Below are 52,036 nucleotides of genomic sequence, written 5' to 3' on the forward strand. Positions count from 1 at the left end.
ATGAGCGGAATGCCGGTGCGCTCGGCCGCCGCGACCAGCGCTTCCGCGGTTTCCAGGTGAATGACGTTGAAGGACACTGCACCGACCCGCGCCTCATCGGCGGCCCGGACGATCTCTGACGTGGGGACGAGGGGCATGGAGCCGGCCTCCGTGACGTAGGGGCGACGATGGGCGACGTGTGGATTACGTAGGAGTGGGTGGGGGAGGAGCGCTGTCGACAGCGGTGCTTGGGGGAGTGCGGTCACTGATCGGTGGACGGCGATAAGGCACCGGGGTCGACCGACAACCACAACTACCCAGGCCCGATGGACGGTGGCGGGTGCCCGGTACCGCCGGTACCGATGGGCGGTGCCAGGTACTCGGGACCGATGGACGGTGGCAGGTGTCCGGGACCGATGGACGGTGACGGGTGCCCGGGGACGACGGACAGCGACAGGACGAGGGGCCGGTGTGCACGGCTCCAGGCCAGAGTCGGCCGGTGGACAGCGGCAGGCATCAGAGTCGGCCGGTGGACAGTGACAGGCGTACGAGCCGGCCGGGGCGGCGGCAGGTCCCGAGGAGTTGCCGTCAGGAAACGGGTGCCGTCGTGTCGAGCATGACCGAGCGGGTCAGGCTGCGCGGGTTGTCCGGGTCCAGGCCGCGGGCACGGGCGCGTTCCAGCGCGACGCGGTGCACCAGTACGAGGTCAGCGAGCGGATCGCGGTCGTGTGCCACGAACCGGGCGCCTGTCCCTATGACCTGGTCGGCCAGCCCCTCCGGCGCGTTGCCGAAGAGCCAGGTGACGCGACCGGGAGCGGCGATGGATATCGGGCCGTGCCGGTACTCCATGGCCGGGTAGGACTCGGTCCAGCTCTGGGAGGCCTCGCGCATTTTGAGGGCCGCCTCGTTGGCCAGGCCGACGGTCCAGCCGGTGCCGAGGAAGGAGAACTGCTCGGCGTCGACCCACTCCTGGGCGACGGGCGCCGACAGTGCCTCCTCGACATCGCCTATCGCGGCGGAAAGGTCTTCGCCCAGATGCGTACGGAGCAGGGCCAGGGCCGTGGTGGCGAACCGCGTCTGCACGACGGAGCGTTCGTCGGCGAAGGGCAGGGCGACGATCTCGTCGGACAGTTCCTTCGCGGGAGTGTCCTGGTCGCCGAGCAGGGTCACCGTGGGGATCCGGCCGCGTACGGCGTCGAGTATGCGGAGGACTTCTGTCGTGGTGCCGGAGCGGGTGATGGCCACCACGGCGTCGTAGCCGCGGTCGGCGCCGAGGAACGCCTCGGAGGCGGGGAATGCGTCGGTGACGCCGGCACCGGCCGCCTCGCGCAGTGCGGCGTACGACTGCGCCATGAACCACGAGGTGCCGCAGCCGACGACAGCGACGCGGCGGCCGGCCTTCGGCAGGGGGCTGTCCGCGCCGCCCAGGCGCACCGCCTCCCGCCAGGTCTCCGGCTGGCTGCGCAGCTCCTGCTCCATGTGCGACGAACCGTTCGACGTACCACTCATGGCTGATCCCACCCTTCGTCCGCCGGCTGGCGCCGTGGTTGCGCGATTCACGCAGTCAGCGTCAGGCCCAAGCTGGTGCGCTCGGTGCGCGAAACTGCAACTTTTGGCTTCACTGCAATCAACTGTACGCAGATCGGCGTCAGGCTGCCATCCCTCGAACGAGTGAGCGGCGGTGCCGGGGCATGAAAAAGAGGGGTGTGCGGCCAATACGCCGGCCACACACCCCTCTTCTCTCGCGTCAGGCGGGCAGCTGCTCGCGGTAGCCCTCCAGGCCCGGAGCGGTCTTGGTGGCGATGAACTCGGTGATCCGGTACTCGCACACGCCGGCCGCGACGAACGGGTCCTCCTGGGTGATCCGTTCCGCCGTGGCGCGGTCCTCGACCGACGCGAGGATGACGCCCCCGTCGCGCGGCTGCTTGCGGCCGGAGGCCAGGAAGTGCCCGGCGGCGTAGTGCTGCTCCAGCCAGGCGACGTGCGCGTCGAGCGCGGCGTCCACGCGGTCGAGAGGGGCGGTGTAGGTCAACTCAAGTATGAACATCCTCGAAATATAGGACAGGTGTCGCCGGGGAATTGCGCCGGGCGGAGCGGCGCGAGGTATGAGCGGACGAGGCCGTGGTCCGTTCGCAGCAGCGCCGATGGCGTCACGTGGCGGGGGGTCGGCCGGCGGCCGAGGATGGAGCCGCACTGGTTTCCGCACGGGAAGGAACAGCGAAGATGCGACGTCTCATCGTCTTGCTCGCAGCCGTTTTCACCGCAGGGATTCTCGCCTCCGGGTCCGCAGTCGCGGCACCCGCGGACGGACCGGACCAGCTGACGCCGAGGGAGCAGGCGGGCCTGGAATTCGCCGGCGACGTACTCGGCTCCCTCTTCGGCGGCGGACAGGGTTGACCCGTCCGCAGGCATCGGCCGCCCCGGCGCACCCGGCCGCCCCACCCCGTCAGAAGTTGCTCACCTCGTTCGCGATGTGATGCGCCCAGTCGCGGATCCGGGACACCTCCCGGTGGTCGGCCGAAAAGCCGCCCGGGGCCGCTGAGCGGGTGAACGGGCCCCGGGGGAGGCGGCCGGGGCGGCCGCCGATCGTGAGGTGGCCGCGGGCGCCGGCCCGGTCGATGGCCCGGCGCGCGCCGGGGACCGGCGGCGCATCGACGCCGTCGCCCGCCGACGCGTCCGGGGTCCCGGAGCCGTTGCTGAAGAACCAGACGGCGCGGGAGCGCAGTTGCGCCGCATGCCGGCGCGCGAAACGGCGGGCATCGCGGTGCCAGCGGTTCCCACGCAGCTCACCGCCGAGGACGACGGCGTCGTACGGGCCCACGCTCACGATCTCCGCAGCGGGGCGCAGTTCGGTGTCGAAACCGTCCTCCCGTAGCGCGGCGGCTATCTCCTCCGCAATGCCCTGGGTGGATTCGGACGTACTGGCATAGGCGATCAGGACGCGGTACGGGGCCATGGCCATGGGAATTCCAGAGATTTCGGGCTTCCTCGGTGCGGAACGGTCCCTTTCTCGTGCTGCATGGTCCCCCTCGGCGCGTCGCTGCCGGTGTCAGGTGATTCGTGGTTACCGGGAACCGGGCGGCTCCTCACGGTCCCGTACGCGTTCGGCGATGACCGCGGCCTGGATGCGGCGACCGACCTTGAGCTTGGTCAGGATCGCGGAGATGCGGTTCTTCACGGTCTTCTCGGCGAGGTAGAGGCGCTCGGCTATCTGGCGGTTGGTCAGGCCCTCCCCGATGAGGTCGAGGATCTGCCGCTCTCGTGGGGAGAGGCGGGCCAGTTCGGGCGGGCCGACAGGGACGGCCGGGCCCCGCACCCGGGCCAGTACGCGGGCGGTGGCGCCGGGGTCCAGCATCGACTGTCCCGCCGCCACCGTCCGTACGGCCGTCACGAGGGCCGAGCCTTGGATCTGCTTGAGTACGTAGCCGGCGGCGCCGGCCATGATGGCGTCGAAGAGCGCCTCGTCGTCATCGAAGGACGTGAGCATCAGGCACGCCAGCCCGGGCAGTGCGACGCGCAACTCGCGGCACACGTCGATGCCTTCGTGGTCCCCGGTGTCGGCACTGGAGCCGAGGCGTACGTCGAGCACCGCGACGTGCGGCCGCAGCGCCGGGGCGCGGGCGAGCGCCTGGCGGGCGTCGGCCGCTTCGCCCACGACGGTCATGTCCGGCTCGTCCTCCAGGAGGTCGCGCAGGCCGCGGCGCACGACTTCGTGGTCGTCCAGCAGGAAGACCCGTATGGGCGGCTCTTCGAAGCGCCCCCTGTCGCCGCACTGTGAAGTCGTGCGCACAGCTCCACCCCTGCCCGGTGCATCGGTCGTCATTCCGGCCGCCCTCCCACCCCTCCGCCCCCGGTCACGTTTCCTCCCAGCCTCGTACGTTCAGGCGTCCACCACCATGGCCCGGCAGGCCTCATCGGAGCCTGCACAGGCCGGATGAGGCCACGGAAGGCCGCGCCCCTGGCCCCGAGAGGGGTGGCCCGTGAGCCGGCCCGGGGCGGCGTGGCGTAGGGCGGCCGGCCGACCGGCACGGCATCGTGGGGCGTCAACGTGCCGCCCCGCCCCGGAGTGCTGTATGACCGTGTCCGTCGTCCTGTTCACCGCCGACCTGCGGCTGCACGACCAACCGGCGTTGCGCGCGGCCCTGAAGCAGGGGCGGGAGGTGGTGCCGCTGTTCGTACGGGACGGCCGCATCGAGGCAGCCGGCTTCGCGACACCGAACCGCACGGCGTTCCTGGCCGACTGCCTCGCCGCTCTCGATGCGGCGCTGCGGGAGCGCGGCGGCCGGCTGGTGGTGCGGTCGGGCGACGTGGCCGAGACCGTGCGCAAGGTCGCCGCCGAGGCGGGCGCCGCCGATGTCCACATGTCGGCCGACGTCAGCGGCTACGCCCAGCGCAGGGAAGATCGGCTGCGTGCCGCGCTGGCCACCGACGGCCGGCGGCTGCACGTACACGACGGGGTCGTGACCGCCGTACCGCCCGGCGCGGTCACCCCGCAGTCCAAGGACCACTTCGCGGTGTTCGGCGCGTACGCCCGGCAGTGGGAGCAGCAACAGCTGCGCGCGCCGCTGGGCGCCCCGCGGACCGTCCGGGTCCCCGAGGGCATCGGCTCGGAAAAGATGCCGTCCAGGGCGGCCCTACGGGACGTCTCGGCCGGGCTGGCCGGCGGCGGTGAGGCCGAGGGGCGGGCGCGGTTGGCCGCGTGGGGACGCGACGGCATGGCCGCGTACGAGGACCGGCACGACGACCTGGCCGGCGACGCGACCTCCCGGCTCTCCCCGCATCTGCACTTCGGGACGGTCTCCCCGGTGGAGGCGGTGCACCGGGCGCGCAAGAAGGGCGGCCCGGGGGCCGCGGCCTTCGTACGGCAGCTCTGCTGGCGGGATTTCCACCATCAGGTGCTGGCTGCGCGGCCTCGTGCGGCGGTGGAGGACTACCGCACCCGGCACGACCGGTGGCGTACCGAGAAGGGAGCGCGGGCGGAGGTCGAGGCGTGGCAGCAGGGGCGGACCGGCTATCCCGTCGTCGACGCCGCCATGCGGCAGTTGGCCCACGAAGGCTGGATGCACAACCGCGGTCGGCTACTGACCGCGAGCTTCCTGGCCAAGACGCTCTACGTGGACTGGCGAGCAGGGGCCCGGCACTTCCTCCGCCTGCTGGTCGACGGCGACCTGGCCAACAACCAGCTCAACTGGCAGTGGGTGGCGGGCACCGGCACGGACTCCCGGCCCAACCGCGTCTTCAACCCCGTTACTCAGGGCAAGCGATACGACCCCGATGGCGCCTACGTACGCCGCTGGGTTCCCGAACTCGCCGGGATCGAGGGCCGCGCGGTCCACGAACCGTGGAAACTGCCCGCACGGGAGCGCGCACGGTATGACTACCCCGACCCGCTGATCGACCTCGCCGATGGCCTGGCCCGCTTCCGTCGCGCCCGCGGCAAGGAATGAGCCCGCTGACACGGCTCGCATCGCGCCCCTCTGGGTGACCACGACCGGCAGTGCTTACTCCGGTACCGTCGTCGCTGCCCTTCCTGTACGTCAGGTCCGCAGCTCAGCCCGCACGAGGGCCCGGTAGCGTGGGCGCCACCATGACGAGCAACAGCACTGTCTCCCGCGACGACGAACTGCGTAACTGGCCCGCCGACGAGGCCGCGGCCCGCGCTGCCCAGGACCGGCTGCGCCGGCACGTCGTCCTGGACGAGCCCGGGCCCGAGCCGGGGTTCGCGGGCACCGTGGCGGGGGTCGACGTCGCGTACGACGACGAGCGGGGCGTCGTCGCGGCCGCGGCCGTCGCGCTCGACGCCCGCACGCTCGACGTCGTCGACGAGGCGACGGCGGTCGGCCCGGTGTCGTTCCCGTACGTCCCCGGGCTGCTCGCCTTCCGGGAGATCCCAACCGCGCTCGACGCGCTCGACCGACTCGCCCGCGTACCGGACCTGGTGGTCTGCGACGGTTACGGGCTCGCCCACCCACGCCGCTTCGGGCTGGCCTGCCACCTCGGGGTGCTCACGGGGCTGCCGGTGATCGGCGTCGCGAAGAACCCGTTCACCTTCACCTATGAAGCGCCGGGGCCGGAGCGCGGCGCGACCTCGGCGCTGCTGGATGGTGGCGAGGAGGTCGGCCGGGCCGTTCGGACGCAGCCGGGCGTGAAGCCGGTCTTCGTGTCCGTGGGCCACCGTGTCGGCCTGGACCGCGCCTGTGCCCATACGCTGCGGCTGGCGGCCTCTTACCGCCAGCCGGAGACCACCCGCGCCGCCGACGCGCTGTGCCGCCGCGCGCTCGCGGAGGCCGGCAGCGACGCGTGACGCCCGAGGCGCCCTCTGCGGCCCGTTTCAGCCCTGTTCGTCCACCACCCGGAAGCGCAGCCCGGCGCGCTTCAGACGGTCCGTGAGCGCGTCGCCCATCGCCACGGCCGGCGTCACCTGACCGGCGGTCTCCGGCAGTTCGTCGTACGCCAGGCACAGCGCCGACTCGGCGAGCATCTTCGCCGTCTCGTCGTACCCCGGGTCGCCGCCCGACACCTCGGTGACGACCCGCCGGCCGCCGCCCTCGCCCACGAAGCGGATCTTGAACCAGCTGCTGGCGCGGCGCTCCTCGTCCGGCCCGTCGCCCGGCGCGAGCCGAGCCGACAACCACCGGCGCGCGGGCGGAACCTGCGCCGCACCGTACGCGGCGCCCGCGCCCAGCACGCCGCCGACCGCCACGGGAAGGTGTCTGACGCCGGCGTAGTGGCGGTAGCGGAAGTCCGGACCGTAGCGCTCCAGAGCCGCCGCTGAGCGGCCGATCACCTGCGGGTCGAGGGTCGGCAACGGTACGCCCCAGACGCCCAGCTCGCGGGTCGGCACTCCAGGGACCGCGCGCACCGTGCGGCCCGCCGGGCGCGGCTCCACGCGCTGCCGTTCCCGGGCGGCGCGCACCATGCCGAGCGGCCGGGACATCACCGTGAGCGCGGAGGCCAGGGTGCCGCCCGAGAACGTGGCGTTGGTGCGGACGAAGCCGGCCATCCGCAGTGGCACACCCTCGGGCAGGAGCCCCACCGTGTAGAACACGCCGAGGTCGTGCGGGACGGAGTCGAACCCGCAGGCGTGCACCAGGCGTGCACCCGAGGCGCGCGCCGTGGCGTGGTGGCGCACATACATCCGGTCGATGAACTCCGGCTCACCGGTGAGGTCCACATAGTCCGTGCCCTCCTCGGCGCAGGCCGTGACCAGTGGTTCGCCGTACTTCAAGTACGGGCCGACGGTGGTGGCCAGTACCCGGGTGGCGGCGGCCACGGTCCGCAGCGACTCAGGGTCGGCGGCGTCGGCGTGCACGAGGGGCAGGTCGGCACAGGCCGGGTGGCTCGCCGCCAGTTCGGCGCGGAGCCGCTCCAGCTTGGCCTTGTTGCGCCCGGCCAGCGCCCAGCGGCAGCCTTCGGGGGCGTGCGCGGCCAGGTAGGCGGCGGTGAGCCGGCCCGCGAAGCCGGTGGCGCCGAAAAGGACGACGTCGTACGTCCGCCCCGCGTCGTCCTGTCGTCCCATGGTGCGGCCCCTTAGGTGTGAGCGCCGATGCGGGCGCCTTCGATGTGAGCGCCGCTACGGGCGCCTGCAGTGCGGGCGGGCACGTTCGTGGTGCTCGCCCAGTCGGTGATCGCACGCTATGGATCAGTTGTACGCGGCGTCAACACGACCTTTCGGGAGTTGCGTCCTCCGGCACCGTGGCAGGACCCCCGCATGCCCCTCCCCGCGCTCCTCACCGGCGTCGTGCCGCCCGTGTGGCGCTGCGTCTGCGGGACGTCATCGATTGCCCGGCTACGGTGGCGCAGCGGTTGCCGCTCGGCCCGGTGGCCGTGAGAACGGTCCGCCGTTTGCTGGAGGACACAGCCCTCTCCTGATGCTGAGTCAGAAGTGCCCCCAGGGTGCCCGAGGACGCAGCACCACAAAGGGCAGCAGCGCCCCGCACTCTCCGTACGCAGCGGTTCCTGCGCCCGAAGGACGTCCTCACTCCGTGTGGTCCGACTCGCGGCCCAAGGTGATGCCGCGGACACCCTCCAGTTGGGAGAGGCGTTCCACCAGGTCGTGTGCCGAGGCCGAGCCCTCCAGGCGGAGGAGGACTTCCGAGGCGACCCGTTCGGGGGCCTCGGGGTCGGTGTCGACCTGGACGTCGGTGACCTGGAAGCCGGCGCCGGTGCACATCGCCAGCATGCGGCCGAGCAGACCGTGCTGGGCTCGGTAGGCGAGTCGCAGTTCGAAGCGCTCGACGGACGGGGCCAGGGCCATGCGGTCGGTGACCTTGGGGAAGCCGCGGACTACGAGGAAGTGCACGGCCGTCGAGGCCAGGGCCAGCAGCGGCAGCCCGCCGCCACAGGCCATGCCGATGGCGCAGGTGAGCCAGACCGTGGCGGCCGTGGTCAGGCCGCGCACCGCGTCCTTCTTCACGAAGATCAGGCCACCGCCGATGAAGCCGATGCCGGAGACGACCTGCGCCGCGACCCGGGACGGGTCGAGCCCGATGCCGTCGATTCCGGTGACCGCACCGAAGCCGTGGATCGACACCTCCATGAAGAGCGCGCTGCCGACGCCCACGAGGGTGTGCGTGCGCAGGCCCGCGCTCTTCTGGCGCGCCTCGCGTTCCAGTCCGATGAGGGACGACAGCAGCAGGGCGATGGACAGCTCGGCGATCTGGCGCCAGCCCTGGCCGGAGCCGGGATCGAACAGTGCGGCGGCGAGGTGCGTGTAAGACATCCGGCCATTGTCACCAAGGCCTGCGGGCAGGCAATGGCGGCAGGACCAACCGACGCGCAAAGCCGCTCGGAAAGCCCCTTGGGAAGCCGCGCGGAACCTCCTGGGAAGCCGCTCGGAAAGCCCCTGGGAAGCCCCGCGCAGAACCTCTGGGGAAGCCCTTCCGCGTTCGGCCCCGCACCGGCCGTCGGACGTCCCGCGCACCGACCATCGGACGACCCGCGCATCGACCATCGAAGTGGGCCCCGAACCTGTCCTGAGGGGCTTGTGGAAAGTGGAACACGTTCTTAACATCACGAGTGTTACAGCATTGGTGTCACATCCGCATCGGTGCCGCATACGCATGGGTGACACGGGCAGGGGGCTCGATGGCGCAGACAGGGAACGGCCCGCTGAGCGGAGTACGCGTGGTGGAACTCGCCGGGATCGGGCCGGGCCCGTTCGCCGCGATGTTCCTCGCCGATCTCGGCGCCGACGTCGTACGCGTGGACCGCCCCGGCGGCTCCGGTATCAGCATCGACCCGGCGCACGACCTCACCAACCGCGGCAAGCGCTCGGTGCTGGTGGATCTGAAGTCCCCCGAAGGCCCGGACCAGGTGCTCGACCTGGTCGAACGGGCCGACGTGCTGATCGAGGGATTCCGGCCGGGCGTCGCCGAACGGCTGGGCGTCGGTCCCGAGGAGTGCCTCGCCCGCAACCCCCGGCTCGTCTACGGACGGATGACCGGCTGGGGCCAGGACGGCCCCCTCGCTGACACCGCGGGCCACGACATCGGCTACATCGCGCTCACCGGCGCCCTCGGCATGACCGGTACCGCCGACGGCCCGCCCGTGGCCCCCGCCAACCTCCTCGGTGACTACGCCGGCGGCTCGCTCTACCTCGTCATCGGCACCCTCGCGGCCCTGCAGCACGCCCGCACCGAAGGCGGCAGCGGCCAGGTCGTGGACGCTGCGATCGTCGACGGCACGGCCCACCTCACCACCATGATCCGCGGCATGCTGGAGGCCGGCGCCTGGCAGGACTGCCGCGCCGCCAACCTCCTGGACGGCGGCGCACCCTTCTACGGCACGTACGAGACGGCGGACGGCGGCCATATGGCCGTCGGCGCCTTGGAGCAGCGCTTCTACGCCGAGTTCCTGCGGTTGCTCGGCATCGCGGACGAGGCGCCCCCGAGGGAGGACCTCGCCAAGTGGGGCGAGCTGCGTACGACCATCGCCGATCGGTTCCGTACCCGTACCCGGGAGGAGTGGACGGCCGTCTTCGAGGGGTCCGACGCGTGCGTGTCCCCCGTGCTGTCCCTGCGCGAGGCGCCTGCCCACCCGCATCTCACCGCCCGCGGCACCTTCGTCGAGCACGCCGGGATGACCCAGCCCGCGCCCGCGCCGCGCTTCTCCCGTACGCCGGGAGCGGTGCGCGGCGGCCCCGCCCTGCCCGGCGCGGACACCGAAGAAGTGGCCCGCGACTGGGACGTCCCCACCCTGACCGCCGCGAGCTCTGAGGGCACGACCTCCGCAGGCTCCGAGGCCTCGACCTCCGCAGTTTCTGAGAGCAAGACCTCCGCAGGCCTCCAGGCCCCGCCCACCACATACCCCGAAGCCTCGACCTCCGCAGGCTCCGAGAGCGAAACCTCCGCAGGCCCCGAGGCGCCGACCATCGCAAGCCCCGAGGCCTCGACCCTCGCACGCCCCGAAGCCCCGTCCACCACACGCCCTGAAGGCACTACCTCCGCACGCCCCGATACCCCGACCACCGCACACCCCGAGAACCGGCGTGGTGCCGGTTCCGAGGAAGGCTCGCAGCGATGACCCAGCAGCAGGCGCGCATGCCGCGTCAGATCTACACCGAGGACCACGACACCTTCCGGGAGACCGTGCGTACCTTCCTGAAGAAGGAGGTCGAGCCGCACTACGAGGCGTGGGAGAAGGACGGCATCGTCAGCCGCGAGGCGTGGCTGGCCGCCGGCCGGCAGGGGCTGCTGGGGCTCGCCGTCCCCGAGGAGTACGGCGGCGGGGGCAACCCCGACTTCCGGTACAGCGCCGTGCTGGCCGAGGAGTTCACCCGGGCGGGCGCCGCGGGCCTGGCGATCGGCCTGCACAACGACATCATCGGGCCGTACCTCACCTCGCTGGCCACCGAGGAGCAGAAGCGGCGCTGGCTGCCCGGCTTCTGCAGCGGCGAGATCATCACCGCCATCGCGATGACCGAGCCGGGCGCGGGCTCCGACCTGCAGGGCATCAGAACGGCCGCCGAGGACCGCGGCGACCACTGGATGCTGAACGGCTCCAAGACCTTCATCTCCAACGGCATCCTGGCCGACCTGGTGGTCGTCGTTGCCAAGACGACCCCCGAAGGGGGCGCTCATGGACTCAGCCTGCTGGTCGTCGAGCGCGGCATGGAGGGCTTCGAGCGGGGCCGCAACCTCGACAAGATCGGCCAGAAGGCGCAGGACACCGCGGAGCTGTTCTTCCATGACGTCCGTGTGCCCAAGGAAAACCTGCTCGGCGAGCTGAACAGCGCGTTCATCCATCTGATGACGAACCTCGCGCAGGAGCGGATGGGCATCGCCGTCGCGGGGATCGCCGCCGCCGAGCACCTGCTGGAGATCACGACCCAGTACGTCAAGGAGCGCGAGGCGTTCGGCCGGCCGCTGGCCAAGCTCCAGCACGTCCGCTTCGAGATCGCGGAGATGGCCACCGAGTGCGCTGTGACGCGTACGTTCCTGGACCGGTGCATTGTGGACCACTCGGACGGGAAACTGGATGCCGTACACGCCTCGATGGCCAAGTGGTGGGCCACCGAGCTGCAGAAGCGGGTGGCCGACCGCTGTCTGCAACTGCACGGCGGATACGGCTACATGAACGAGTACCGCGTCGCCAAGGCGTTCACCGACGGCCGCATCCAGACGATCTACGGCGGCACCACCGAGATCATGAAGGAGATCATCGGCCGCTCGCTGCTCGGCTGACCACCCTCACCTGCCGGCCGAACCCTCACACGGCTCACCCTCATCTTGAAAGGCTCCACACCGTGACTTCCGAAGCGTACGTGTACGACGCGATCCGCACCCCGCGCGGGCGCGGCAAGGCATCCGGAGCGCTGCACGGCACCAAGCCGATCGACCTGGTCGTCGGGTTGATCCACGAGGTGCGGCGGCGCTTCCCGGATCTCGATCCGGCCGCCATCGACGACATCGTGCTGGGCGTCGTCGGCCCGGTCGGCGACCAGGGCTCCGACATCGCCCGCATCGCGGCGATCGCCGCCGGGCTGCCCGACACCGTCGCCGGCGTACAGGAGAACCGCTTCTGCGCCTCCGGCCTGGAGGCCGTCAACCTGGCCGCCGCCAAGGTCCGGTCCGGTTGGGAGGACCTGGTCCTGGCCGGCGGCGTGGAGTCGATGTCCCGGGTGCCGATGGCCTCGGACGGCGGCGCCTGGTTCAACGACCCGATGACCAACTTCGACACCAACTTCGTCCCGCAGGGCATCGGTGCCGACCTGATCGCCACCCTCGGCGGCTGGAGCCGCCGCGACGTCGACGAGTACGCCGCGCTGTCCCAGGAGCGGGCAGCGGCGGCCTGGAAGGACGAGCGCTTCAAGCGCTCCGTCGTGCCGGTCACCGACCGCAACGGGCTGACCGTCCTGGACCACGACGAGCACATGCGCCCCGGCACCACCGCCGACTCGCTCGCCGCCCTCAAGCCCTCCTTCGCCGCCATCGGCGACATGGGCGGGTTCGACGCGGTGGCGCTGCAGAAGTACCACTGGGTCGAGAAGATCGACCACGTCCACCACGCGGGCAACTCCTCCGGGATCGTGGACGGCGCCTCCCTGGTCGCCATCGGTTCCAAGGAGGTCGGCGAGCGCTACGGCCTCACCCCGCGCGCCCGGATCGTCTCCGCCGCGGTCTCCGGTTCCGAGCCGACCATCATGCTCACCGGGCCCGCGCCCGCCTCTCGTAAGGCGCTCGCCAAGGCCGGCCTCACGATCGACGACATCGACCTGGTGGAGATCAACGAGGCGTTCGCCGCCGTCGTGCTGCGCTTCGTCGCCGACATGGGCATCGGCCTGGACAAGGTCAACGTCAACGGCGGCGCCATCGCCATGGGCCACCCGCTCGGCGCCACCGGCGCGATGATCCTCGGCACCCTCGTCGACGAGCTGGAGCGCCAGGACAAGCGCTACGGCCTGGCCACCCTCTGCGTCGGCGGCGGCATGGGCGTCGCCACCGTCATCGAACGCCTCTGACCGTCCGTCCCGACCCCCTTAACGGAGAACGCAGCATGAGTGAGACCAGCACGATCCGCTGGGAGCAGGACGAGACCGGCGTCGTCACCCTCGTCCTCGACGACCCCAACCAGTCCGCGAACACGATGAACCAGGACTTCAAGGCCTCGCTGGCCGCGGTCGCCGACCGCCTGGAGGCCGAGAAGGACAGCATCCGCGGCATCATCTTCACCTCCGCCAAGAAGACCTTCTTCGCCGGCGGCGACCTGCGGGAACTGATCGCCGTCACCCCGGAGAATGCCCAGCAGGCGTTCGAGGCGGGCCAGGGCATCAAGCGCGACCTGCGCCGCATCGAGACGCTCGGCAAGCCGGTCGTCGCGGCCATCAACGGCGCAGCGCTGGGCGGCGGTTACGAGATCGCCCTCGCCTGCCACCACCGTGTCGCGCTCGACACGCCCGGCACCAAGATCGGCCTGCCCGAGGTCACCCTCGGCCTGCTCCCGGCCGGCGGCGGCGTCACCCGTACCGTACGGCTGCTCGGCATCGCCGACGCGCTGCTCAAGGTCCTCCTCCGGGGCACCCAGTACAACGCCACCAGGGCCAAGGACGCGGGCCTGATCCACGAGGTCGCCGAGTCGCCCGAGGACCTGCTCGCCAAGGCGCGCGCCTTCATCGACGAGCACCCCGAGTCCCAGCAGCCCTGGGATGCCAAGGGGTACCGGATCCCCGGCGGCACGCCCGCCAACCCCAAGTTCGCCGCGAACCTCCCGGCGTTCCCGGCCAACCTGAAGAAGCAGCTGAACGGTGCGCCGTACCCGGCGCCGCGCAACATCCTCGCGGCCGCCGTCGAGGGCTCCCAGGTCGACTTCGAGACCGCGCAGACCATCGAGGCGCGCTACTTCGTGGAGCTGGTCACCGGCCAGACCTCGAAGAACATGATCCAGGCCTTCTTCTTCGACCTCCAGGCCGTCAACTCCGGCGCCAACCGCCCGAAGGGCATCGAGGAGCGGAAGGTCGAGAAGGTCGCGGTCCTCGGCGCCGGGATGATGGGCGCGGGCATCGCGTACAGCTGCGCCCGGGCCGGCATCGAGGTCGTGCTGAAGGACGTCTCCCAGGAGGCGGCCGACAAGGGCAAGGCGTACAGCGCGGGGCTGCTGGACAAGGCGCTGGCCAAGGGCCGCACGACCGAGGCGAAGCGGGACGCGCTGCTGGCGCGGATCACCCCGACCGCCGACCCGCAGGCCCTCGCGGGCTGCGACGCCGTCATCGAGGCGGTGTTCGAGGACACCTCGCTCAAGCACAAGGTGTTCCAGGAGATCCAGGGCATCGTCGCGCCCGACGCGCTGCTCTGCTCCAACACCTCCACCCTCCCGATCACCGGCCTCGCCGAAGGCGTCGAGCGGCAGCAGGACTTCATCGGCCTGCACTTCTTCTCGCCGGTCGACAAGATGCCGCTGGTGGAGATCATCAAGGGCGAGCGGACCGGCGACGAGGCGCTGGCCCGCGCGTTCGACCTGGTACGCCAGATCCGCAAGACCCCGATCGTGGTGAACGACAGCCGCGGCTTCTTCACCTCCCGCGTCATCGGTCACTTCATCAACGAGGGCGTCGCGATGGTCGCGGAGGGCGTCGACCCGGCCTCCGTGGAGCAGGCCGCGGGCCAGGCCGGCTACCCGGCCAAGGTGCTCTCCCTGATGGACGAGCTGACCCTCACCCTGCCGCGGAAGATCCGCAACGAGACCCGCAAGGCGATCGAGGACGCGGGCGGCAGCTGGACGCCGCACCCCGCCGACGCGCTGATCGACCGGATGGTGGACGAGTTCGGGCGGCCGGGCCGCAGCGGGGGCGCGGGCTTCTACGAGTACGGCGAGGACGGCAAGCGGCAGGGCCTCTGGGCCGGGCTGCGCGAGCACTACACGAAGCCGGACGTCTCGATTCCCTTCAAGGACATGCAGGAGCGGATGCTCTTCTCCGAGGCGCTGGACACCGTACGCCTCTTCGAGGAGGGCGTGCTCACCTCCGTCGCCGACGCCAACATCGGCTCGATCTTCGGCATCGGCTTCCCCGGCTGGACCGGCGGCGTGATGCAGTACATCAACGGCTACGAGGGCGGCGTCGCCGGCTTCGTGGCCCGGGCCAAGGAGCTCCAGGCGGCGTACGGGGAGCGGTTCGCGCCGTCGCCGCTGCTGCTGGCGAAGGCCGAGAAGGGGGAGCCCTTCAAGGACTGAAGCGGAGGGGCGGGGCGGGGCCGTGCGGGGCCCACCCCGCCCCGCTCACCGCTCGCTGAACCACTCCCGCAGCTCGTCCTTCATCGACCGCTGGAAGGCCGTCACAAGGGCCTGTACGACCAGCGGCTGCATGTGCGCGGAGAGCGACTTGCGGCGGGCCACCTCGGCGGCGTCCGGCCCGTCGTCCTCGTGCGCGGCGCCGACCTCGTCCCTGAACAGCCGGCTCAGTTCCCGGGCCGCCGAGCGGGTGTGCTCCATGACCACGGTGCGGGCCGCGAGGATCGTCTCCAGCGCGATCGGCACGTCCAGCAGCCGCACCCCGAGTTGCAGCAGCCCGGGGTCCACCTGGAAGACGTCCGGCTCCTCGGTGCGGACCAGCACGCTCATCGCGGCCAGCCGGTCCAGGTCCTGCACCGTCAGCGACCGGCCCACCCGCCGCTCCAGCTGTGCCAGCGTCTGCTCCTCGGCCCGGTCGGGGAGCCAGCCGGCCACGAGGGCGCGGTGGATGGCGAGGTCCTGCGCACTGAGGTCCGGCGGAAGCTGCGCCAGATAGCGCTCGATGGCCGACAGGGTCATGCCCTGGTGCTGCAGCTCCTCGATGAGCGCCAGCCGCGAGAGGTGGTCCGGGCCGTACCGGCCGACCCGGCGCGGGCCGATCTCGGGCGGCGGGAGCAGCCCGCGGGTGCTGTAGAACCGGATCGTACGCACCGTGACACCGGCCCGTGCGGCCAGCTCGTCCACGGTCAGGCTCTCATCGGCAGCGGACTCCATCATGTTGGACAGTATTGCTGTCTCACCACGTTTGTCACCACTCCGGCGAGTGAGTGCCCCGCCGCTTTCCTTCCGGCCCGGAGTCCCCTTCAGTAGCATCCGCTGTTCCGGTACGGAGCTCTCGGGGGACACATGCTCGAACTCAGCGATGACCCGTTCACCGTGCGGGTCCTGGTGGTCGGGCCGTCCGGGTCCGGCAAGACCGTCTATCTGTCCAGCCTCTTCAAGCGCCTTCAGGTGCAGAGCAGCGCCGCGATCTTCCTGGAGTGCCCGCAGGCACAGCGCATCGAGCTGATGGAGTTCTACCGGCAGGTGCGGGACCGCGAGGAGTGGCCGGCCTCGAATCGCGTGCACGACGGCCGCGAGTACACCTTCGACTGCAAGACCCGACGGAATGCCACGAACCATTCGGTGCTGCGCATCAAGTACCTGGACTACGCGGGCGAGCTGCTCACCGAGGCCACCCACGACGACGCCGCGTCGCGGGCCCAGGAGGAGCTGACCGAGCGGCTGGTGACGGCGGACACGGTGCTGTGCCTGCTGGACGGGCAGTACGTACGCGAACTCCTCGCGGGGACCGAGGACGGCATCAACCACTTCCACCACGAGATGTCGCTCATCTTCGGGCTGCTGCAGTCCGCGGAGAAGCCGGTCCACTTCGTGGTCACCAAGTGGGACCTGCTGGCCGGGCACGCCCCCACGGAGGGGGCGTCGCTGGCCGCGGTGCGGGACGCGCTGTGCGGCATCGAGGAGTTCGCGCACCTCGTGGAGAACGTTGCGATGGCGGGGAACGAGTACGAGCCCGCCGTGCGGCTGCTGCCCGTCAGCGCGGTCGGCCCGGACTACGCGACGCTGGAGCCGGACGGCCGGATGCGCAAGCACCCGGGCGCGCTGCCGCACCCGCAGTACGTCGAGATCCCGTTCCTGGCGATCCTGCCGGACATCTTCTCCTCGGTCCTCGGCCGGTTGGACGAGGCGACCCGCCGCCGGCTCATCCTTGAGATCCAGATCGGTACCGCCCTGACCGCCACCGAGCGGATCAAGTGGTTGAGCGGCACCCTCAGCGCCCGGCTCAGCAAGGCCATCAGCGGCGTCCTGGGGGCCGTGGTGGGTGGCAAGAAGCTCGACAAGGTGAGCGAGGCGGCGGTGGAGATGTTCGCCAGCCGGCTCACGGAGCAGGGTGATCGAAAGATGGACCTGCGCGAGCAGGAGCTGGGCAAGGTCGACCGGCTCACCGAGGAGGCGGCCTCCGCGCGACGGATCGCGATGGACCGCATGAACGCCGAGCTGGCCTCCTTCGTGTCCAAGTTGCCGGCCTCCGTGCTGCGCGACGGTGAGGTGTCGTGAGCCGCAGGGGATCCCGGCATCCCGGCTGCTGGCCCTTCCTGGTGGCGCGCGGCCGGGTGGTGGGGCAGCGCACGCTGCTCGTACCGGGTTTCCTGGCCGAGCGCGGCCTCTCGGGGCTGCTGCGCGACGCGATCACCGGCAGCCTCACCCAGGAGGGGGAGAGCCGGCACGCGGAGGCGTCGCTGCCGGACGGCGGGCGCATAGGACTCTCGTACCGCATCGTCCAGGCCTCGCCGCCCGGTGCCGAAGGCGTGGTGCTGCGCGACCGCAGCGGCCGGCCCGTCGAGCTGGCGTACGGCGTGGTCGTCACCGGGGCGACGGGCGCGCGGGCGCGGATCCCGGTGGCGGACGCCGAGCTGCCCGGGCTGCGGCCGATGGCGCTGGAGGTCTTCGCCCGCTTCCTCGCGGACGAGCGGGCCTTCCGGCCCCTGGTCTCCGCGTACGTGCCGGTGGCGACGCTGGCCGCGGGGACGGCTCCGGTACCGGAACCCGGGCCGGAACCGGCTCGGCCGGCCGCTCCGGGGCGCGCGGAGCCGGGACGGAAGGACGCGCCGGCCGCGCCCGTCACACGCGGCTCCGGTGACGTGGTGGGGTGGCCGGAGGCGGCCCAGGGGCGGTCGCGCGCCGCTGGGCCACCGGAGGCACGCCCCGGCCTCGTCGGCTGGCTTCTGTCGCTTCTCAGGGGCCCCGGCGCGGGCCTCTGGGTGGTCGTGCTGCTCGCCGGCTGGCCGGTGGCACTCGTGCTGGCCCTGGCGCTCGCCCTCAGGGACTGAGGGATGGCCCTTTCAGGTGCTGTGCGATGACGCCCTTGAAGGGGCTGTGCCATGAGCCCCTTCAAGGGCAGGGGGCTGCTCCCCCCCCGTGGGCTGAGGGACTGCTCCCTTCATAGGCGGATACGGCTGCGTTTCCGGGGGAGTCGGGGGCCGTTCAGCTGGGAAACCAAAGGCACGGTGTGATCTCTTTCACAGACGGATGGCCGTCCTTCGGGGAAGGTGTGCGATCGGCCCGGCTCGCGCGATCCGCAGCGGCCGACCGTGGCTCCATCGCCCTTCCGAAAGCGAGATGACCCACCCGTGAGCACGAATACCGTCCAGGAAGACGCCTACCGGCCGCCGGACGGGGGGAACGGCAACGCCCCGCACGATGCGGGCGACGCCGGATACAGCAAGGGCCTCAAGGCCCGGCACATCAACATGATCGCCATCGGCGGCGCGATCGGTACCGGCCTGTTCCTCGGTGCCGGCGGCCGGCTGGCCGCCGCGGGCCCCGCGCTCGCCGTCGCCTACGCGGTCTGCGGTCTGTTCGCGTTCTTCGTCGTAAGGGCGCTGGGCGAGATGGTCCTGCACCGCCCCTCCTCGGGCTCCTTCGTCTCCTACGCCCGTGAGTTCCTGGGCGAGAAGGGTGCCTACGTGGCGGGCTGGATGTACGTCGTGAACTGGTCGACCACCGGTATCGCCGACATCACCGCCATCGCGCTCTACACGCACTACTGGAGCCTGTTCACCGACGTGCCCCAGTGGGTGATGGCGCTGATCGCGCTCGCGGTCGTGCTGGCCGTGAACCTGATCTCGGTGAAGATCTTCGGTGAGCTGGAGTTCTGGTTCGCGATCATCAAGGTCGCCGCCCTGGTCGTCTTCATGTTCATCGGCATCTTCCTGCTGGCCACCCAGCACCCTGTGAGCGGGCACACCCCCGGCTTCGACCTGATCAGCGACAGTGGCGGGTTCTTCCCGACCGGGCTGCTGCCCGTGGTGGTCGTCCTCCAGGGCGTGGTCTTCGCGTACTCCGCCGTCGAGATGGTCGGCGTCACCGCAGGTGAGACCAGCGAGCCGCACAAGGTCGTCCCGAAGGCCGTCAACTCCATCATGTGGCGGGTGGGCATCTTCTACGTCGGCTCGGTCGTGCTGCTGACGCTCCTGATGCCGTGGAACAAGTACAGCGGTTCCGAGAGCCCCTTCGTCACCGTGCTGTCCAACGTCGGCGTGCCGGCCGCGGGCGATGTGATGAACCTCGTCGTGCTCACCGCCGCCATGTCCAGCCTGAACTCGGGCTTGTACTCCACGGGCCGCATCCTGCGCTCGATGTCGATGGCCGGCTCCGCGCCGAAGTTCGTCGGCCGGATGAACCGCCACCAGGTGCCGTACGGCGGCATCCTGCTCACCTCGGCGGTGTGCGTGCTGGGCGTCGCGCTGAACTACTTGGTGCCCAGCCAGGCGTTCGAGATCGTGATCAACATCGCGGCGCTCGGCGTGATCAGCACCTGGGTCGTCATCATGATCTGTCACATGGTGTTCGTCCGCCGGACCAAGGAGGGCCTCCTGCAGCGCCCGAAGTTCCGGCTGCCGGGCACGCCGGTCACCGACATCCTCACCATCGCGTTCCTGCTCGGCGTCATCGTGCTGATGTGGTTCGACGACGGCGTCGGCCGGGACACGGTCATGCTGGCTCCGGTGATCGTCCTCGCTCTGATCGCCGGCTGGTTCGCCGTCCGCGGCCGCGTCAACCGCATCGCCGCGGAACGCGCCTCCGGCGGCACGGACGGCGGCACGGACGGCGGCACGGGCGGCCTGGAGGGCCCGCCCGCACCGGACACGCCGAAGATACCCGGACCGCGCGGCTGAGCCGGGCGGTGTCACGACGAGGGTGTACTCAGGTACACCCTCGTCGTCTGTCCGGCCCCGGTGGCGACGGACCCACCGGGCGGTGCCGGCCGTGCCGGCCTACCTTGAGCGCTGCTCCGTCGCCCCGTCCGGTGCGCCGGCGGCAGCCGTGACGGGGTAGTGGTCCGAGAGGTTCGTGTACGTGAAGGACCTGCCGCCGCTGGTGACCGTCCAGGGGGCGGTTTCTTCCTTGACGACCTCGTTGTGCCAGTCGGCGGGCCGGGCGTGGCCCGCGCGGTGCAGGACGTGGTCCAGGTCCTCGCGGGGATCGGTGGGGTAGCGGTCCCTGGCGACGGAGTTGTCCCGGGTGTCGAAGGAGTACGGGTGCCCGGTGCGGACGTCGGCGGCCACCAGGTCTGCGTCGCGCAGCATCGACCCGTACTCCGCGCTCCGTGAGTCGACGTTGAAGTCGCCGGCGACGATGACCTGCTCGTCCATGGGGATGTGCCGGGCGTCGAGGAAGGCGTCCAGCTCCTTGAACTGCTTCGCGCGCGTCGCGGCGGCCTCGCCCGCGGCGCAGCCGGGGTCGGTGGACTGCGGGTGGGTGCCGACCACGTGCACCTTCTGGCCGTGCACGTCGAGCACTACGTAGACGAAGCCCTTGTTGGACCAGGAGTCGGAGCCGCAGGCGTCCTTGAAGACGTACTGTTCCTTGCGCAGCACCGGCCACTTGCTGAGGACGGTGACGCCGCCGTCCTCCGGGGTGAGCGAGGAGTACGCTCCGCCGGTGGCGTCCCAGCCGGCCCTGGAGCGGCCCAGTACCGGGGTCTGGTAGGGGTAGGCCGCCGCGGCCTTCGCCTTGAGCGCGTCGGAGGAGGAGTTGTCGAACGCCTCCTGGAGGACGACGACGTCCTTGTCCCGGAAGAAGCCGGCCGCCGGGATCGCCGCGGCCCGGTGGTCCTGGCCCCAGTTCGGGTAGAGGGTCTTGTTGAACAGGAATGTGTTGTACGTCAGGACCTTGAGGGCGGGGGTGTCCGCCGTGGCGGCCGCCACGGGGGCCGCCGTGACCAGTGTCGACGCCGCGACGGCGGCGAGCGCGGTGGCGAGGACGGCGGCGCGGGGGCGACGCGGTGTGGAGTGCGGCACTGAATCTCCCTGTGGGGTGTGGGATTGATCCGGCGCCGCACATCCAATCAGCCGCGATTACCTCCTGGTAACCGTTGATCGGCGGGGAGATGTACTACGGCCGGTGGCCGTCCTCGGTGTGGATGTCGCCGTGCGCGTGGATGTCGTTCGTCGCCGCGATGGACTTCCACGACTTCGGCTGCTTCGCCGCGGTCTTCGCGGACGCGATGGACGCACCCTTCGCCGCCGGTGCGGCCGGCTTGGTGGGCTGGTAGAGCCAGGTGTCGAAGAAGTCGGCGAGCGGCTTGCCGGACTTCTTCTCGGCGAACTTCACGAAGTCCGCGACCGAGGCGTTGCCGTACTTGTTCTCCGTCGGCCAGGCCTTGAGTATCGAGAAGAAGGTCTTGTCGCCGAGCTTGTTGCGCAGCGCCTGGAGGGCCAGCGCGCCGCGGTCGTAGACCGCGATGTCGAACTGGTTGTCCGGGCCCGGGTCGCCCGGCTTCACCTTCCAGAAGGCGTCGTCGGCCGGGTGCTGGTCGTACACGTAGTCCGCCAGCTCCTGCGCGGTGCCCTCGCCCTCCTTCTCCGACCACAGCCACTGGCTGTAGCGGGCGAAGCCCTCGTTGACCCAGATGTCCTTCCAGTCCTTCAGCGAGACGCTGTCGCCGTACCACTGGTGGGCCAGCTCGTGCACCACGACGGAGACGTTGGCGCCCGCGTCGAACGCCTTCTTGCCGTAGAAGGGGCGGGTCTGGGTCTCCAGCGCGTAACCCGCCGGGACGTTCGGCACGTACCCGCCGAGCGCGTTGAAGGGGTACGGCCCGAAGACCGTCTCCAGCCACTCGGCGGCCTCGGTGGTGCGCTCGATGCTGGCCTTCGCGGCGCCCTCGTTGCTGCCCAGGTCCTTGCTGACCGCGTTGATGACCGGCAGGCCGTTCGCGGTGGTGTCCTTGGTGATGTCGAACTTGCCGACCGCCAGCGTCGTCAGATACGTCGCCTGCGGCTTGTCCGAGCGCCAGTTGTAGCGCGTCCAGCCGAGCTTGGAGGTCTGCGAGAGCAGCACGCCGTTGCTGAGCGCCTGGGTGCCGTCCGGCACGGCCACCGAGATGTCGTACGTGGCCTTGTCGGTGGGGTGGTCGTTGCTCGGGTACCACCAGACCGCCGAGTCCGGTTCCTGTGCGACCACGCCGCCGTCCGGGGTGCGTGCCCAGGCCGTGAAGCCGTCGATCTTCAGCTCGGAGGGCTTGCCTGCGTACCGCACGACGACGCTGACGTCCTTGCCCTTGGGCAGCGGCGCGGCCGGCGTCACCTCCAACTCGTGCTTCCCCGAGGCCTTGAAGGACGCTTTCTTGCCGGTGACGCGGACCTCGCTGACCTTCAGGCCGAAGTCGAGGTTGAAGCGGGAGAGGTCCTGGGTGGTCTTCGCGAGCAGCGTCGCGGTGCCCTCCAGCAGGTCCGTCTTCGGCTGGTACTTCAGCCGCAGGTCGTAGTGGGAGACGTCGTACCCGCCGTTGCCGCTCTCGGGGTAGTAGGAGTCGCCTGCGCCCGGCGCGCCGGGGGAGTAGTCCGCAGCCGATGCCGGGATCGCCAGCAGCAGGCTGAGCACGGCCGCGCCCGGCACGAGGAGTCTGTGACGCACGAGTCCTCCAACTCGTCGGAGAGGCCGGTCCGTTCCGGCCTACGTGGGGGGTGGTGCCGACCCTGGTCGAGTCACTCCCGACCCTATGTACTCTCGCGCCTCACGTCAGGTGCATCGCCATATCTGACACATGACCGACATCGGGCCGTCATGGTCACTTCCGTCCCGGACACACTCTTACGTCGTGCCGGGGCCCCGCGCTACGGTCCGGCGGGTGACCATACGCACGCGGCTGGGCCGCATACCGTGGCAAGCGTTCGTCGTGGCGGCCACTGCCGCCCTGCTCGCCGTCCTGCTGCCGCCCGGTGGCACCGCACAGGCCGCGCCCCAAGGGGGGCGGGTCGCGGCCCCCGAAGGGACGCGGGGCGCCGCATCCGAGGGGGCTCGGGCCGCAGCGTCCGGGGAGAGCAGACCCGTGTACTCCTACGACCGCGCCATCCGTGAATCGGTATGGGTGGACACGAAACTGGACGGCGACTCGGACGGCAGGACCGACCGGGTCGCCGTCGACATCGTCCGGCCCCGCGAACCCGCACAGCAAGGCCGCCGCGTCCCCGTCATCATGGACGCGAGCCCGTACTACTCGTGCTGCGGCCGCGGCAACGAGAACCAGAAGAAGACCTACGACGCCGACGGCCGCCCCGTGCAGTTCCCGTTGTTCTACGACAACTACTTCGTGCCGCGCGGGTACGCCACGGTCCTGGTCGACCTCGCCGGCACCAACCGCTCGGACGGCTGCGTGGACGTCGGCGGCCGCTCCGACGTGCAGTCCGCCAAGGCCGTCGTGGACTGGCTGGCCGGCCGCGCCCGCGCCTACGACGCCCCCACGGGCGGCGAACGGGTCACCGCCGGCTGGTCCGACGGCAGGACCGGCATGATCGGCAAAAGTTACGACGGCACCGTGGCCAACGGCGTGGCCGCCACCGGAGTGCCGAATCTGAAGACCATCGTGCCCATCGGCTCGATCTCCTCCTGGTACGACTACTACTTCTCCCAGGGCGCCCCGCTCTACGACTCCGGCCCCGAGTGGCTGTCCGACCACGTCGAGAGCCCGGCCGCCCAGGGCCGTTGCGCCGCCGTCCAGAAGAACCTCGTCGACGGCGCCCCGCGCAGCGGCGACTGGACGGACCTGTGGTCGGAGCGCGACTACGTGAAGGACGCGCGCAAGGTGAAGGCGAGCGTCTTCGTGGTGCACGGTATGCAGGACCTCAATGTCCGCACCAAGCACTTCGGGCAGTGGTGGGACGCGCTCGCGAAGCACGGCGTCGAGCGCAAGATCTGGCTGTCCCAGACCGGCCACGTCGACCCGTTCGACTTCCGGCGGGAGACCTGGGTGCCCACGCTGCACCGGTGGTTCGACCACTACCTGATGGGCTACGACAACGGCATCGACCGCGCCCCCATGGCCGACGTCGAACGCGCCCCGGGGAAGTGGTCGACGGACCGCGTCTGGCCCGCACCCGGCACGGCCGTCCGTACGACCCTGCGGCCCGGCAAGGGGGACCTGCCGGGCGTCGGCGTGCTCGGGACGCGGCCCGCGCCCTCCGGCGCCACCGAGACCTTCACGGACGATCCGAAGCTGAGCGAGACCGACTGGGCCGCGCACGCCGACGAACCGACCGCCGCGAAGGCCGCGTTCCGCACCGCCCCGCTGGCCGCACCGCTGCGGCTGTCCGGCGCCGGCCGGGTCACCGTCACCGCCACGCCCTCCACCGCCACCGCCCACCTCTCGGCCGTCCTGGTCGACCTCGGTCCCGCGACCATCCGCAACTACGCCGGGACAGGCGAGGGCATCACGACACTGGACCGGCGCACCTGTTGGGGCGCGAGCCGGGACGGCGACAGCGCCTGCTACAAGGAGACCGCGCCCGACACCGAGAAGGTCGCGCAGACCGTCGTCAGCCGCGGCTGGGCCGACCTGGGCACCTATGCCGACCCGCACAAGGGCCGCCCGCTGACGCCCGGGAAGCCGTACACGATCACCCTGGACCTGGCCGCGACCGACCACGTCGTACCCGCCGGGCACCGGCTCGCCCTGATCATCGGCGGCACGGACGCCGGGCTCATCGACCCGCCGGCCACGAAGCCGACGCTCACCCTCGACCTGTCCCGCACCAAGGCCGAGCTGCCCCTCACGGGTGCCGCGCGCGCCCTCTCCGATACACCGCGCACGCCGCGTATCGAGGCCCAGCCGCTCGCCGGCATCGATACGCTGCGCTCGCTCCGCCCCGTGCCCGCCGCCCGCTGACCCCCGAGGCGGGCCGCACCGTATACGTGCAGCCCGCCCCGGAGAACCGTGTCCGCACCGCTCAAGGGAGACACCGCTTCGTGAGGTACAGATTCCGCACCGCACTGCTCGGCGTCGTCACCACCGCGCTCACCACGGCCTTTCTCGCCGGACCCGGCACGGCCGCCGCCGCGGGCCACGAAGGGCCGCGCACCGGCTTCGAGGAGAGCGACGGCGCCCGCTGGACCACCCAGCCCGAGGAACAGGAACTCCTCGCCCGCGCCGACCGGGAGAGCGCACGCATGCGCATCGACCGCATCGGCTCGACGAAGCAGGGCCGGCCGGTCCAGCTCGTCCGTATAGGCGCCGTGCGGCCGCCCTCCGCCGGCCAGGTGCGCCACGGGAACTCCGTCCTGCTGATCTGCTCCCAGCACGGCAACGAGCCCTCGGGCCGCGAGGCGTGCCTGTCCACGGTCCGCGACCTCGCCTACGCCACCGACGACGCCACCCGCCGCTTCCTCGCCCGTACCAGCGTCCTGGTCATCCCCACCGCCAATCCGGACGGGCGCGCCGCCAACACCCGCGGCAACTCCGACGGCGTGGACATCAACCGCGACCACATCGCCCTGCAGACCGCCGAGGCCCGTGCGATGGCCCGCGTCTTCCGCGACTACCGCCCCGACACCATCTACGACCTGCACGAGTACGGCGCCACCCCGCCGTACTACGACAAGGACCTGCTGGCACTGTGGCCGCGCAACCTCAACACCCCGAAGGCGGTGCACAAGGAGGCCACCACCCTCTCCGAGCGGTACGTGCGCCCCACCGTGCAGGACAGCGGCTTCAGCACCGGCATTTACGGCATCTGGACCGACCCCGAGACCGGTGAGCCCGTCAAGCAGGTGGCCGGCGACGGCCAAGAGCGCATCCTGCGCAACACGGCGGGCGTGAAGAACTCCGTCGGGCTGCTCGTGGAGACCCGTACGACGCCGCTCACCCAGGCCGAGAAGGACGATCCGGCCGTCAACAACCGGCGCCGGGTGGGCTCCCAACTCGCCGGACTGAAGGGCACCTTCGCCTTCCTCGGGGAGCGCCGTGGCCGAATCGAGGCGGCCACCACGACGGCCCGGCTGGCGGGTCTCGCGGATCGCGGGCCGGTCTACCTCGGCGGCGCCGACAACGACCCGGCCACCGAGGAGCAGGTCCTCAAGGACCCGCCGTGCGGCTACCGGCTGGACGGCGCCGCGTACGAGGAAGTCGGCGACGAACTGGCGCTGCACGGCCTACGGGTCGAACATGACGGTGCGGGCGCATTCGTCCGGCTGCGCCAGCCGCTGCGGGCGCTGGTGCCGTTGCTGCTGGACGGGCGGTCCGCGTATCACCTTACGGTCGCGAAGCCGTCTTCCAGGTGTTGAACCGTGGTAAGGGGTAATGGCTAGGGGAAATTCAGCCCATCGAAAGGTCACCACGTGACGGACAGAGAGAACGAACCGGAGGGCGGGAGCAGGGCGTCGAGCCCGATCGACCTGCCGCCGGACTCGCAACGTGCCCGCCCCGCCCAGACCGACCGGGTGGTCTTCGGTGTCACGGCACTGCTCACCCTGGCCTTCATCGTCTGGGGTGCCGTTTCGACGTCATCGCTGAAGAACGTCTCCACGTCCATGCTCGACTGGGTCATCAAGAACGGCGGATGGGGCTTCGTGCTGGCCGCCTCCGCCTTCGTGGTATTCGCCATCTGGCTGGCCATCAGCAAGTACGGACGGATCACTCTCGGTGCGGAAGGCGAACAGCCGGAATTCCGTACGGTGTCCTGGGTCGCGATGATGTTCAGCGCCGGTATGGGCATCGGCCTGATGTTCTACGGAGTGAGCGAGCCGCTGGGCCATTTCACCACCCATCCTCCGGGCACCCATCCCAAGGACGCCGCCGAGGCGATGGACACGGCGATGGCCACGACGCTGTTCCACTGGACGCTCCACCCGTGGGCGATCTACGCGGTGGTCGGCCTGGCCATCGCGTACAGCACCTTCCGGCGCGGGCGCCGGCAGACGATGAGTGCGGTCTTCACCCCGCTGATCGGTGCGCGCCGGGCCAACGGGGCGGGCGGCCGGATCATCGACATCCTCGCGATCTTCGCGACGCTCTTCGGGTCGGCCGCCTCGCTGGGCCTGGGGGCGCTGCAGATCGGCAGCGGCATCAAGGTGCTCGGCTGGAAGGACAGCGTCAGCACGACGCTGCTGGTCGTCATCATCACCGTGCTGACGATCGCGTTCATCCTCTCCGCGGTCTCCGGCGTGGCCAAGGGCATTCAGTGGCTGTCCAACATCAACATGGTGCTCGCGCTGATCCTGGCCGTCTTCGTGTTCGTCGCGGGGCCGACCGTGCTCATCCTGAACATGCTGCCCACCGGGCTGGCCACCTACCTCGGTGAACTGCCGCAACTGGCAGGCCGCACCGGTGCCAGCAGCGGCGCGAACGTCGACGCCTGGCTGCGCAGCTGGACGGTCTTCTACTGGGCGTGGTGGATCTCCTGGACGCCCTTCGTGGGCATGTTCATCGCGCGCATCAGTCGGGGCCGGACGATCCGCCAGTTCATCGGCGGCGTCATCCTCGTGCCCAGCGTCGTGAGCCTCATCTGGTTCGCGATCTTCGGCCAGTCCGCGATGTTCCTTGAGGACCGGGGCAAGCTGGGCAACGACACGACGCCCGAAGCCCAGCTCTTCGACGTCCTGCACCAGTACCCCGTCGCCTCGCTGATGAGCGTGCTCGTCATGATCCTGGTGGGCATCTTCTTCGTGTCCGGGGCGGATGCCGCATCGATCGTCATGGGCACGCTGTCACAGCGCGGCGCGTACGAGCCGACCCGGTTCGTCGTGGTCTTCTGGGGCGTGGTCACCGGTGCGGTGGCCGCCGTCATGCTGCTCATCGGGGGTGGCTCCGACTCCGCGCTGACAGGACTGCAGAACCTGACGATCCTGGTCGCGGCGCCCTTCACACTGGTCATGATCGTCATGTGTTGGGCGCTACTGAAGGACCTGCGCAGCGACCCGCTGATCGTCCGTGGACAGATCGGCGAGGAGGTCATCGAGGCCGCGGTCGTGGCCGGACACGAGAAGTACGAGGGCGACTTCGAGATCCGGATCGGGCCGACCACCGCCGATGGGGGCGGGGGGACAGCGGTCGTCACGGACTCGGACGGGCCCGCACCGGCGGGCACGGGGAAGGACTGAACCGCGCGAACGCGACGGCGGCGCTCGCCCCGCCGTCGCCCGTGTCACCGGAGCGGAGGGCCGCCGCGGCCCTCCGCTCCGGCGCGTCCGGGGCCGTTCAGGATGCTGCGTCCAGCAGCCGCAGCACCTCGTCCGCGCAGCCCCACGCCACGGTGACGCCCGCACCGCCGTGCCCGTAGTTGTGCACGCACAGCCCGCCGCCCGGCAGCCGCTCGGCCTCCAGGCGCACCGCGGGCCGGGCCGGGCGCAGCCCCACCCGGTGCGCGAGTACCCGCGCCTCGGCGAGCGCCGGATGGACGCGGGCGCAGCGCGCCACGATCGCCTCGGCGACCGCCGGGTCGGGCGTGGTGGACCACGCGCCCTCGACCGCCGTGCCGCCCAGCACGACCCCGTACGGCTGCGGCAGCACGTACGTCGTGGTGTCCGCGTGCCCGTCGGCGTCGACGAACCACTCCTCGACGCCCGGGTTCTCGACGATCACCAATTGGCCCTGCACGGGGCGCACCTCCGGGTCGGGCACCAGCTCCCGGGCGCCCAGGCCCGAGCAGTTCACCACCGCGCCGGCCTCCTGCGCGAGGTCATCGAGGGAGTCGGCGGGACGCCGCTCCACGGTGCCGCCCGCTGCGGCCAGCCGCCGCTCCAGGTACTGAAGGTGTGCGTCCATCGCCACCAGAGGAGTGCGGGCCCGCAGGCCCTCGGGTATGCCGGCGGGCAGCTCCTCCGGGCGCGCGGCGCGCAGCCCCGGTACGGCCTCCCGCCAGCGGTCGGGCACCGTCGCCGCCGCCATCGTGCCCGTCGCCATCCGTACGCCGGTGCCGTCCGTGCCGGCCAGCTCGGACAGGGCCTCGTAGCCGCGCACCGACCACTGGACCGCTGCCGCCTCCGGGAGGATGCGGTACGGCCAGCAGAGCCCGCCCGCCACCGAGGACGTCGTACCCACCGCCGGGTCCCGGCTGAGCACGCGTACCGTCCGGCCCGCCTCGGCGAGGCGGACGGCGCAGGTCAGCCCGGTGACTCCGGCTCCGATCACGATCACATCGTTCGTCATGCGAGGACCGTATCCGGAGTCCCTCCACCGTTTTGTGATCTTGCGTTGACCTGTCGGCAGCGACCTGGACAATGCGGGCACTTAGGCTGGTAGCAGCACACCGTCGGCCGACGACGCCCCACGGACCGTCCGTACTCGTACGCAGCGAGGACCTCTACCGCATCCGTACGCAGCCGACCCGAGGAGGCTCATGCCCCGCGCCGTACCCGTCTGGCTCGCCCATCCGTTCCGCTGGCAGCGGCTGCCCGTCCCGTGGCCGGCGGTGGTCAGGGGGGCGTTGTGCGCCGGGCCGCTGCTGGGCGCCGGCGTCGCCACCGGCCACCCGGCCGCGGGTGTGCTCGCCGGCCTGGGCTCGATGCTCGCGGGCGTCAACGACCGGCCCGGCACCCGCCGCAAGGGCGTGCTGCACATCGGACTCCCCGCGCTCGCCGTCGCGCTGGGCATGTTCGCCGGCGCCTCGCTGTCGGGCGTCGGTTGGTGGCTGGTGCTCGCCCTCTTCGGCATCGGGTTCGTCTCCGGCGCCGGCAGCGTCGCCGGGCCCGTGCGCTCCACCGCCGGCATGCAGATGCTGGCCGCTGCGATCCTCGGTGCCGGCATGCCGCTGCCGCACCTGGAACCGTGGCAGAAGAGCCTGCTGACGCTGGTCGGGGCGGGCTGGCTGCTCCTGCTGCGGCTGGTGCTGCGCACGCCCCGGCCGGCGGGCGGCTCGCTCAGCGGCGAGCGCGCGGCCGTCGCCACGGTCTTCGACGCGCTCGCCGAGGCGCTGACCGCCGTCGGCACGCCGGGCGCCGAACCGGCCAGGCGCCGGCTCACCACGGCCCTGGACCGGGCGGACGAGGCCATGCGGCTGCGCCGGCTGCTGCGCCGCAGGCCCCGCGCGGACGAGCGGCGGCTCATCGAACGCTTCGCCGCCGCCACGGCACTGTGCGAGGCGAGCGTCGCGTTGCTCTGGGAGGCACAGCCGCTGCCCGCACGCATCGCCGACGGGCCGCGCGCCCTCGCCGCCGCCCTGCGGACCGGACGGCCGCCCGGCCGGCTGCCGGCGCCCGAGACCTCCACGCCTGCCCGCAGCGCCTTCGACCGGGCGCTGCTGGACGCCGCGGTGGTCTTCGCCCGCACGCTGCCACCGAGCGGCGGGGCCGCCACGGGGGCGACCGACGAGCGGCTCCTCCGTGGGCTGCGCCCGGCCCTCGGGGGGCCCGGCGCGACCCCGGAGGAGGTGGCCGGCGCCGCCGGCGACCCGACCGCACCCAAGGGCACGGGTGAACCCGCCGCACCCCGGGGCAGCGGTGCTCCCGCCGCACCTGGGGACAGCGGTGCTCCCGCCGCATCCCAGGGCAGTGGGGCCTGGTCCTCCTTCGGGTCGCGCGCGGCCTTCGACACCGGGCGCTGGGCTTCCGTCCTGCGCGGCGTCGCGGGCGTGTTCGCCTGGCGCCGCGGACCCGGCCGCCGCGTGTTCGGGCCGGCCGGACGCGACTACGGGCTGCGGGTCGGCCTCTGCATCGCGGCCTGCGCCGCCACGGCGCTCTTCTTGCGCGCCGAGCACTGGTACTGGCTGCCCGCCACCGCCACGTTCCTCGTGAAGCCGGACCTCGGGCCGCTGTTCTCGCGTACGGTCAACCGGTTCGCCGGTACCGCCTGCGGCGTGCTGGTCTTCGCGCTCGCCGGGCCGGCCCTGCCCGGCGCGTGGTGGCCGGTGGTGATGGCGACCGCGGGCGGCGCGCTGCTGCCGTTCGCGACCCGGCACTTCGCTCTGCAGACCGTCGCCATCACGCTGATGGTGCTGTCGTTCGTGCACGTCAGCGGCGCGCCGGAGGCGGCACCCGAGCGAATCGTCGACACCGCGATCGCCTGTCTCATCGTGGTCGTCGTCGGCCACCTGCCGCGGCTGGCCGACCCGCGCCGCCGAGTAGGGCCACGAGTGGGCGCCGCGCTGCGCTGCACGGAGGCGTACCTGCGCCAGGTGCTCGCCACCGGGCCCGGCGCGGACACGGGGGAGCGGCTGGCGCTCCGCCGGGCCGCCTACCAGGCGCTGGGAGAGGCCCGTACGGCCGCCGAGATGGCGGCGGCCGAACTGCTGGCGCGCCGGACCGGCGCCCCCGACTGGCCGACCGTCGTCAAGGCCGCCGAACGCATCGTGGACGCGACGACCGCCGCCGCCGTCCGACTGGACCAGGGCGCGCAGCGGCCCAGCGAGGAGGACGCGCGGCGGCTGTGCGCGGTGCTGACGGAGATGGCGGGGGCGCTGGACGCCCCGCGCCGGCACCGCCCCCGACTGCTGCCCCCGCCCACGCTGGAGTCGGCACCGGACTGCGCCACGCTCAGCGACGTCGCAGCCGAACTGGAACGAATGCGGGGGTACGCGGGGGCGGTCTGAGACGGTACGCGGGGGCGGCCTGAGGCGTACGAAGGCACCGAGCTTCTTCGGGGGCGATCCGAGGCGTACGGGGCGCCGCGCGCCTCAGGCACACGAAGGCGCCGCGCGTCCCTGGCGTACGGGGGCGCGGCGCTCGTCGTCTCATCGGGTGGGGAGCGCGCCGCCGTTCACGTGCAGGACCTGGCCTGTGATGTGCCGCGCCGCCGGGGAGGCCAGGAACGCCACGGCGCCCGCCACGTCCTCGGGGGAGCCGGGCCGGTCGACGGCGGTCTCCGTCACCAACTGGGTACGCCGCTCATCGGTGAGCCGGTCCCGGAAGAACTCGGTGTCGGCGATGTAGCCGGGCGCGACCACGTTGGCGGTGATCCCGCGCGCCCCCAGGGTGCGGGCCAGGTCGATGTTCCACGTCGAGAGGCCGGCCTTCGCCGCACCGTACGAACCGCCTCCCCGGGCGGCGGCGATCGACCCGATGTGCACGACCGCACCGCCTTCGGCGAGCCGTCCCTCCAGGGCCTTCGTCGTCAGCGCTGCGCTGACCAGGTTCGCGTCGAGGTTGGCACGGAAGTCGTGGGCGTACGACGCCAGGTCCGGTGCCGCGTCCGATGCCGCGTCCGATGCCGCGTCCGACGTCACGTCCGATGCCGTGTCCGTATCGAAGTCGGTGTTCCCGCCCGCGTTGTTGACCAGCACGTCGACGCTGCCGGGCAGCTCGGCGAGCAGCCGGGTGAGCGCTTCGGGGTCGGTGTGGTCGCAGACCACGGTGCGGGCGCCGATACGGTCCGCCGCCTCCTTGAGCGGCCCGGCGCGCCGGCCGGTGACGACCACCGCTTCCCCCTGCTCGGCGAAGTGCCGCGCGATGGCGTAGCCGATGCCCGTGCCGCCGCCGGTGACCAGGACGTTGCGTGTCATAAGCTGAACCCCTCACATCCATTCAGGTCTAAATTTAGAGCTAAACGTAGCAGGGGAGAGGGGAGCCGTGGCAAGGGAGAACGGGCCGCAGGACGAGGACGGTCGGCAGGGGGAGGCCGGTCGACAAGGAGAGGGCAGGGTTCCGTCCGACCCCGTGCGCGACATCGCCGCCGCGTGGGAGCGCGAGCGTCCGGGCACGCCCGTCTCGTCGATCGGGATCGTCACGAGCATCTGGCAGCTGGCCAAGCTGTTCGGCGACGACCGTCGCCGCACGCTCGCCCGCGCCGGCGTGGACACCGCCACTCTGGACCTGCTCAGCGTGTTGCGGCGGAGCGGGCCGCCCTACACCCTCAGCACCCGAGAGATCGGCCGCCGCAGCATGATCACGGCCGGCGCCGTCTCCCAGCGGGTGGCCCGTGCCGAACGGGAGAACCTGGTGTCCCGTGGGCCCGCGCAGGGCCGGCCGCGCACCGTGGAGGTCACGCTGACCGCGACGGGGCACGAGGTCGTCGAGGCGACCGTGGACCAGGTGCTGCACCGGGAGGCCGAGCTCCTCGACGGGCTCGCCCCCGAGAAGCAGGCCGAGCTGACCGCCCTGCTCCGCGCCCTCCTCGCGGACGTCCAGCACCGCCTCGGCGACGACCGCCTGACGCACGTCGGCGAGGACTGACGCAGGGCCCCGGACGGCGGCGGGTGGCGGCGGCGCTCAGGCCGGGCCACCCGCCACCCGGTGTATGGGCTTATCGCCCGCCGACCGGGTCTACGGGCTATCGCCCGCCGCCGTCCTTGCCGAGCAGGCCCGCGCGGCGCAGCGCGTCGGCCATCGCACCGTTCGCGGGGGCCGCGTCCCGACCGCCGCCGCGTCCGCCGCGGCCGTTGCCGCCGTCCCGGCGGCCCTGGCCGCCGCCCTGCCGCTGCCGCGGCGTGCCGGCGCGCCGTTCGCCGCCGCGCTCCTCGCGGCGCCCGCCACGGCCGCCGGAGCCGCCCTGGCCGCCCTGCCCGGAGGCCGCGCTGTGGTCGTCGTCCAGCCGCAGCGTCAGCGAGATCCGCTTGCGCGGGATGTCGACGTCGAGCACCTTCACGCGCACGATGTCACCCGGCTTCACCACGTCACGCGGGTCCTTGACGAACGTCTTCGACATCGCCGAGACGTGCACGAGTCCGTCCTGGTGCACGCCGATGTCCACGAAGGCACCGAAGGCGGCGACGTTCGTGACGACGCCCTCCAGGAGCATCCCGGGCTGCAGGTCGCCGATCTTCTCGACGCCCTCCTTGAAGGTCGCCGTCTTGAACTCCGGCCGCGGGTCCCGTCCCGGCTTCTCCAGCTCGCTCAGGATGTCCGTGACGGTCGGCAGACCGAAGGAGTCGTCCACGAAGTCGGCCGGCTTCAGGGTGCGCAGCACGGCGGTGTTGCCGATCAGCGAGGGCACGTCGCTGCCCGCCGCAGTGACGATCCGCCGCACCACGGGGTAGGCCTCCGGGTGCACGCTGGAGGCATCCAGCGGGTCGTCACCGCCGCGGATCCGGAGGAAGCCCGCGCACTGCTCGTACGCCTTCGGGCCCAGCCGCGCCACGTCCTTGAGCGCCTTGCGGGTACGGAACGGGCCGTTGGAGTCGCGGTGCGCCACGATGTTCTCGGCCAGCCCCGAACCGATGCCGGAGACGCGGGAGAGCAGCGGCGCGGACGCGGTGTTGACGTCCACGCCGACGCCGTTCACGCAGTCCTCGACGACCGCGTCCAGGGAGCGCGAGAGCTTCACCTCGGACAGGTCGTGCTGGTACTGGCCGACACCGATCGACTTCGGGTCGATCTTGACCAGTTCGGCCAGCGGGTCCTGGAGGCGGCGTGCGATGGACACCGCGCCCCGCAGGGAGACGTCCAGGTCCGGCAGCTCCTGGGAGGCGAAGGCGGAGGCGGAGTACACCGAGGCGCCCGCCTCGGAGACCATCACCTTCGTCAGCTTCAACTCCGGCTGCGCGGCGATCAGATCGGCGGCCAGCTTGTCCGTCTCACGAGAGGCCGTGCCGTTGCCGATCGCGATGAGCTCCACATCGTGCTCGCGCGCCAGCTTCGCCAGAGTGGCCAGCGCGGCGTCCCACTTCTGTTGCGGCACGTGCGGGTAGATCGTGTCCGTGGCGGCCACCTTGCCGGTCGCGTCCACGACGGCCACCTTCACGCCCGTACGGAAGCCGGGGTCCAGGCCCATCGTGGCGCGGGTGCCGGCCGGCGCGGCCAGCAGCAGATCGCGAAGGTTGGACGCGAAGACCCGTACCGCCTCGTCCTCGGCGGCCTGCCGCAGCCGCAGCCGCAGGTCGATGCCGAGGTGCACCAGGACACGGGTCCGCCACGCCCAGCGCACGGTGTCCAGCAGCCAGCCGTCGGCCGGACGGCCGCGGTCGGCGATCCCGAAGCGGTGGGCGATGGACTGCTCGTACGACGTCCGGCCCTCGGAGGGCTCCGTCTCCGGCTCCAGCGCGAGGTCGAGGACCTCCTCCTTCTCGCCGCGGAACAGGGCCAGGACGCGGTGCGAGGGCAGCTCCGTGAACGGCTCGGCGAAGTCGAAGTAGTCGGCGAACTTCGCGCCCGGCCCCTCTTTGCTGTCGCCTTTACCCTCGCGGACCTTCGAGGCGACCTGGCCGCGGGTCCACATCCGCTCGCGCAGCTCGCCGATGAGGTCGGCGTCCTCGCTGAACCGTTCGGTGAGGATGGCCCGCGCGCCTTCAAGGGCGGCTGCCGGATCGGCCACGCCCTTGTCGGCGTCCACGAACGCGGCGGCGGCCGCCTGCGGCTCCACGGACGGGTCGCTCAGGAGACCGTCCGCGAGCGGCTCCAGCCCCGCCTCACGGGCGATCTGGGCCTTCGTACGCCGCTTCGGCTTGAACGGCAGGTAGATGTCCTCCAGGCGGGCCTTGGACTCCGCGCCCCGGATCTGTGCCTCCAGCGCCGCGTCCAGCTTCCCCTGGGACCGTACGGACTCCAGGACCGCCGTCCGGCGCTCCTCCAGCTCCCGCAGGTAGCGCAGCCGCTCCTCCAACGCGCGCAGCTGCGCGTCGTCGAGCATCTCGGTCGCTTCCTTGCGGTACCGGGCGATGAACGGCACGGTCGAGCCGCCGTCGAGCAGTTCGACCGCGGCCTTCACCTGCCGCTCCTTGACGCCGAGCTCCTCGGCGATCCTGCTCTCGATGGACCCCAGGGCCCCGGGAGCCCCCGGGGACTGGATGGGCCCGGTGGACTCGGTGGTTGCCGTCACGATGCTCCCGACCTGCCTTCTCGCGCTGTGCTTGAGCCTGCATTGTGCAGGGTCGCGGTCCGGCCTGTCGCGTGACCCGGGCAGGTGGCCACAGGTGTGACAAGAGGCACGGCACCAGGGCGGGCCGCCGGACGGCCGGCGGCCCGCCCCGAAGGCCGGCTCAGCCCTGGCCGAACAGGTCGGCGGGGAACGCCCCGTTGCCGACCGCGGTGGTGGTGAACGTCGTGGCCAGCTCGGTCAGCCGGGCCACGTCCGCCGCACCGAGGCTCTCGTACGGAGCCGCGTCCAGGCGGTCGGTGGCGTCCTCCAGGTCGGCGCGGAGCTGCGTACCGGCCTCCGTCAGGCCGTACTCGGCGTCCAGGATGCCGCGGTCGCGCAGCGCGTCGCGCGCGCCCTCCCACTCCTCGGCCGACCAGCCGCGGGTCGCCAGGATCCACTTGGTGCTCATGCCGCGGCCGCTGGCGGTGTGCGAGGCGAGCGCCTCAAGGGGGCCCAGGCCGGCGTCGGCGAGCGCGATGAGGTGGCCGTCGCCGCGGTGCTCGCGCAGCAGCGTCGCGGCGTGCCAGTACGCCAGGTGCGGCGCCTCGGGCACCGGGAGGTCGGCGTGCGCGGCGTACAGCGGCCGGGCGTGTCGGGAGCAGGCCTCGGTGGCGCGCAGCGCGAGCCGGGCCGCCTCGGCCATCTCGGCGGACTCCACGAGCTCGTCGCCCAGCAGCCGGCGCAGCGTGCTGTCGGCGGCGCGCAGCCGGGCGTCGAGCACCTGCTGCGGCGTGACGACCGACCAGGCCTCCGGGAGGTGCCGGGCGATCAGCTCGTACTTGAAGTTGTAGAACGTCGCGGCGACGACGCCGGGGCCCACCGGGCCCATCGCGGCGGCCCGGCCGAGGAAGTAGGCGGCGCTGCGGTCCTCGATGCCGAGCTTCGCCATCTCGGTCGGGAAGTCCGGGGAGAAGTACACCGTGGAGTGCAGCGGGTTGATCACGTTGTGACAGCGTCGCCCGGCGCGGTCGGGCAGCGCGGAGCCGTTCTGGGAAGCCGTGGTGGTCATGGCAGCACGTTACCGACCCGTCGGTATGCCCGGTAGGCCGGGGCGGGCGGAGGACCGCGCCGACCGCCGTGGCAGGAAAGGTGGGAAAGTCGTCATTGCCGCCACTCCGCGCCGCATCCACGATGGGGCCATGCCACCGCACGACGTACTGGTCGTCCTCTACGACGATCTCCAGAGCCTGGACGTCACCGGCCCCCTGGAGGTCTTCACGGGCGCCGGCCACTGTGTGCCCGGCGCTTACCGGGTCCGTACCGCCACGCTCGACGGCGCCCCCGTACGCACCTCCAGCGGCCTGCGCATCACGCCGGACCTGGCGCTCCCCGAAGCGGCGCCGCCGGACACCCTCCTGGTGCCCGGCGGGCAGGGCACGAGGGAGCCCGACCCGCGGCTCGTCGACTGGCTGCGCACTCATGCGCCGCGGGCCGGCCGCAAGGTCTCGGTCTGCACGGGCGCCTTCCTGCTGGCCGCAGCGGGCCTGCTGGAGGGGCGCCGCGCCACCACGCACTGGGCGATGTGCGACGCGCTGGCCGGCCGCTTCCCGGGCGTCCACGTCGATCCTGAGCCGATCTTCATCCGGGACGGCGACCTGGCCACCTCGGCCGGCGTCACCGCGGGCATCGACCTGGCGCTGGCTCTCGTGGAGGAGGACCACGGGCGGGACGTCGCGCTGACCGTCGCCCGCCATCTCGTCGTCTTCCTGCGCCGCCCCGGCAGCCAGACCCAGTTCAGCGCCCAGCTCGCCGCGCAGACCGCGGAACGCCCGCCGCTGCGCGAGGTGCAGCACTGGATCACCGAGCACCCGGCCGCCGACCTGTCCGTCGAAGCGCTCGCGTCCCGCTCGGGGCTCTCACCACGCCACTTCGCGCGGGCGTTCCGTGACGAAGTCGGCATGACGCCAGGTCGTTATGTCGACAGAGTGCGGCTGGAGGCGGCGCGCCGACTCTTGGAGGACACCACGGACGGCGTCGGACGCGTCGCACGCCGCTGCGGATACGGCACCCCCGAAGCCATGCGCCGCGCCTTCCTGCGCGCCCTCGGCACCGGCCCGGCGGAGTACCGCCGCCGGTACCGCCCGCACCACCCGACGGCCCCTCAGCCGTCGGCCGCACGCTGACGAACGCTACCGAACGCTGATGACCGCCGACGAACGCTGATGACCGCTGCCGAACGCTGACGAACGTTGACGAAGGGGCACCTCATGCAGATCGCGATCCTCCTCTACGACCGCTTCACCGCCCTGGACGCCATCGGGCCGTACGACACGCTCGGACGGCTGCCCGGCGCGGAGACGGTCTTCGTGGGCCAGCGCACGGGCCCCGTACGCAACGACAGCCACGGCCTCGCGATGGTCGCCGACGCCACCCTGGAAGAGGTCACCGCGCCCGACATCCTGGTCGTGCCCGGCGGCCCCGGGCAGAGCGACCTGATGGCCGACGGCCCGCTCCTCGAATGGCTGCGCGCCGTCGACACCGCCACCACCTGGACCACCTCCGTGTGCACGGGCTCGCTGCTGCTGGCCGCCGCCGGGTTGTTGGAGGGGCGCCGCGCCACCTCCCACTGGCTCGCGCTGGACCAGCTCAAGGAGTACGGCGCCGCGCCCACGGGGGAGCGGGTCGTCTTCGACGGCAAGTACGTCACGGCGGCCGGCGTCTCCTCGGGCATCGACATGGGCCTGACCCTGCTGGGCCGGCTCCAGGGCGACGAACTCGCGCAGACCGTGCAGCTGGCCATCGAGTACGACCCGCAGCCGCCGTACGACAGCGGCTCCCCGGAGAAGGCCCCGGTCGGAATCGTCGAGGCGCTGCGCGGCAGGAGTCGGCTGGTGCTCAAGGGCTCCGACGGCCCGGCGAACTGACCACCGCGCCCCCGCCGCGCGTCAACTCTCGCCCCGCCGCGGGTCAACTCTTGCCCCGTGGCGGGTCAACACCCCTCCCGCCGCAGGTCAGCGGAGTTGTCAGTGGTGCCGGTTACGGTGCTGCCATGACTCGGATGACGTTCGACCGGCACTGCGGCGAAATCGTCGCGCAGACCGACCTGTTGCGTTCCCACATCCAGGGTGCCGACCTGTCGGTCCCGGTCCCGTCCTGCCCCGGCTGGACCGTCAACCAGCTCCTGCGGCACCTGGGCGGTGCCCAGCGGTGGGCGGCGGAGACGGTACGCGGCCGGGTGACGGAGCCGCTGCCCGAGGGCCACTTCCGCGACCTCTCGCCGTACGTGGGTGAGGACCCGGCCATCCTCGACGGCTGGCTCGCCGAGGGGGCCGGGGAGCTCGCCGACGCGCTCCGGGAGGCCGGGCCGGACGCGGAGCTGTGGACCCCGGTCCCGGGGGAGCGGACCGCGTTCTACGCCCGCCGCTTCGCGCACGAGACGGCGCTGCACCGCGCCGACGCCGCGCTCGCCCTCGGCGTGCCGTACGACCTCGACGAGGAGGTGGCGCTGGACGCGGTCGACGAGTGGCTGTCGCTCGGCTCGCTGCCGATGATGTTCGACCACCACCCCGAGCTGCGCGAGCTGCTCGGCCCCGGCCGCACGCTGCACTTCCACGCCACGAACACCGCTCCCGAGGCGGCGGCGGAATGGGTGGTCGACCTCACCGGCGACGGCATCACCTGGCGCCGGGCACACGAGAAGGCCGCGGTCGCCGTGCGCGGGCCGCTCGTCGAACTGCTGCTGACGCTCTACCGGCGGCGCTCCCCGCACGACGGCACCGTCGAGGTCATCGGCGACGCGAAGCTGCTGGACTTCTGGCAGGAGCGGGTCGCCTTCGGATGAGTCCCCCCGCCGGCAGGAGCCCGGCTCACACCGTCCACTCGAAGCGCGGCGCCCGGCGCTCCAGGAAGGCGGCGACGCCCTCCGCCGTGTCGCCGCTGCCGCGCGCCTGCGCCTCCCAGTACGCGCTCCGCCCGGCGTCCGCCGGCCCGTCGGCGAACTCCTTCGCCGCCGCCTGGGTCAGCTGCGACCGGCTCGCCAGGAGCGCCGAGAAGTCCGCGACCCGCTTGTCCAGCTCACCCTCCGGGAGCACCTCGTCCACCAGCCCGGACCGCAGCGCCCGCGCGCAGTCGATCAACTCCCCTGAGAAGAGGAGGTACTTGGCGGTCGCCGGGCCCACGAGCCGGACGAGCCGCTCGGTGGAGGCGGCCGGGTAGACGATCCCCAGCTTCGCCGGGGTGATGCCGAAGAGCGCACCCTCCTCGGCGAACCGCAGGTCACAGGCGGCCGCGAGCTGGCTGCCGCCGCCCACGCAGTGGCCGCGGACCGCGGCCAGCGAAGGCTTGGGGAAGGCCGCGAGCGCCTCCTCGGCGGCCAGCGCGAGCCCGCGGTTCTCGTCCCCCGACTCGCGCAGCGACCCGATGTCGGCCCCCGCGCAGAAGGTGCTGCCCTCGCCGGTCAGCACCAGTACGCGCACGGACCGGTCCGCGGCCAGCCGCTCCACCAGCTCCGGCACCGCCCGCCACATGTCGGCCGTCATGGCGTTCCGCTTGGCGGGATTGCTGATCGTGACGGTCGCGGTGCCGCCGCTGACACGCGTGCTGAGCCCTGGGTTCATGCTGCGGATCGTAGAGCCGACCCCCGCCCCGCGTCCCGTGGGAGAGACCGCGATCACAGCGTTACGGGGCGGGGCGGTCCCGCACGCCGGACCTGCGGAGCGGCGCGCCTTCCGGCTTTCGTGCCGGGGTTGGGGAGCGGCGCGTTTTGCGGTTCCCGTGCCGGGATTGGGGAGCGGCGCGTTTTGCGGTTCCCGCGTCGGGACTCCGGAGCCGCGCGCTTTGCGGTTCCCGCGCCGGGACTGTGGAGCGGCGCGCTTTGCGGTTCCCGTGCCGGGACTCCGGAGCCGCGCGCTTTGTGGTTCCCGTGCCGGGACTCCGGAGCCGCGCGCTTCCCGGCTTCCGCGCCGGGACCGTCGCCGGGGTGCGGCCGCTCGGGTCCGCGTGTGTCGGGCCGCGGCCCCGCCGGCGTCGGGCGGCAGGAAATGGCGCGCCTGTTCGGTAGCGGCGCGGCTACGATCAGCGTCTGATGTCTGCCACTCTCGTCGCCAAGAAGCTCGCCGCCGGGCACGGCGACCGGACCCTGTTCTCCGGGCTCGACCTCGTCGTCGCGCCGGGTGAAGTGATCGGGCTGGTCGGTGCCAACGGCGCGGGGAAGTCCACGCTGCTCCGGCTGTTCGCCGGCCTGGACACCCCGCAGGAAGGTGAGCTGCGGCTGAGCCCTGTCACCGCCACCGTCGGTCACCTCCCGCAGGAGCCCGAGCGCCGGGCCGGGGAGTCGGTCCGCGCCTTCCTCGCCCGCCGCACCGGCGTCGCCGCCGCGCAGCTCGCCCTGGACGAGGCCACCCAGGCGCTGGTCGAGGAGAAGCCGGGCGCCGACGACGCGTACGCCGTCGCCCTGGAGCGCTGGCTCGCACTCGGCGCCGCCGACCTGGACGAACGGGCCGAGGAGACCGCGGCCCAACTGGGCCTGGCGGTCGGCCTCGACCAGTTGATGACCTCCCTCTCGGGCGGCCAGGCGGCCCGCGCCTCGCTCGCGTCCCTGCTCCTCTCCCGGTACGACGTTTTTCTGCTGGACGAGCCGACCAACGACCTGGACCTGGACGGCCTGGAGCGGCTGGAGCGGTTCGTGACCGGGCTGCGGGCCGGGACCGTGCTGGTCAGCCACGACCGCGAGTTCCTGACCCGGACCGTCGACCGGGTCGTGGAGCTGGACCTCGCGCAGCAGCAGGTGAACACCTACGGCGGCGGGTACGGGGCGTATCTGGAGGAGCGCGAGCGGGCCCGGCGGCACGCGCGCGAGGAGTACGAGGAGTACGCCGAGACCAAGGCGTCCCTCGAAGCGCGCGCCCACCTCCAGCGCAACTGGATGGAGAAGGGCGTCAAGAACGCCCGCCGGAAGGCCCCCGACAACGACAAGATCGGCCGTAAGGGCCGGGTGGAGGCCACCGAGAAGCAGGCCGCCAAGGCCAAGCAGACGCAGCGCATGATCGAGCGGCTGGACGTCGTCGAGGAGCCGCGCAAGGAGTGGGAGCTGCGCATGGAGATCGCGGCGGCGCCGCGCTCCGGCGCCGTGGTCGCCACGCTGCGCGGCGCACGGCTGGCCCGCGGGGACTTCCGCTTCGGCCCGGTGGACCTGCAGATCGACTGGGCGGACCGGGTCGCGATCACCGGCCCGAACGGCTCCGGCAAGTCCACCCTCCTCGGCGCGCTGCTCGGCCGGCTCCCGCTGGACGAGGGCGAGGCGTACCTGGGGCCCGGCGTGGTGGTCGGGGAGATCGAGCAGGCCCGTGGCCAGCTCTTCCAGCACCCGGACGCGGCCGGCGAACCGCTCGTGGACGCGTTCCGGCGCTCCGTCCCCGAGATGGCGCCGGCGGACGTGCGGACGCTGCTGGCCAAGTTCGGGCTGAAGGCCGGCCACGTCCTGCGGCCGGTGGCCACGCTGTCGCCGGGGGAGCGGACCCGGGCGGCGCTCGCCCTCCTGCAGGGCCGCGGCGTGAACCTCCTCGTCCTGGACGAGCCGACCAACCACCTCGACCTGCCGGCGATCGAGCAGCTGGAGTCCGCGCTCGCGTCGTACAACGGCACGCTGCTGCTGGTCAGCCACGACCGGCGGCTGCTGGAGGCGGTGCACACCACGCGGCGGATCGAGGTCGCGGACGGCCGGGTCGCGGAGCGCTGACCGCCGGGCGGCCGGTAATGGATTTGGCCCTGCAGGGCGGAACCCGTAAGGTGGTGTTCACCGACGCGGGGTGGAGCAGCTCGGTAGCTCGCTGGGCTCATAACCCAGAGGTCGCAGGTTCAAATCCTGTCTCCGCTACTGACGCAACAGTGCGTGCCGAAGGCCCCTTCCTCACAGGAAGGGGCCTTCGGCGTGCGCGCGACCGGTGTCCGGAGGCGAGGCTCCGGCCGGTGCGGGGCGAAGCGGGAGAAACGCGTCCCTTCCTGGCAGTTCTTCAAACGAGAACAAAAGGGTCAGAGTCGATCTCCCGGATGATCGACGCGCAGAAAAGCGTTCAGAAGCTGTCGATAGGTGCTGACTTTTTGTCAGCAGACCAGTCCGGACGGTGGGATTCCCAACACTCGAAGGGTGAGGATGCCTTCCGGACCCCCAGCAGAACCCCCCGAGGAGCTGACGGCCCCGCTCGCGTACGCAGGTGTCTGGAGGTTCACCGCTCCGGCACTGGAGGCCTCGGTGCCACAGGCGCGGCACGCGGTACGGGATCTGCTCGGCGACCAGCACGTGCCCGCGGGGCCCGACATCGTGGACGGCCTGCTGCTGATCACTTCCGAGCTGGTCACCAATGCGGTGCAGCACGCAGCCCTGCTCTCCCCGCAGATCGTCGTCGAGCTGGCGGTCGGCGCGGACTGGGTACGGATCGCCGTCGAGGACAACCACCCGTACCGCCCCAAGGCGATGGAGGCCGACGAGGAAGACCTCGGCGGCCGTGGCCTCTGGCTGATCAAGATGCTGACTGCCGAGGCCGGCGGGAAGTGCGGGGTGGAGCACACGGCGAGCGGCGGCAAGGTCGTATGGGCCGAACTGCCGCTCGCCCAGGTGCCGACGCCTACCAGCCCGCCGTCGTCCCTGTGAGCTCACGGATCGCCGGACGCGCCGCGTCCAGGACGGTCATGAACCACACCGAGAAGGGGGCCTCGGCGTGACGCCGGACCAGGTCGTCCGGCGTCACGAAGGCGTACTCGCCGACCTCCTCGGGGTCCGGCTCCGGGGTGTCCCGGACCAGGCCCACGAAGAGGTGGTTGTACTCCTGCTCGACCAGCCCGGACTCCGGGTCCGGGTGGTTGTAGCGCACCGTGCCGGCCTCACCGAGGAGCGACGGGGCGACACCCAGCTCCTCGGCGGTGCGCCGGGCCGCCGCCGCGAACGGCTTCTCGCCCGGATACGGATGGCCGCAGGCGGTGTTGGACCACACCCCGGGGGAGTGGTACTTCCCCAGCGCCCGGCGCTGCAGCAGCAGTCGGCCCTGCTCGTCGAAGAGGAAGACGGAGAACGCGCGGTGCAGCTGCCCGGGGTCCTGATGGGCGGCGAGCTTCTCCGCCGTACCGATCGTTCTACCGTCCTCGTCCACCAGCTCCAGCATGATCGGCTCCGCGGCCGTGTCCGGCGCGGCCATCGCCGCGGTTCCTGCGGTCTGTCCGTTGGCAGGTGTGATCGGCATGCCCATCCTTCTCGGTCGGTCCTCGATGTTCAGTCTGCCCTAGTAGCGCCCGTATCAGTGGCACAGTGGCGCACCGTGTGCGGCGTGGCAGAACAGGCGGCGCGTAGCAATCGTTATGCGCCGTCTCAAGCCGACCGTGCGCCCTCCCCAGCGACCCCTCGGGCCTCCGGATGGCGCCGGCACCAGCCCTCCCAGGCCGAGCCGACCATCGCGTCGATGCCGTGCCGGGCGCGCCAGCCCAGCTCCCGGGTCGCCCGCTCGCACGAGGCGACCACCCGCGCCGGGTCACCGGCCCGCCGCGGCTCGACGACGGGCGTCAGGTCACGGCGGCCGCTGACCCCGAGCACCAGGTCGGCCATTTCCCGTACGGAGACGCCCTGACCGGTCCCGACGTTGAGCGTGAGGTCCCGGGAACCGTCCTGGGCCGTGAGCCACCGCGCCGCGGCGAGGTGCGCGTCGGCCAGGTCCTCGACGTGGATGTAGTCCCGGACGCAGGTGCCGTCGGGGGTGTCGTAGTCGTCGCCGAAGATCAGCGGCGGTTCGCCCGCGGTGACCTTCTCGAACATCATCGGAATGATGTTGAAGACCCCGACGTCCGCCAGCTCCGGCGCCGCGGCGCCCGCCACGTTGAAGTAGCGCAGGCACGCCGTGGAGATGCCGTGCGCCCGCCCCGTGGCACGCACCAGCCACTCGCCGGCGAGCTTGGTCTCGCCGTAGGGGTTCATCGGCACGCACGGCGTGTCCTCGGTGACGAGGTCGACGTCCGGCATGCCGTACACCGCCGCCGACGAGGAGAGGACGAAGCGGCGCACGCCGGCCGCGGCCACCGCCTCCAGCAGCACGGTCAGCCCGTGCACGTTCTCCCTGTAATACGTCAGCGGCTGCTCCACCGACTCACCGACCTGCTTCTTCGCGGCGAGGTGGATGACGCCGGTCACGCCGTGCTCCGCGAGCGTGGCGTCCACCACGTCACGGTCCTGTACCGAAGCGCGCACCAGAGGCACCCCGGCGGGCAGCCGCTCGGGGAATCCGCTGGAGACGTCGTCGAGCACGACGACCCGCTCGCCCGCCGCCACCATGGCCCTCGCCACATGCGCGCCGATATAACCCGTCCCACCTGTGATCAGCCATGTCATAACCGGCACCCTAACCAGGGCCGCAGTTGTTCATCGACGGCAAGATCGACCATGATGATCGCGGCAGACGCCACCGCCGGTCGGCCACCGGGCGGTGAATGCGTGGTGAACGGCCGCATCCGGCGATCCGCTAACCTCTGCCGACGTGCCACCGACCCCTCCGGGGCCCGAGGTGTGCCACGACTGCTGCCCGGGTAGTTCGTACCGAATGCGGACCGGCCGGCGGCCTTGCCAGCATTCAGGGAGTGAATTCGTCTGTCGACCGCAATCCTCACCGGTGCGCCGGTCGCCGGGTCGCCGCTCGAAGGCGACCTGCGCGAGCTGGGCTTCGATGTCCGCAGCGCCGTTGACGCCGCCGATGCGGCCCGGCTGCTGGCGGAGGTCCCCGCGGGCCGCCGGGTCGCGCTGGTCGACGCCAGGTTCGTCGGCCACCTGCACAGCCTCCGCCTGGCCCTGACCGACCCCCGCTTCCCGGCCGCGGCCGTCACCGGCGCACTGACCGCGCAGCCCGAGGCGCGCACCGCGCTCTCCCGCGCGCTCGCCACGGCGGACGCCGCCGACGGGCTTCCGGACGCCGTCGCCGACGCGCTGGACGCCGAGGGCGTATCGGTGCACCGACCCGAGCTCGGCTCGCTGGTCGCCTCCGTCCCCTCCGGCGCACAGCAGCGCCACGAGGCGCGGGCCGCCGTGAGCGCCGTGGACGACGAGGCCGTACGCCTGCGGACCGCCGTGAAGTCGCGCGACGGTTTCTTCACCACGTACTGCATCAGCCCGTACTCCCGGTACATCGCCCGCTGGTGCGCGCGGCGTGGTCTCACCCCGAACCAGGTCACCACCGCGTCGCTGCTCACCGCGCTGATCGCGGCGGGCTGCGCGGCCACCGGCGACCGCCTCGGCTTCATCGCCGCCGGCCTGCTCCTCCTCTTCTCCTTCGTCCTGGACTGCACCGACGGGCAGCTCGCCCGCTACTCCCTGCAGTACTCGACGATGGGCGCCTGGCTCGACGCGACGTTCGACCGCGCCAAGGAGTACGCGTACTACGCGGGCCTGGCGCTCGGCGCATCTCGTGGCGGCGGCCATGACGATGTATGGGCCCTCGCGCTCGGCGCCATGGTGCTGCAGACGGTCCGGCACGTCGTGGACTTCTCCTTCAACGAGGCGAACCACGACGCCACCGCCAACACCAGCCCGACCGCGGCGCTCTCCGACAAGCTCGACAGCGTCGGCTGGACCGTGTGGGCCCGCCGCATGATCGTGCTGCCGATCGGCGAGCGCTGGGCCCTGATCGCGGTCCTCACGGCCTGCGCCACGCCCCGCATCGTCTTCTGGGTGCTGCTCATCGGCTGCGCGCTGGCCGCCTGCTACACCACCGCGGGCCGCGTACTGCGCTCGCTGACCCGGCGCGCGCGCCGGACCGACCGGGCCGCACAGGCGCTCGCCGACCTTGCCGACTCCGGACCGCTCGCCGAGGGCTTCGCGGCCGCCTTCCGGGGCGTGGCCCGCAAGCTCCCCGGCTTCGCCGCGCCCGTGATCGCCGCCGTCGGCGCCGCTGTGATGATCGCCACCGCCGCGTTCGCCGGCTGGGGCAGCCCCTGGGTCTGCGTCGCCGCGCTGATCTACGCCGTACTCTCCGGACTTGCCGTCGCCCGCCCTCTCAAGGGCGCGCTGGACTGGCTCGTGCCGCCGCTCTTCCGTGTCGGCGAATACGTCGCGATTCTGGTGATTGCGGCCCGTTCCGAGGTGAACGGAGCGTTGCCGGCGGCATTCGGGCTGGTGGCCGCGGTCGCCTACCATCACTACGACACGGTGTACCGCATCCGCGGCGGCAGCGGCGCGCCTCCGCGCGCTCTGGTGCGGGCGACCGGCGGACACGAGGGCCGCGCCCTCGTGGTCGCGCTCGCCGCGGCCGCACTGCCCACCTCAGGTTTCACAATCGCGCTGACGGTCCTTGCGGGGGCCCTGGCGCTGCTGGTGCTCACCGAGAGCATCCGCTTCTGGGTGTCCTCCCATGCACCCGCCGTACACGACGAAGGAGAACCCGCATGATCGGCCTCGTGCTGGCGGCCGGCGCCGGACGGCGTCTGCGTCCCTACACCGACACCCTCCCCAAGGCCCTGGTGCCGGTCGACGGCGACACGACCATCCTCGACCTCACGCTCGGCAACTTCGCCGAGATCGGCCTGACCGAGGTCGGGATCATCGTCGGCTACCGCAAGGAGGCCGTGTACGAGCGCAAGGAGGCCCTGGAGCAGAAGTACGGCCTCAAGCTCACGCTGATCGACAACGACAAGGCCGAGGAGTGGAACAACGCCTACTCCCTCTGGTGCGGTCGTGACGCGATCAAGCACGACGTGATCCTCGCCAACGGCGACACCGTGCACCCGGTCTCCGTCGAGAAGACCCTGCTCGCCGCGCGCGGCGACGGCAAGAAGATCATCCTCGCGCTGGACACGGTCAAGGACCTGGCCGACGAGGAGATGAAGGTCGTCGTCGACCCCGACAAGGGCATGACGAAGATCACCAAGCTGATGGACCCGGCCGAGGCGACCGGCGAGTACATCGGCGTGACCCTCATCGAGGGCGAGGCCGCCGACGAGCTGGCCGACGCGCTCAAGACCGTCTTCGAGGCGGACCCGCAGCAGTTCTACGAGCACGGCTACCAGGAGCTCGTGAACCGCGGCTTCCGGATCGACGTGGCGCCCATCGGCGACGTCAAGTGGGTCGAGATCGACAACCACGACGACCTCGCGAAGGGCCGTGAGATCGCATGCCAGTACTGACGAGGCTCATCCCCTCGCCAGTCGTCGTCGACATCCGGCCGGGGGCGCTCGACGACCTGGCCGGTGTCCTCGCCGACCAGCGGATCTCGTCGTCAGGCAAGCTCGCCATCGCCATCAGCGGTGGCTCCGGCGCGGTGCTGCGTGAGCGGCTCGCGCCGGCGCTGCCCAGCGCCGAGTGGTTCGAGGTGGGGGGCGGCACGCTCGACGACGCCATCAAGCTCGCCGACGCCATGAAGAAGAAGGGGCGCTACGACGCGGTCGTGGGCCTCGGCGGCGGCAAGATCATCGACTGCGCCAAGTTCGCCGCTGCGCGCGTGGGCCTGCCGCTGGTCGCCGTCGCGACGAACCTGTCGCACGACGGCCTCTGCTCGCCCGTCGCGACCCTCGACAACGACGCGGGCCGCGGCTCGTACGGCGTGCCGAACCCGATAGCCGTGGTCATCGACCTCGACGTGATCCGCGAGGCCCCGGTCCGCTTCGTCCGCTCCGGCATCGGCGACGCGCTGTCCAACATCTCCGCGATCCGCGACTGGGAGCTCGCGGCGCGCGAGCGCGGCGAGGACATCGACGGTCTCGCGGCCGCCATGGCGCGCCAGGCCGGCGAGGCCGTTCTGCGCCACCCCGGCGGCGTCGGCGACGACGGCTTCCTGCAGGTACTCGCCGAGGGGCTGGTCCTCACCGGCATCGCGATGTCCGTGTCGGGCGACTCCCGGCCGGCGTCCGGCGCCTGTCACGAGATCAACCACGCGTTCGACCTGCTCTTCCCCAAGCGCGCCGCCAGCCACGGCGAACAGTGCGGCCTGGGCGCGGCCTTCGCGATGCACCTGCGCGGGGCGAAGGAGGAGTCCGCTTTCATGGCGGAGGTCCTGCGCCGGCACGGGCTGCCCGTCCTGCCGGCGGAGATCGGCTTCTCCGTGGACGAGTTCGTCCAGGTCGTGGAGTACGCCCCGACGACCCGGCCGGGCCGGTACACGATCCTCGAGCACCTCAATCTGAACACCGACCAGATCAGGGACGCATACGCCGACTATGCCAAAACCATCGGTAGCTGAACTCCGGCCGGTCGTTCACCCGGAAGGGGTGAAGGACCGGCGGAGCGGTGAGCACTGGGGCGGCCGCCTGTACATGCGCGAGATTTCGCTGCGCATCGACCGGCACCTGGTGAACACCCGGGTCACGCCCAACCAGCTGACCTACCTGATGACCGTCTTCGGCGTCCTCGCAGCGCCGGCGCTCCTGGTGCCGGGGCTGTGGGGGGCCGTGCTCGGCGTGGTCATGGTGCAGATGTACCTGCTGCTCGACTGCGTCGACGGCGAGGTCGCCCGCTGGAAGAAGCAGTACTCGATGTCCGGGGTCTACCTGGACCGGGTCGCCGCCTACCTGTGCGACGCCGCCGTGCTGGTCGGCTTCGGCCTGCGCGCCGCCGACCTGTGGGGCGCCGGGCGGATCGACTGGCTGTGGGCCTTCCTCGGCACCCTCGCGGCGCTCGGCGCGATCCTGATCAAGTCGGAGACCGACCTCGTCGGCGTCGCCCGCCATCAGGCCGGGAAGCCGCCGGTCAAGGAGGCGGCGTCCGAGCCGCGCTCGTCCGGCATGGCGCTGGCCCGCAAGGCGGCGGCAGCGCTGAAGTTCCACCGGCTCATCCTGGGCATCGAGGCGTCCCTGCTGATCCTGGTCCTGGCCATTCTCGACACGATCCGCGGAGACCTGTTCTTCTCGCGGCTCGGCGTCGCGGTCCTGGCCGGCATCGCGCTCGTGCAGACCCTGCTCCACCTCGTGTCCATCCTGGTTTCCAGCAGGCTCAAATGACTCAGAACTCTCAGAACCTGAAGCTCGGCGCGGTCGTCCTCACGATGGGCAACCGCCCCGACGAGCTGCGTGCGCTCCTCGACTCCGTCGCCAAGCAGCACGGCGACGCGATCGAGGTCGTGGTCGTCGGCAACGGCTCGCCGCTGCCGGAGCTTGCTGTTTCCGGACTGGCCCTACGGACCGTGGAGCTGCCGGAGAACGTCGGCATCCCGGCGGGCCGGAACGTCGGAATCGAGGCGTTCGGCCCCGGCGGGTCGGAGAAGGACGTCCTGCTCTTCCTCGACGACGACGGCCTGCTCGCGAACATGGACACCGCGGAGCTGTGCCGCGAGGCGTTCGCCCGCGACCCGAAGCTGGGGATCGTCAGCTTCCGTATCGCGGATCCGGACACCGGGGAGACCCAGCGCCGCCACGTACCGCGGCTGCGCGCGTCCGACCCGCTGCGCTCCTCCCGCGTCACGACCTTCCTCGGCGGCGCCAACGCGGTCCGCACGAAGGTCTTCGACGAGGTCGGCGGGTTGCCCGACGACTTCTTCTACGCGCACGAGGAGACCGACCTCGCCTGGCGGGCCCTGGACGCGGGCTGGATGATCGACTACCGCGCGGACATGGTCCTGCTGCACCCGACCATGGCCCCCACCCGGCACGCCGTGTACCACCGGATGGTGGCGCGCAATCGGGTGTGGCTGGCGCGCCGGAACCTGCCTGCCCTGCTGGTTCCGGTCTACCTCGGGGTCTGGCTGCTGCTGACGCTCGCGCGGCGTCCCTCGCTGCCGGGGCTGCGGGCCTGGCTGGGCGGCTTCCGGGAGGGCTGGACCAAGCCGTGCGGCCCCAGGCGTCCCATGAAGTGGCGTACCGTGTGGCGACTGACCCGACTGGGCCGGCCCCCGGTCATCTGACAAGCTCGGGTCGAGAGCAGCATCCGGCGCCTCCCGGGGTACTCACCTCACTCCGGGCAGCGCACCTTGAGGACGAGAGTGTCAACTGTGAGCGAGACCAGGCACGACAGTGCGGTCGCCATGAATGCCCAGCGGGCCCCCGAGGGTGGGCTCACGCCGGTGCAGCTGGCCCAGAAGTACGGGCTGACGCAGAGCGGCGCCCGGCCGAGCCTGCCGGCGTACGTGCGTCAGCTGTGGCAGCGGCGCCACTTCATCTCGGCGTTCTCCAGCGCCAAGCTGACCGCCCAGTACAGCCAGGCCAAGCTGGGCCAGGTGTGGCAGGTGGCCACGCCGCTGTTGAACGCGCTGGTCTACTACTTGATCTTCGGCCTGCTGCTCGGCACCAGCCGGGGCGTGCCGGACTTCGTGCCGTTCCTGGTCACGGGCGTCTTCATCTTCACGTTCACGCAGAGCTCGGTGCTGGCGGGGACGCGGGCCATCTCGGGCAACCTCGGCCTGGTCCGGGCGCTGCACTTCCCGCGCGCCTGCCTGCCGATCTCGTTCTGCCTGATGCAGCTCAAGCAGCTGCTGTTCTCCATGGGCGTACTGGTCGTCATCCTGCTGGCGTTCGGGCAGACCCCGTACTGGTCGTGGCTGCTGGCGATCCCGGCGCTGTGCCTGCAGTTCGTCTTCAACACCGGGCTGGCCATGATCATGGCGCGGCTGGGCAGCAAGACCCCGGACCTGGCCCAGTTGATGCCGTTCATCCTGCGGACGTGGATGTACGCCTCCGGCGTGATGTACAGCATCGATCACATCATGAAGAGCAAGCACATCCCGGGCTTCGTGCACTTCCTGCTGGAGGTGAATCCGGCCGCGGTCTACATCGACCTGGTGCGGTTCGCCCTGATCGATTCGTTCACGTACAAGCAGCTCCCGACGCACGTGTGGGCGTTGGCGCTGGGCTGGGCGGTCGTGATGGGCCTGGTGGGTTTCGTGTACTTCTGGAAGGCGGAGGAGCGGTACGGCCGTGGCTGAGCAGCAGAGCACCGATCTGGAGCAGCCGACGGTGGAGGAGGCTGCGGCGGCCGAGGAGCGCGTTCCCACCGTGATCGCCGATGACCTGCACATCGTGTACCGGGTTTACGGCACCGGCGCGGGGCGGGGCAGTGCCACCGCGGCGCTGAACCGCATCGTCCGCCGCAAGCCCTCCACGGGCGTGCGTGAGGTGCACGCGGTCAAGGGCGTGACCTTCACCGCCTACCGGGGCGAGTCCATCGGCCTGATCGGCACTAACGGCTCGGGCAAGTCCACCCTGCTCAAGGCGGTGGCGGGGCTGCTGCCGGCCGAGCGCGGTCATGTCTACACCCACGGCCAGCCCTCGCTGCTGGGGGTGAACGCGGCGCTGATGAACGACCTGACCGGCGAGCGCAACGTCATCCTGGGCGGCCTGGCCATGGGCATGTCGCGGGACCAGGTGCGCGAGCGCTATCAGCAGATCGTCGACTTCTCCGGGATCAACGAGAAGGGCGACTTCATCAGCCTGCCG

General features: G+C 71.7%; 43 protein-coding genes, 1 tRNA gene and 1 pseudogene (1 of these 45 only partly in view). 28 read left to right on the top strand and 17 right to left on the bottom strand.

The window, feature by feature from the left end; genetic code table 11:
* The 3 genes from IF20_RS20005 to IF20_RS20015 form a co-directional block, all read right to left on the bottom strand.
* Positions 1–137 carry the beginning of a class II fructose-bisphosphate aldolase gene (locus tag IF20_RS20005; protein WP_052866604.1) on the bottom strand. It extends 745 nt beyond the left edge of the window, so 137 of the gene's 882 nt are visible here — the first part of the coding sequence; it begins with the start codon at positions 135–137; its stop codon lies beyond the left edge, outside the window.
* Between the two features lie 430 nt (positions 138–567).
* Entirely contained in the window at positions 568–1,488 is a 921-nt protein-coding gene (locus IF20_RS20010) for an SIS domain-containing protein (RefSeq protein ID WP_052866605.1), read from the bottom strand.
* Between the two features lie 238 nt (positions 1,489–1,726).
* Positions 1,727–2,026 (bottom strand): YciI family protein, encoded by a 300-nt coding sequence (locus IF20_RS20015; RefSeq protein WP_052866606.1) that lies wholly within the window; start codon positions 2,024–2,026, stop codon positions 1,727–1,729.
* 176 nt (positions 2,027–2,202) lie between these two features.
* Here IF20_RS20015 and IF20_RS39270 point away from each other — a divergent pair, with 176 nt between their 5' ends.
* Positions 2,203–2,376 (top strand): hypothetical protein, encoded by a 174-nt coding sequence (locus IF20_RS39270; RefSeq protein WP_199896674.1) that lies wholly within the window; start codon positions 2,203–2,205, stop codon positions 2,374–2,376.
* A gap of 49 nt (positions 2,377–2,425) precedes the next feature.
* On the opposite strand, the gene IF20_RS20020 is transcribed toward IF20_RS39270, so the two are convergent.
* A complete protein-coding gene (locus tag IF20_RS20020; RefSeq protein ID WP_234426744.1) occupies positions 2,426–2,941 on the bottom strand; it encodes a flavodoxin domain-containing protein in 516 nt (171 codons plus the stop codon).
* A gap of 102 nt (positions 2,942–3,043) precedes the next feature.
* Positions 3,044–3,769: a response regulator gene (locus tag IF20_RS20025; RefSeq protein ID WP_052866607.1), complete on the bottom strand. Its 726-nt coding sequence runs from the start codon at positions 3,767–3,769 to the stop codon at positions 3,044–3,046.
* Between the two features lie 283 nt (positions 3,770–4,052).
* Here IF20_RS20025 and IF20_RS20030 point away from each other — a divergent pair, with 283 nt between their 5' ends.
* Both IF20_RS20030 and IF20_RS20035 read left to right on the top strand, forming a co-directional pair.
* The gene (locus IF20_RS20030) at positions 4,053–5,426 is read left to right on the top strand and encodes a cryptochrome/photolyase family protein (protein WP_052866608.1); all 1,374 of its coding nucleotides are present in this window, start codon (positions 4,053–4,055) and stop codon (positions 5,424–5,426) included.
* Between the two features lie 140 nt (positions 5,427–5,566).
* Complete coding sequence (locus IF20_RS20035) at positions 5,567–6,283, top strand: endonuclease V (protein ID WP_052866663.1); 717 nt, start codon at positions 5,567–5,569, stop codon at positions 6,281–6,283.
* 27 nt (positions 6,284–6,310) lie between these two features.
* Here IF20_RS20035 and IF20_RS20040 read toward each other — a convergent pair whose 3' ends face one another.
* Positions 6,311–7,498, bottom strand: coding sequence for a saccharopine dehydrogenase family protein (locus tag IF20_RS20040; protein ID WP_052866609.1), 1,188 nt, complete (start codon positions 7,496–7,498; stop codon positions 6,311–6,313).
* A 459-nt stretch (positions 7,499–7,957) separates the two neighbouring features.
* Positions 7,958–8,701, bottom strand: coding sequence for an MgtC/SapB family protein (locus IF20_RS20045; protein ID WP_052866610.1), 744 nt, complete (start codon positions 8,699–8,701; stop codon positions 7,958–7,960).
* A 365-nt stretch (positions 8,702–9,066) separates the two neighbouring features.
* On the opposite strand from IF20_RS20045, the pseudogene IF20_RS20050 reads away from it, so the two are divergent.
* The 4 genes and pseudogenes from IF20_RS20050 to IF20_RS20065 all read left to right on the top strand — a co-directional run.
* Positions 9,067–10,194 (top strand): annotated as a pseudogene (locus tag IF20_RS20050) (CaiB/BaiF CoA transferase family protein); the annotation flags it as partial.
* Positions 10,195–10,520: 326 nt separating this feature from the next.
* Entirely contained in the window at positions 10,521–11,663 is a 1,143-nt protein-coding gene (locus IF20_RS20055; protein WP_052866664.1) for an acyl-CoA dehydrogenase family protein, read from the top strand.
* A gap of 62 nt (positions 11,664–11,725) precedes the next feature.
* Entirely contained in the window at positions 11,726–12,940 is a 1,215-nt protein-coding gene (locus IF20_RS20060) for an acetyl-CoA C-acetyltransferase (RefSeq protein WP_052866611.1), read from the top strand.
* Positions 12,941–12,975: 35 nt separating this feature from the next.
* Complete coding sequence (locus IF20_RS20065; protein WP_052866612.1) at positions 12,976–15,147, top strand: 3-hydroxyacyl-CoA dehydrogenase NAD-binding domain-containing protein; 2,172 nt, start codon at positions 12,976–12,978, stop codon at positions 15,145–15,147.
* 45 nt (positions 15,148–15,192) lie between these two features.
* On the opposite strand, the gene IF20_RS20070 is transcribed toward IF20_RS20065, so the two are convergent.
* Positions 15,193–15,918, bottom strand: a complete 726-nt coding sequence (locus IF20_RS20070) for a MerR family transcriptional regulator (RefSeq protein ID WP_052866665.1) — start codon at positions 15,916–15,918, stop codon at positions 15,193–15,195.
* Positions 15,919–16,050: 132 nt separating this feature from the next.
* Between IF20_RS20070 and IF20_RS20075 the strand changes: the two genes are divergently transcribed.
* From IF20_RS20075 to IF20_RS20085, 3 genes are all read left to right on the top strand, one after another.
* Complete coding sequence (locus tag IF20_RS20075) at positions 16,051–17,265, top strand: TRAFAC clade GTPase domain-containing protein (protein WP_052866613.1); 1,215 nt, start codon at positions 16,051–16,053, stop codon at positions 17,263–17,265.
* A complete protein-coding gene (locus IF20_RS20080; RefSeq protein WP_199896675.1) occupies positions 17,262–18,038 on the top strand; it encodes a hypothetical protein in 777 nt (258 codons plus the stop codon). The genes IF20_RS20075 and IF20_RS20080 overlap by 4 nt, the downstream gene beginning before the upstream one ends.
* Before the next feature lie 420 nt (positions 18,039–18,458).
* Entirely contained in the window at positions 18,459–19,886 is a 1,428-nt protein-coding gene (locus IF20_RS20085) for an amino acid permease (RefSeq protein WP_110944364.1), read from the top strand.
* A gap of 99 nt (positions 19,887–19,985) precedes the next feature.
* Here IF20_RS20085 and sph read toward each other — a convergent pair whose 3' ends face one another.
* Together sph and IF20_RS20095 are read right to left on the bottom strand one after the other, a co-directional pair.
* Positions 19,986–21,011 (bottom strand): sphingomyelin phosphodiesterase, encoded by a 1,026-nt coding sequence (gene sph / locus IF20_RS20090; protein WP_052866615.1) that lies wholly within the window; start codon positions 21,009–21,011, stop codon positions 19,986–19,988.
* 94 nt (positions 21,012–21,105) lie between these two features.
* Entirely contained in the window at positions 21,106–22,629 is a 1,524-nt protein-coding gene (locus IF20_RS20095; protein WP_052866616.1) for a M1 family metallopeptidase, read from the bottom strand.
* Between the two features lie 214 nt (positions 22,630–22,843).
* Between IF20_RS20095 and IF20_RS20100 the strand changes: the two genes are divergently transcribed.
* From IF20_RS20100 to IF20_RS20110, 3 genes are all read left to right on the top strand, one after another.
* Positions 22,844–24,877, top strand: a complete 2,034-nt coding sequence (locus IF20_RS20100; RefSeq protein ID WP_052866617.1) for a Xaa-Pro dipeptidyl-peptidase — start codon at positions 22,844–22,846, stop codon at positions 24,875–24,877.
* An 80-nt stretch (positions 24,878–24,957) separates the two neighbouring features.
* Positions 24,958–26,271 (top strand): M14 family metallopeptidase, encoded by a 1,314-nt coding sequence (locus IF20_RS20105; RefSeq protein WP_052866618.1) that lies wholly within the window; start codon positions 24,958–24,960, stop codon positions 26,269–26,271.
* Between the two features lie 105 nt (positions 26,272–26,376).
* Positions 26,377–28,086 (top strand): BCCT family transporter, encoded by a 1,710-nt coding sequence (locus IF20_RS20110; protein ID WP_052866666.1) that lies wholly within the window; start codon positions 26,377–26,379, stop codon positions 28,084–28,086.
* Between the two features lie 97 nt (positions 28,087–28,183).
* On the opposite strand, the gene IF20_RS20115 is transcribed toward IF20_RS20110, so the two are convergent.
* Complete coding sequence (locus tag IF20_RS20115; protein WP_052866619.1) at positions 28,184–29,134, bottom strand: FAD-dependent oxidoreductase; 951 nt, start codon at positions 29,132–29,134, stop codon at positions 28,184–28,186.
* A 190-nt stretch (positions 29,135–29,324) separates the two neighbouring features.
* Between IF20_RS20115 and IF20_RS20120 the strand changes: the two genes are divergently transcribed.
* Positions 29,325–31,511, top strand: coding sequence for an FUSC family protein (locus IF20_RS20120; RefSeq protein WP_052866620.1), 2,187 nt, complete (start codon positions 29,325–29,327; stop codon positions 31,509–31,511).
* A 141-nt stretch (positions 31,512–31,652) separates the two neighbouring features.
* Here the strand turns inward: IF20_RS20120 and IF20_RS20125 are convergent, their stop codons facing one another.
* Positions 31,653–32,420, bottom strand: coding sequence for an SDR family NAD(P)-dependent oxidoreductase (locus IF20_RS20125; protein ID WP_052866621.1), 768 nt, complete (start codon positions 32,418–32,420; stop codon positions 31,653–31,655).
* Between the two features lie 154 nt (positions 32,421–32,574).
* Between IF20_RS20125 and IF20_RS20130 the strand changes: the two genes are divergently transcribed.
* Entirely contained in the window at positions 32,575–33,090 is a 516-nt protein-coding gene (locus IF20_RS20130; RefSeq protein ID WP_052866622.1) for a MarR family winged helix-turn-helix transcriptional regulator, read from the top strand.
* 97 nt (positions 33,091–33,187) lie between these two features.
* On the opposite strand, the gene IF20_RS20135 is transcribed toward IF20_RS20130, so the two are convergent.
* A complete protein-coding gene (locus tag IF20_RS20135; protein WP_052866667.1) occupies positions 33,188–35,641 on the bottom strand; it encodes a Tex family protein in 2,454 nt (817 codons plus the stop codon).
* A gap of 190 nt (positions 35,642–35,831) precedes the next feature.
* A complete protein-coding gene (locus IF20_RS20140) occupies positions 35,832–36,719 on the bottom strand; it encodes an SCO6745 family protein (protein ID WP_052866623.1) in 888 nt (295 codons plus the stop codon).
* A gap of 130 nt (positions 36,720–36,849) precedes the next feature.
* Here IF20_RS20140 and IF20_RS20145 point away from each other — a divergent pair, with 130 nt between their 5' ends.
* From IF20_RS20145 to IF20_RS20155, 3 genes are all read left to right on the top strand, one after another.
* Entirely contained in the window at positions 36,850–37,833 is a 984-nt protein-coding gene (locus IF20_RS20145; protein ID WP_052866624.1) for a GlxA family transcriptional regulator, read from the top strand.
* Between the two features lie 84 nt (positions 37,834–37,917).
* Positions 37,918–38,574, top strand: a complete 657-nt coding sequence (locus IF20_RS20150) for a DJ-1/PfpI family protein (protein ID WP_052866625.1) — start codon at positions 37,918–37,920, stop codon at positions 38,572–38,574.
* Between the two features lie 125 nt (positions 38,575–38,699).
* Positions 38,700–39,491, top strand: a complete 792-nt coding sequence (locus IF20_RS20155; protein WP_052866626.1) for a maleylpyruvate isomerase family mycothiol-dependent enzyme — start codon at positions 38,700–38,702, stop codon at positions 39,489–39,491.
* Between the two features lie 25 nt (positions 39,492–39,516).
* Here the strand turns inward: IF20_RS20155 and IF20_RS20160 are convergent, their stop codons facing one another.
* On the bottom strand, positions 39,517–40,266 hold the full coding sequence (locus tag IF20_RS20160) for an enoyl-CoA hydratase/isomerase family protein (RefSeq protein ID WP_052866627.1): 750 nt from the start codon (positions 40,264–40,266) through the stop codon (positions 39,517–39,519).
* 467 nt (positions 40,267–40,733) lie between these two features.
* On the opposite strand from IF20_RS20160, the gene IF20_RS20165 reads away from it, so the two are divergent.
* The 3 genes from IF20_RS20165 (at position 40,734) to IF20_RS20175 (ending at position 43,298) form a co-directional block, all read left to right on the top strand.
* Positions 40,734–42,386: an ABC-F family ATP-binding cassette domain-containing protein gene (locus IF20_RS20165; RefSeq protein ID WP_052866628.1), complete on the top strand. Its 1,653-nt coding sequence runs from the start codon at positions 40,734–40,736 to the stop codon at positions 42,384–42,386.
* Between the two features lie 64 nt (positions 42,387–42,450).
* Positions 42,451–42,524: transfer RNA gene (locus IF20_RS20170), tRNA-Met, on the top strand.
* 276 nt (positions 42,525–42,800) lie between these two features.
* On the top strand, positions 42,801–43,298 hold the full coding sequence (locus IF20_RS20175) for an ATP-binding protein (protein ID WP_052866629.1): 498 nt from the start codon (positions 42,801–42,803) through the stop codon (positions 43,296–43,298).
* Here the strand turns inward: IF20_RS20175 and idi are convergent.
* Positions 43,273–43,884 carry an isopentenyl-diphosphate Delta-isomerase gene (gene idi / locus IF20_RS20180; protein ID WP_052866668.1) on the bottom strand — a complete coding sequence of 204 codons (612 nt, stop codon included), beginning with the start codon at positions 43,882–43,884 and terminating at the stop codon, positions 43,273–43,275. The two genes, IF20_RS20175 and idi, sit on opposite strands and share 26 nt — an antisense overlap.
* 125 nt (positions 43,885–44,009) lie before the next feature.
* A complete protein-coding gene (gene galE / locus IF20_RS20185; protein WP_052866630.1) occupies positions 44,010–45,020 on the bottom strand; it encodes a UDP-glucose 4-epimerase GalE in 1,011 nt (336 codons plus the stop codon).
* A 255-nt stretch (positions 45,021–45,275) separates the two neighbouring features.
* Between galE and IF20_RS20190 the strand changes: the two genes are divergently transcribed.
* The 7 genes from IF20_RS20190 to IF20_RS20220 form a co-directional block, all read left to right on the top strand.
* On the top strand, positions 45,276–47,066 hold the full coding sequence (locus IF20_RS20190; RefSeq protein ID WP_052866631.1) for a DUF5941 domain-containing protein: 1,791 nt from the start codon (positions 45,276–45,278) through the stop codon (positions 47,064–47,066).
* A complete protein-coding gene (locus IF20_RS20195; protein ID WP_052866632.1) occupies positions 47,063–47,800 on the top strand; it encodes a phosphocholine cytidylyltransferase family protein in 738 nt (245 codons plus the stop codon). The genes IF20_RS20190 and IF20_RS20195 overlap by 4 nt, the downstream gene beginning before the upstream one ends.
* Positions 47,788–48,852: an iron-containing alcohol dehydrogenase family protein gene (locus IF20_RS20200; protein ID WP_052866633.1), complete on the top strand. Its 1,065-nt coding sequence runs from the start codon at positions 47,788–47,790 to the stop codon at positions 48,850–48,852. The genes IF20_RS20195 and IF20_RS20200 overlap by 13 nt, the downstream gene beginning before the upstream one ends.
* Positions 48,830–49,609 carry a CDP-alcohol phosphatidyltransferase family protein gene (locus IF20_RS20205; RefSeq protein WP_110944366.1) on the top strand — a complete coding sequence of 260 codons (780 nt, stop codon included), beginning with the start codon at positions 48,830–48,832 and terminating at the stop codon, positions 49,607–49,609. The genes IF20_RS20200 and IF20_RS20205 overlap by 23 nt, the downstream gene beginning before the upstream one ends.
* Positions 49,610–49,626: 17 nt before the next feature.
* Positions 49,627–50,508: a glycosyltransferase family 2 protein gene (locus tag IF20_RS20210; RefSeq protein WP_110944365.1), complete on the top strand. Its 882-nt coding sequence runs from the start codon at positions 49,627–49,629 to the stop codon at positions 50,506–50,508.
* A gap of 87 nt (positions 50,509–50,595) precedes the next feature.
* Positions 50,596–51,525: an ABC transporter permease gene (locus IF20_RS20215; RefSeq protein ID WP_052866636.1), complete on the top strand. Its 930-nt coding sequence runs from the start codon at positions 50,596–50,598 to the stop codon at positions 51,523–51,525.
* Between the two features lie 16 nt (positions 51,526–51,541).
* The coding region (locus IF20_RS20220; protein ID WP_199896680.1) for an ATP-binding cassette domain-containing protein at positions 51,542–52,036 on the top strand (495 nt) is incomplete at its 3' end.

Origin of the sequence: Streptomyces niger (genome assembly GCF_000718305.1) — a bacterium.
Taxonomy (GTDB): Bacteria; Actinomycetota; Actinomycetes; order Streptomycetales; family Streptomycetaceae; genus Streptomyces; species Streptomyces niger.

Bases quoted from the DNA above. Each gene is read 5' to 3' on its own strand.
- galE (WP_052866630.1), bottom strand. From the start codon at position 45,020: ATGACATGGCTGATCACAGGTGGGACGGGTTATATCGGCGCGCATGTG.
- IF20_RS20085 (WP_110944364.1), top strand. From the start codon at position 18,459: ATGATCGCCATCGGCGGCGCGATCGGTACCGGCCTGTTCCTCGGTGCC.
- IF20_RS20160 (WP_052866627.1), bottom strand. From the start codon at position 40,266: ATGAACCCAGGGCTCAGCACGCGTGTCAGCGGCGGCACCGCGACCGTC.
- IF20_RS20075 (WP_052866613.1), top strand. From the start codon at position 16,051: ATGCTCGAACTCAGCGATGACCCGTTCACCGTGCGGGTCCTGGTGGTC.
- IF20_RS20070 (WP_052866665.1), bottom strand. From the start codon at position 15,918: ATGGAGTCCGCTGCCGATGAGAGCCTGACCGTGGACGAGCTGGCCGCA.
- IF20_RS20010 (WP_052866605.1), bottom strand. From the start codon at position 1,488: ATGAGTGGTACGTCGAACGGTTCGTCGCACATGGAGCAGGAGCTGCGC.
- IF20_RS20055 (WP_052866664.1), top strand. From the start codon at position 10,521: ATGCCGCGTCAGATCTACACCGAGGACCACGACACCTTCCGGGAGACC.
- IF20_RS20015 (WP_052866606.1), bottom strand. From the start codon at position 2,026: ATGTTCATACTTGAGTTGACCTACACCGCCCCTCTCGACCGCGTGGAC.
- IF20_RS20165 (WP_052866628.1), top strand. From the start codon at position 40,734: ATGTCTGCCACTCTCGTCGCCAAGAAGCTCGCCGCCGGGCACGGCGAC.
- IF20_RS20195 (WP_052866632.1), top strand. From the start codon at position 47,063: ATGATCGGCCTCGTGCTGGCGGCCGGCGCCGGACGGCGTCTGCGTCCC.
- IF20_RS20030 (WP_052866608.1), top strand. From the start codon at position 4,053: ATGACCGTGTCCGTCGTCCTGTTCACCGCCGACCTGCGGCTGCACGAC.
- idi (WP_052866668.1), bottom strand. From the start codon at position 43,884: ATGCCGATCACACCTGCCAACGGACAGACCGCAGGAACCGCGGCGATG.
- IF20_RS20045 (WP_052866610.1), bottom strand. From the start codon at position 8,701: ATGTCTTACACGCACCTCGCCGCCGCACTGTTCGATCCCGGCTCCGGC.
- IF20_RS20175 (WP_052866629.1), top strand. From the start codon at position 42,801: ATGCCTTCCGGACCCCCAGCAGAACCCCCCGAGGAGCTGACGGCCCCG.
- IF20_RS20125 (WP_052866621.1), bottom strand. From the start codon at position 32,420: ATGACACGCAACGTCCTGGTCACCGGCGGCGGCACGGGCATCGGCTAC.
- IF20_RS20140 (WP_052866623.1), bottom strand. From the start codon at position 36,719: ATGACCACCACGGCTTCCCAGAACGGCTCCGCGCTGCCCGACCGCGCC.
- IF20_RS20115 (WP_052866619.1), bottom strand. From the start codon at position 29,134: ATGACGAACGATGTGATCGTGATCGGAGCCGGAGTCACCGGGCTGACC.
- IF20_RS20035 (WP_052866663.1), top strand. From the start codon at position 5,567: ATGACGAGCAACAGCACTGTCTCCCGCGACGACGAACTGCGTAACTGG.
- IF20_RS20020 (WP_234426744.1), bottom strand. From the start codon at position 2,941: ATGGCCATGGCCCCGTACCGCGTCCTGATCGCCTATGCCAGTACGTCC.
- IF20_RS20065 (WP_052866612.1), top strand. From the start codon at position 12,976: ATGAGTGAGACCAGCACGATCCGCTGGGAGCAGGACGAGACCGGCGTC.
- IF20_RS20145 (WP_052866624.1), top strand. From the start codon at position 36,850: ATGCCACCGCACGACGTACTGGTCGTCCTCTACGACGATCTCCAGAGC.
- IF20_RS20150 (WP_052866625.1), top strand. From the start codon at position 37,918: ATGCAGATCGCGATCCTCCTCTACGACCGCTTCACCGCCCTGGACGCC.
- IF20_RS20040 (WP_052866609.1), bottom strand. From the start codon at position 7,498: ATGGGACGACAGGACGACGCGGGGCGGACGTACGACGTCGTCCTTTTC.
- IF20_RS20200 (WP_052866633.1), top strand. From the start codon at position 47,788: ATGCCAGTACTGACGAGGCTCATCCCCTCGCCAGTCGTCGTCGACATC.
- IF20_RS20205 (WP_110944366.1), top strand. From the start codon at position 48,830: ATGCCAAAACCATCGGTAGCTGAACTCCGGCCGGTCGTTCACCCGGAA.
- IF20_RS20155 (WP_052866626.1), top strand. From the start codon at position 38,700: ATGACTCGGATGACGTTCGACCGGCACTGCGGCGAAATCGTCGCGCAG.
- IF20_RS20120 (WP_052866620.1), top strand. From the start codon at position 29,325: ATGCCCCGCGCCGTACCCGTCTGGCTCGCCCATCCGTTCCGCTGGCAG.
- IF20_RS39270 (WP_199896674.1), top strand. From the start codon at position 2,203: ATGCGACGTCTCATCGTCTTGCTCGCAGCCGTTTTCACCGCAGGGATT.